The organism is Nonomuraea sp. NPDC048882, from assembly GCF_040649755.1.
Taxonomy (GTDB): domain Bacteria; phylum Actinomycetota; class Actinomycetes; order Streptosporangiales; family Streptosporangiaceae; genus Nonomuraea; species Nonomuraea maheshkhaliensis.
The window spans coordinates 1-53,874 of sequence record NZ_JBEZGB010000033.1 but is presented as its reverse complement, the minus strand read 5'-3'; the positions used below and the strand labels follow the sequence as shown (position 1 = coordinate 53,874).

The 53,874-nt window shown below is 69.6% G+C and carries 61 protein-coding genes and 1 pseudogene (1 of these 62 only partly in view); 20 read left to right on the top strand and 42 right to left on the bottom strand.

The genetic code is table 11. From position 1 onward, the window contains the following. A protein-coding gene (locus AB0C27_RS53920) for a zinc-dependent alcohol dehydrogenase family protein (RefSeq protein ID WP_357862681.1) crosses the window boundary here: on the bottom strand, positions 1 to 734 show its 5' portion. The gene continues 256 nt to the left of window position 1, outside the view; only the first 734 of its 990 coding nucleotides appear in the window; it begins with the start codon at positions 732 to 734; its stop codon lies off the left edge, out of view. A gap of 93 nt (positions 735 to 827) precedes the next feature. On the opposite strand from AB0C27_RS53920, the gene AB0C27_RS53915 reads away from it, so the two are divergent. The 3 genes from AB0C27_RS53915 to AB0C27_RS53905 all read left to right on the top strand — a co-directional run bounded on the left by AB0C27_RS53915 (position 828) and on the right by AB0C27_RS53905 (position 3,881). Continuing rightward, entirely contained in the window at positions 828 to 1,568 is a 741-nt protein-coding gene (locus tag AB0C27_RS53915) for a TetR/AcrR family transcriptional regulator (protein ID WP_357862679.1), read from the top strand. 185 nt (positions 1,569 to 1,753) lie between these two features. After that, entirely contained in the window at positions 1,754 to 2,611 is an 858-nt protein-coding gene (locus tag AB0C27_RS53910) for a hypothetical protein (RefSeq protein WP_357862677.1), read from the top strand. 874 nt (positions 2,612 to 3,485) lie between these two features. Then, positions 3,486 to 3,881, top strand: a complete 396-nt coding sequence (locus AB0C27_RS53905) for a tyrosine-type recombinase/integrase (protein WP_357862675.1) — start codon at positions 3,486 to 3,488, stop codon at positions 3,879 to 3,881. A 41-nt stretch (positions 3,882 to 3,922) separates the two neighbouring features. Here the strand turns inward: AB0C27_RS53905 and AB0C27_RS53900 are convergent, their stop codons facing one another. The 3 genes from AB0C27_RS53900 to AB0C27_RS53890 all read right to left on the bottom strand — a co-directional run bounded on the left by AB0C27_RS53900 (position 3,923) and on the right by AB0C27_RS53890 (position 5,540). Beyond that, positions 3,923 to 4,588: an HNH endonuclease family protein gene (locus tag AB0C27_RS53900; protein ID WP_357862673.1), complete on the bottom strand. Its 666-nt coding sequence runs from the start codon at positions 4,586 to 4,588 to the stop codon at positions 3,923 to 3,925. Positions 4,589 to 4,906: 318 nt separating this feature from the next. Further along, on the bottom strand, positions 4,907 to 5,281 hold the full coding sequence (locus AB0C27_RS53895; protein ID WP_357862671.1) for an STAS domain-containing protein: 375 nt from the start codon (positions 5,279 to 5,281) through the stop codon (positions 4,907 to 4,909). 64 nt (positions 5,282 to 5,345) lie between these two features. Continuing rightward, a complete protein-coding gene (locus AB0C27_RS53890; protein ID WP_357862669.1) occupies positions 5,346 to 5,540 on the bottom strand; it encodes a hypothetical protein in 195 nt (64 codons plus the stop codon). A gap of 431 nt (positions 5,541 to 5,971) precedes the next feature. On the opposite strand from AB0C27_RS53890, the gene AB0C27_RS53885 reads away from it, so the two are divergent. Continuing rightward, positions 5,972 to 7,207, top strand: a complete 1,236-nt coding sequence (locus tag AB0C27_RS53885; protein WP_357862667.1) for a hypothetical protein — start codon at positions 5,972 to 5,974, stop codon at positions 7,205 to 7,207. Positions 7,208 to 7,307: 100 nt separating this feature from the next. Here AB0C27_RS53885 and AB0C27_RS53880 read toward each other — a convergent pair whose 3' ends face one another. The 22 genes from AB0C27_RS53880 to AB0C27_RS53775 form a co-directional block, all read right to left on the bottom strand. Continuing rightward, a complete protein-coding gene (locus tag AB0C27_RS53880) occupies positions 7,308 to 7,685 on the bottom strand; it encodes a hypothetical protein (RefSeq protein WP_357862665.1) in 378 nt (125 codons plus the stop codon). Positions 7,686 to 7,912: 227 nt separating this feature from the next. After that, positions 7,913 to 9,190: a hypothetical protein gene (locus tag AB0C27_RS53875; protein WP_357862663.1), complete on the bottom strand. Its 1,278-nt coding sequence runs from the start codon at positions 9,188 to 9,190 to the stop codon at positions 7,913 to 7,915. Positions 9,191 to 9,927: 737 nt separating this feature from the next. Next, positions 9,928 to 10,167: a hypothetical protein gene (locus AB0C27_RS53870; protein ID WP_357862661.1), complete on the bottom strand. Its 240-nt coding sequence runs from the start codon at positions 10,165 to 10,167 to the stop codon at positions 9,928 to 9,930. A gap of 310 nt (positions 10,168 to 10,477) precedes the next feature. Next, positions 10,478 to 11,209, bottom strand: coding sequence for a hypothetical protein (locus AB0C27_RS53865; RefSeq protein WP_357862659.1), 732 nt, complete (start codon positions 11,207 to 11,209; stop codon positions 10,478 to 10,480). A gap of 2 nt (positions 11,210 to 11,211) precedes the next feature. After that, positions 11,212 to 12,192, bottom strand: coding sequence for a phage Gp37/Gp68 family protein (locus AB0C27_RS53860; RefSeq protein ID WP_357862657.1), 981 nt, complete (start codon positions 12,190 to 12,192; stop codon positions 11,212 to 11,214). After that, the gene (locus AB0C27_RS53855; RefSeq protein ID WP_357862656.1) at positions 12,189 to 12,644 is read right to left on the bottom strand and encodes an RRQRL motif-containing zinc-binding protein; all 456 of its coding nucleotides are present in this window, start codon (positions 12,642 to 12,644) and stop codon (positions 12,189 to 12,191) included. The genes AB0C27_RS53860 and AB0C27_RS53855 overlap by 4 nt, the downstream gene beginning before the upstream one ends. Beyond that, positions 12,641 to 13,333: a hypothetical protein gene (locus tag AB0C27_RS53850; protein ID WP_357862654.1), complete on the bottom strand. Its 693-nt coding sequence runs from the start codon at positions 13,331 to 13,333 to the stop codon at positions 12,641 to 12,643. Before AB0C27_RS53850 ends, AB0C27_RS53855 begins: the two co-directional genes overlap by 4 nt. After that, the gene (locus tag AB0C27_RS53845; protein WP_357862652.1) at positions 13,330 to 13,872 is read right to left on the bottom strand and encodes a Pycsar system effector family protein; all 543 of its coding nucleotides are present in this window, start codon (positions 13,870 to 13,872) and stop codon (positions 13,330 to 13,332) included. The genes AB0C27_RS53850 and AB0C27_RS53845 overlap by 4 nt, the downstream gene beginning before the upstream one ends. Continuing rightward, the gene (locus AB0C27_RS53840; RefSeq protein ID WP_357862650.1) at positions 13,869 to 14,483 is read right to left on the bottom strand and encodes a hypothetical protein; all 615 of its coding nucleotides are present in this window, start codon (positions 14,481 to 14,483) and stop codon (positions 13,869 to 13,871) included. The genes AB0C27_RS53845 and AB0C27_RS53840 overlap by 4 nt, the downstream gene beginning before the upstream one ends. A gap of 113 nt (positions 14,484 to 14,596) precedes the next feature. Beyond that, complete coding sequence (locus tag AB0C27_RS53835) at positions 14,597 to 14,755, bottom strand: hypothetical protein (protein WP_357862648.1); 159 nt, start codon at positions 14,753 to 14,755, stop codon at positions 14,597 to 14,599. A 205-nt stretch (positions 14,756 to 14,960) separates the two neighbouring features. Next, positions 14,961 to 15,260 (bottom strand): hypothetical protein, encoded by a 300-nt coding sequence (locus AB0C27_RS53830; protein WP_357862646.1) that lies wholly within the window; start codon positions 15,258 to 15,260, stop codon positions 14,961 to 14,963. Then, positions 15,257 to 15,712, bottom strand: a complete 456-nt coding sequence (locus tag AB0C27_RS53825; RefSeq protein WP_357862644.1) for a hypothetical protein — start codon at positions 15,710 to 15,712, stop codon at positions 15,257 to 15,259. Before AB0C27_RS53825 ends, AB0C27_RS53830 begins: the two co-directional genes overlap by 4 nt. A 6-nt stretch (positions 15,713 to 15,718) precedes the next feature. Then, positions 15,719 to 16,207 carry a hypothetical protein gene (locus AB0C27_RS53820; protein ID WP_357862642.1) on the bottom strand — a complete coding sequence of 163 codons (489 nt, stop codon included), beginning with the start codon at positions 16,205 to 16,207 and terminating at the stop codon, positions 15,719 to 15,721. Between the two features lie 47 nt (positions 16,208 to 16,254). Continuing rightward, positions 16,255 to 17,817: a hypothetical protein gene (locus AB0C27_RS53815; protein WP_357862640.1), complete on the bottom strand. Its 1,563-nt coding sequence runs from the start codon at positions 17,815 to 17,817 to the stop codon at positions 16,255 to 16,257. Continuing rightward, the gene (locus tag AB0C27_RS53810) at positions 17,807 to 18,481 is read right to left on the bottom strand and encodes an RNase adapter RapZ (protein WP_357862638.1); all 675 of its coding nucleotides are present in this window, start codon (positions 18,479 to 18,481) and stop codon (positions 17,807 to 17,809) included. Before AB0C27_RS53810 ends, AB0C27_RS53815 begins: the two co-directional genes overlap by 11 nt. 44 nt (positions 18,482 to 18,525) lie before the next feature. Continuing rightward, a complete protein-coding gene (locus AB0C27_RS53805; protein WP_357862636.1) occupies positions 18,526 to 20,910 on the bottom strand; it encodes a DNA translocase FtsK in 2,385 nt (794 codons plus the stop codon). A gap of 238 nt (positions 20,911 to 21,148) precedes the next feature. Next, the gene (locus tag AB0C27_RS53800; protein ID WP_357862634.1) at positions 21,149 to 22,279 is read right to left on the bottom strand and encodes a hypothetical protein; all 1,131 of its coding nucleotides are present in this window, start codon (positions 22,277 to 22,279) and stop codon (positions 21,149 to 21,151) included. Positions 22,280 to 22,325: 46 nt separating this feature from the next. Further along, complete coding sequence (locus tag AB0C27_RS53795) at positions 22,326 to 22,841, bottom strand: hypothetical protein (RefSeq protein ID WP_357862633.1); 516 nt, start codon at positions 22,839 to 22,841, stop codon at positions 22,326 to 22,328. Between the two features lie 174 nt (positions 22,842 to 23,015). Then, entirely contained in the window at positions 23,016 to 25,145 is a 2,130-nt protein-coding gene (locus AB0C27_RS53790) for a hypothetical protein (protein WP_357862631.1), read from the bottom strand. A 92-nt stretch (positions 25,146 to 25,237) separates the two neighbouring features. Beyond that, positions 25,238 to 26,710: a hypothetical protein gene (locus AB0C27_RS53785; protein WP_357862629.1), complete on the bottom strand. Its 1,473-nt coding sequence runs from the start codon at positions 26,708 to 26,710 to the stop codon at positions 25,238 to 25,240. Next, positions 26,700 to 26,957: a hypothetical protein gene (locus tag AB0C27_RS53780; RefSeq protein ID WP_357862627.1), complete on the bottom strand. Its 258-nt coding sequence runs from the start codon at positions 26,955 to 26,957 to the stop codon at positions 26,700 to 26,702. Before AB0C27_RS53780 ends, AB0C27_RS53785 begins: the two co-directional genes overlap by 11 nt. After that, positions 26,957 to 27,460, bottom strand: coding sequence for a hypothetical protein (locus tag AB0C27_RS53775; RefSeq protein WP_357862625.1), 504 nt, complete (start codon positions 27,458 to 27,460; stop codon positions 26,957 to 26,959). Before AB0C27_RS53775 ends, AB0C27_RS53780 begins: the two co-directional genes overlap by 1 nt. 122 nt (positions 27,461 to 27,582) lie before the next feature. Here AB0C27_RS53775 and AB0C27_RS53770 point away from each other — a divergent pair, with 122 nt between their 5' ends. Continuing rightward, a complete protein-coding gene (locus AB0C27_RS53770) occupies positions 27,583 to 28,776 on the top strand; it encodes a transposase (RefSeq protein WP_357862624.1) in 1,194 nt (397 codons plus the stop codon). 16 nt (positions 28,777 to 28,792) lie between these two features. Here the strand turns inward: AB0C27_RS53770 and AB0C27_RS53765 are convergent, their stop codons facing one another. The 6 genes from AB0C27_RS53765 to AB0C27_RS53740 are packed head-to-tail and all read right to left on the bottom strand — an operon-like array spanning position 28,793 to position 30,826. Beyond that, positions 28,793 to 28,945 (bottom strand): hypothetical protein, encoded by a 153-nt coding sequence (locus AB0C27_RS53765; RefSeq protein ID WP_357862622.1) that lies wholly within the window; start codon positions 28,943 to 28,945, stop codon positions 28,793 to 28,795. Further along, positions 28,942 to 29,376, bottom strand: coding sequence for an ATP-binding protein (locus AB0C27_RS53760; RefSeq protein ID WP_357862620.1), 435 nt, complete (start codon positions 29,374 to 29,376; stop codon positions 28,942 to 28,944). Before AB0C27_RS53760 ends, AB0C27_RS53765 begins: the two co-directional genes overlap by 4 nt. Continuing rightward, positions 29,377 to 29,598 carry a hypothetical protein gene (locus AB0C27_RS53755; RefSeq protein ID WP_357862618.1) on the bottom strand — a complete coding sequence of 74 codons (222 nt, stop codon included), beginning with the start codon at positions 29,596 to 29,598 and terminating at the stop codon, positions 29,377 to 29,379. Next, on the bottom strand, positions 29,595 to 29,996 hold the full coding sequence (locus AB0C27_RS53750) for an SsgA family sporulation/cell division regulator (RefSeq protein WP_357862616.1): 402 nt from the start codon (positions 29,994 to 29,996) through the stop codon (positions 29,595 to 29,597). The genes AB0C27_RS53755 and AB0C27_RS53750 overlap by 4 nt, the downstream gene beginning before the upstream one ends. After that, the gene (locus AB0C27_RS53745) at positions 29,993 to 30,439 is read right to left on the bottom strand and encodes an SsgA family sporulation/cell division regulator (protein ID WP_357862614.1); all 447 of its coding nucleotides are present in this window, start codon (positions 30,437 to 30,439) and stop codon (positions 29,993 to 29,995) included. The genes AB0C27_RS53750 and AB0C27_RS53745 overlap by 4 nt, the downstream gene beginning before the upstream one ends. Then, on the bottom strand, positions 30,440 to 30,826 hold the full coding sequence (locus tag AB0C27_RS53740) for a WhiB family transcriptional regulator (RefSeq protein WP_357862612.1): 387 nt from the start codon (positions 30,824 to 30,826) through the stop codon (positions 30,440 to 30,442). A 453-nt stretch (positions 30,827 to 31,279) separates the two neighbouring features. Between AB0C27_RS53740 and AB0C27_RS53735 the strand changes: the two genes are divergently transcribed. The 4 genes from AB0C27_RS53735 (at position 31,280) to AB0C27_RS53720 (ending at position 33,496) form a co-directional block, all read left to right on the top strand. Further along, positions 31,280 to 31,507, top strand: a complete 228-nt coding sequence (locus AB0C27_RS53735) for a hypothetical protein (protein WP_357862610.1) — start codon at positions 31,280 to 31,282, stop codon at positions 31,505 to 31,507. Beyond that, complete coding sequence (locus AB0C27_RS53730) at positions 31,504 to 32,049, top strand: DUF6879 family protein (RefSeq protein ID WP_357862608.1); 546 nt, start codon at positions 31,504 to 31,506, stop codon at positions 32,047 to 32,049. The genes AB0C27_RS53735 and AB0C27_RS53730 overlap by 4 nt, the downstream gene beginning before the upstream one ends. A 4-nt stretch (positions 32,050 to 32,053) precedes the next feature. Next, entirely contained in the window at positions 32,054 to 32,920 is an 867-nt protein-coding gene (locus AB0C27_RS53725) for a helix-turn-helix transcriptional regulator (protein ID WP_357862606.1), read from the top strand. Positions 32,921 to 33,109: 189 nt separating this feature from the next. Next, positions 33,110 to 33,496, top strand: a complete 387-nt coding sequence (locus AB0C27_RS53720) for a hypothetical protein (RefSeq protein ID WP_357862604.1) — start codon at positions 33,110 to 33,112, stop codon at positions 33,494 to 33,496. A 64-nt stretch (positions 33,497 to 33,560) separates the two neighbouring features. On the opposite strand, the gene AB0C27_RS53715 is transcribed toward AB0C27_RS53720, so the two are convergent. Then, positions 33,561 to 33,755 carry a hypothetical protein gene (locus AB0C27_RS53715; RefSeq protein WP_357862602.1) on the bottom strand — a complete coding sequence of 65 codons (195 nt, stop codon included), beginning with the start codon at positions 33,753 to 33,755 and terminating at the stop codon, positions 33,561 to 33,563. Between the two features lie 490 nt (positions 33,756 to 34,245). Between AB0C27_RS53715 and AB0C27_RS53710 the strand changes: the two genes are divergently transcribed. The 4 genes from AB0C27_RS53710 (at position 34,246) to AB0C27_RS53695 (ending at position 37,954) form a co-directional block, all read left to right on the top strand. Next, entirely contained in the window at positions 34,246 to 34,878 is a 633-nt protein-coding gene (locus AB0C27_RS53710) for a hypothetical protein (RefSeq protein ID WP_357862600.1), read from the top strand. Between the two features lie 114 nt (positions 34,879 to 34,992). Further along, a complete protein-coding gene (locus AB0C27_RS53705; protein WP_357862598.1) occupies positions 34,993 to 36,090 on the top strand; it encodes an XRE family transcriptional regulator in 1,098 nt (365 codons plus the stop codon). Between the two features lie 314 nt (positions 36,091 to 36,404). Beyond that, entirely contained in the window at positions 36,405 to 37,109 is a 705-nt protein-coding gene (locus tag AB0C27_RS53700) for an AAA family ATPase (protein WP_357862596.1), read from the top strand. After that, the gene (locus AB0C27_RS53695) at positions 37,106 to 37,954 is read left to right on the top strand and encodes a hypothetical protein (RefSeq protein WP_357862594.1); all 849 of its coding nucleotides are present in this window, start codon (positions 37,106 to 37,108) and stop codon (positions 37,952 to 37,954) included. The genes AB0C27_RS53700 and AB0C27_RS53695 overlap by 4 nt, the downstream gene beginning before the upstream one ends. Positions 37,955 to 38,241: 287 nt before the next feature. Here the strand turns inward: AB0C27_RS53695 and AB0C27_RS53690 are convergent, their stop codons facing one another. From AB0C27_RS53690 to AB0C27_RS53680, 3 genes are read right to left on the bottom strand one after another with little or no spacing between them, the layout of a single operon-like run. Further along, positions 38,242 to 39,279 (bottom strand): hypothetical protein, encoded by a 1,038-nt coding sequence (locus AB0C27_RS53690; protein ID WP_357862592.1) that lies wholly within the window; start codon positions 39,277 to 39,279, stop codon positions 38,242 to 38,244. After that, a complete protein-coding gene (locus tag AB0C27_RS53685; RefSeq protein ID WP_357862590.1) occupies positions 39,276 to 39,866 on the bottom strand; it encodes a sigma-70 family RNA polymerase sigma factor in 591 nt (196 codons plus the stop codon). Before AB0C27_RS53685 ends, AB0C27_RS53690 begins: the two co-directional genes overlap by 4 nt. Next, the gene (locus AB0C27_RS53680; RefSeq protein WP_357862588.1) at positions 39,863 to 40,117 is read right to left on the bottom strand and encodes a hypothetical protein; all 255 of its coding nucleotides are present in this window, start codon (positions 40,115 to 40,117) and stop codon (positions 39,863 to 39,865) included. The genes AB0C27_RS53685 and AB0C27_RS53680 overlap by 4 nt, the downstream gene beginning before the upstream one ends. Positions 40,118 to 40,427: 310 nt before the next feature. Between AB0C27_RS53680 and AB0C27_RS53675 the strand changes: the two genes are divergently transcribed. After that, positions 40,428 to 40,697, top strand: a complete 270-nt coding sequence (locus AB0C27_RS53675; RefSeq protein ID WP_357862587.1) for a hypothetical protein — start codon at positions 40,428 to 40,430, stop codon at positions 40,695 to 40,697. A gap of 41 nt (positions 40,698 to 40,738) precedes the next feature. Here the strand turns inward: AB0C27_RS53675 and AB0C27_RS53670 are convergent, their stop codons facing one another. From AB0C27_RS53670 to AB0C27_RS53650, 5 genes are all read right to left on the bottom strand, one after another. Continuing rightward, the gene (locus AB0C27_RS53670) at positions 40,739 to 41,209 is read right to left on the bottom strand and encodes a hypothetical protein (RefSeq protein ID WP_357862585.1); all 471 of its coding nucleotides are present in this window, start codon (positions 41,207 to 41,209) and stop codon (positions 40,739 to 40,741) included. 110 nt (positions 41,210 to 41,319) lie between these two features. Continuing rightward, positions 41,320 to 45,564 carry a MobF family relaxase gene (gene mobF / locus AB0C27_RS53665; protein WP_357862583.1) on the bottom strand — a complete coding sequence of 1,415 codons (4,245 nt, stop codon included), beginning with the start codon at positions 45,562 to 45,564 and terminating at the stop codon, positions 41,320 to 41,322. 453 nt (positions 45,565 to 46,017) lie between these two features. Beyond that, positions 46,018 to 46,716 carry a hypothetical protein gene (locus AB0C27_RS53660; protein ID WP_357862581.1) on the bottom strand — a complete coding sequence of 233 codons (699 nt, stop codon included), beginning with the start codon at positions 46,714 to 46,716 and terminating at the stop codon, positions 46,018 to 46,020. A 152-nt stretch (positions 46,717 to 46,868) separates the two neighbouring features. Next, a complete protein-coding gene (locus AB0C27_RS53655) occupies positions 46,869 to 47,075 on the bottom strand; it encodes a hypothetical protein (RefSeq protein WP_357862579.1) in 207 nt (68 codons plus the stop codon). A 132-nt stretch (positions 47,076 to 47,207) separates the two neighbouring features. Continuing rightward, entirely contained in the window at positions 47,208 to 48,002 is a 795-nt protein-coding gene (locus AB0C27_RS53650) for a hypothetical protein (protein ID WP_357862577.1), read from the bottom strand. A 453-nt stretch (positions 48,003 to 48,455) separates the two neighbouring features. On the opposite strand from AB0C27_RS53650, the gene AB0C27_RS53645 reads away from it, so the two are divergent. From AB0C27_RS53645 to AB0C27_RS53630, 4 genes and pseudogenes are all read left to right on the top strand, one after another. Then, positions 48,456 to 49,679, top strand: a complete 1,224-nt coding sequence (locus AB0C27_RS53645; RefSeq protein WP_357862575.1) for a hypothetical protein — start codon at positions 48,456 to 48,458, stop codon at positions 49,677 to 49,679. Between the two features lie 30 nt (positions 49,680 to 49,709). Then, complete coding sequence (locus AB0C27_RS53640; protein ID WP_357862573.1) at positions 49,710 to 50,123, top strand: DUF6313 family protein; 414 nt, start codon at positions 49,710 to 49,712, stop codon at positions 50,121 to 50,123. Then, positions 50,120 to 50,374 (top strand): DUF6313 family protein, encoded by a 255-nt coding sequence (locus AB0C27_RS53635; protein ID WP_357862571.1) that lies wholly within the window; start codon positions 50,120 to 50,122, stop codon positions 50,372 to 50,374. The genes AB0C27_RS53640 and AB0C27_RS53635 overlap by 4 nt, the downstream gene beginning before the upstream one ends. 260 nt (positions 50,375 to 50,634) lie before the next feature. Beyond that, positions 50,635 to 50,790 (top strand): annotated as a pseudogene (locus AB0C27_RS53630) (helix-turn-helix domain-containing protein); the annotation flags it as partial. A gap of 532 nt (positions 50,791 to 51,322) precedes the next feature. Here AB0C27_RS53630 and AB0C27_RS53625 read toward each other — a convergent pair. After that, positions 51,323 to 52,645 (bottom strand): hypothetical protein, encoded by a 1,323-nt coding sequence (locus tag AB0C27_RS53625; protein WP_357862569.1) that lies wholly within the window; start codon positions 52,643 to 52,645, stop codon positions 51,323 to 51,325. A gap of 497 nt (positions 52,646 to 53,142) precedes the next feature. Here AB0C27_RS53625 and AB0C27_RS53620 point away from each other — a divergent pair, with 497 nt between their 5' ends. Both AB0C27_RS53620 and AB0C27_RS53615 read left to right on the top strand, forming a co-directional pair. Beyond that, on the top strand, positions 53,143 to 53,337 hold the full coding sequence (locus tag AB0C27_RS53620) for a hypothetical protein (RefSeq protein WP_357862567.1): 195 nt from the start codon (positions 53,143 to 53,145) through the stop codon (positions 53,335 to 53,337). A 75-nt stretch (positions 53,338 to 53,412) separates the two neighbouring features. Beyond that, positions 53,413 to 53,841, top strand: a complete 429-nt coding sequence (locus AB0C27_RS53615) for an STAS domain-containing protein (protein ID WP_357862565.1) — start codon at positions 53,413 to 53,415, stop codon at positions 53,839 to 53,841. Positions 53,842 to 53,874 lie beyond the last annotated feature (33 nt).

Below are 53,874 nucleotides of genomic sequence, written 5' to 3'. Positions count from 1 at the left end.
TAGACGATCAGCGCGCCGTCCTCGGCCACGTTCTGGGCGAGTGTGGTGAGCTCCGGTCCGCCCACCGAGTCGAACACAATGCGCGCGCCCTTTCCGTGGGTGATCTCCCGTACGCGTTCGGCCAGGTCGTCCCCGTCGGTCGCGATGACGTGACCGGCCCCGGCCCGCAAGAGGTGCTCAGTCTTGGCGGCGCTGCGCGTCACGGCGATCGGCACGGCCCCGATCTGGCCCGCGACCTGGAGGGCCGCCGTTCCGACGCTGCTGGAGGCGGCGGTGATGAGCACGTGATCACCAGGCTGGAGGCGGCCGACCTCCAGCAGCGCTCCGTAGGCGGTCAGGTAGGAGAGCCAGGTCGCGGCCCCGATGGGCGCGTCCATCCACTCGGGGCGCGCCAGGAGGGTGTCCGCCTTCACGATGGCACGGTCGGCGTAGACGCCGTGTTCTGACATGCCCATGCCGACCGACAGCACGCTCACCGGGTCACCCGGAACGAAGCCCTGCACTCCTGGTCCGACCGCCTCCACGACGCCCGCCGCCTCGCTGCCCAGGCGCGAGGCGGGAAGGGTGGGCTGGTAGTAGTACCCGCCCGCGCGAAACAGCGCCTCGGCCCGGTTGAGCCCGATCGCGTCGATGCGAACCCGCGCTTCGCCCTCGCCCGGCTCGGCCAGCGGCACCTCGGTGAGCCGGAGCACCTCCGGGCCGCCCAGCCGATCGAAGACCACCACGTTCGCCATGTCGTTCTCCCTAATCATGAATGCCGCACTATTTCCGTGCGGTGCACAGTTTTTGTATGCCGCACTTTAACGGAACGCTGTACGATGTCAACTGTGGGAAAGCAGACACTTGGGCGACGGGCGCGACTGCGGGCGCAGACCACCGCAGACATCAAGGCGACCGCCTTGCGGCACATGGCGGAGGGCGGACCGGACGCGATCTCGTTGCGGGCCATCGCCCGGGACCTGGAGATGAGCGGCAGCGCCGTCTACAGTTACTTCGACACCCGTGATGCCCTGATCACCGAGTTGATCAACGACGTGTACACCGCGCTCGTCGACCACGTGGAAGCCGCCCGCGACGCCCTTCCGGCCGACGACGTCGCCGGCCGGATCCTGGCATGGGCCACCGCGCTGCGCGAATGGTCGCTGGCCAATCCCCAGGGCTTCCGGTTGATCTACGGCGATCCCGTGCCCGGTTATCAGCCACCTGCCGGTGGGCCCGCGCCCGAACCCTCCAAGCAGGCATGCCTGGGCCTCACCGCGCTGGCCGCGGCGGCCTGGCCGTACGCCAAGGCCGTCCAGGACGACAACTGCACCTGGGAGGCGTTCGCTCCCGAACTGGTGGGCACCGTCCGCGAAGCCTTCCCCGACCTGCCACCCGCGGCCCTCGCCCTGGCGCTGCGGCTGTGGGGACGCATGCACGGCCTGGTCGCGCTGGAGGTCTACGGGCATCTCGGCCCGCAGGCTCGCCAGCCCGGCGACCTGTACCGCGCCGAGATGAGTGACCTGATCAGGTCACTCGCACTGCCCGACGGTGACCGAGACGATCGCCGACATCGAAGCCAGGTGTGACTTCCGGGATTGCGCGTTCCGGCCTCTCGTCGGAGCCTGGGTCTGCTTCCGAGATTACGAAGCGCCGTCCAAGCACCCCGCCCCACCCGGCTGCCGCCTCCTACGACGTGGCGCTCGGCGAGTACACCGGCGCTGGAGCGCACGCCGCTATCGGCCGAGACTCAGCTGCATCTACCCGCTTCCGGGTGCGCATGTTCCTGTCCTGGCTGGCCGATCGCGCCGCTACCTACGCCGCCGGCCCCCTTCAGCTACCTGGCGGCTGGGGACGCGTTCGGGAGCAGAGGGCCGAGAAGGACCGCAACACGCTCAAGCACAACGGCGGCCATCCCGACCAGCCCACCATCGATCTGGCCGCCATCGACACCACCACGTTCCTGGAGGCCAGCACCCCGCTGGTCTTCCAGCTGGACTACGCGGCCGTGTCGATGGCCGACGTGATCCCGCAGCCGCCGGTGCGCGACCTGGTCCGCCAGGCCGAGGCCGCCAGCGCCGACGGCAAGCAGCTGGCGGCCATGGTCGCCCTGGCGGAGGCGTTCGAGGAACTCTTCCAGACCTCGCCGCTCGATCAGGACTACGCCCGCAAGGCGGTGCTGCGCCTGGGCCCCACCATCAACCGCCCGCTGCGGGACGGGGAGATCGCGGGGGTGCTGTACCCGCCGGAAGACGGCCGCAGGAAGCGGGTGGGCGGCCGCCATCAGGAACTGGCCCAGCAGATCGCCGCCGTGACCGAGATCGTCATGGCCCTGCAGGCGGCCACCCGGCTCACGCTGATCGGCGTGGACTTCGCGGCGGCACACCGATTCGGCCTGCTCACGCCGGACATCGTCGACTTCATCAACGGCCGGCGAGAGTACCGGGCGCCGGACACCTACGCGCCCACGCCGCAGGATGTCGCCTGGTGCTGCCAGTTTCTCGTGACGGCCTCGCTCCGGCTGTCCGCCGCCGAAGCTCAGCTGCACGACCCCTATCGGGGCACGCAGATCTGGAAGAGGATCGCCACGCGGCCCTCGCCCGGCGCTGACCTGGTCTGGAGTGAAGAGTGAGCGCGCTGCTGCCGCACACCGCCGCCGCCGACTTCACACTGAGCCAGGGGACACTGCAGGCGCTGACCGACGCGGTGCCCGCCTCGACCCGGCGCGCGTACGCCGGCGACATGACAGCGTTCACCGCCTGGTGCACCGAGCGTGGCCGGACGGTGCTTCCCGGGTGCCACCGGAATACGGCGGACATGGGCCGCGTCGAGGGCCTAACCAGACAGAACCTGAGGACTGTCCCGTATCTAGTCCGACGTCTGCCCAGGTCAGCTCCCGAGAGGCGCTCCGTGCGCCAATCCGGTCCCCTGCTGAGCGAGGTTATCCACAGCCAAAACACTGGGGGAGTCGTACCCCCTGACCTGCGGCTTCGGACGGAGGCGGCCCGTTTCTGCCGTATTCCGGTGGCACCCGCTTCCGGCCACCGCCGAGACCGTCACCGAGTACGCCCGGCACCTGATCATCACTCCCACCGCGCGGCGCGGCACGCCGCGTTCGCCCTCCGGCATCGAGCGCGCGCTGGCCGCGATCCGCACCACCCACCGCTTGGCCGGCCACCCCCCGCCGGAGACCAAGGCCGCCCGCACCCTGCTTGCCGCCTACCGCGCCCGCCTGGCCCTGGCCAAGGAGCCGGCCGCGCTGCCGCGCAAGGCCGCCCCAGCCGTGCCAGACGCGCTGCGCGCCATGCTGGCCACCCGTGACCGCACCACTCTGGCCGGGCAACGCGACGCAGCCCTGTTCCTGCTGGGGTATGCCGCCGCTGCCCGCGCCGGCGAGCTGGTCGCCCTCGACCTCGCCGACGTCACCGAGACCGACGAGGGCCTGGACGTCACCGTCTACCGACCCAAGCTAAAAGTACACGCAGGTCGCCGTCCCGTACGGCAAAGTGCCCGCCACCTGCCCGGTGCGCGCCGTGCGCGCCTACCTCGCGGGCCTGGCGCAGACCGGGCGAACGTCCGGCCCGCTGTTCGTGCGCATCGCCAAGGGCGGTCACGTCGCCCGCCCGCCGGTCCGCCACGGCAGAACAATCGGCGACCCGCACGGCCGACTGACCGCCGAGACCGTGACCGATATCGTCCGCACCGCGGCCCGGGCGGCCGGGCTGACCGGCGCGTGGACCGGTCACTCGCTGCGCCGGGGGTTCGCCACCGCCGCCCGCCGCGCGGGCGCCGACCTGGAGCGCATCGGCCGGCACGGCGGCTGGGCCGACGGCTCCGCCGCCCTGCTCGGCTACCTGGAGGACGCCGACCGCTGGACCGACAACCCGGTCACCGGCCTGTGACGGCACGCTCTGTACGGCGCCAGTGGCAACCCCCGGGCGGTTCAGCGGGCGGGCGGAAGGGCCAGCGGCGCGTTGGGGCACGCGGCGGCCTGCTCGGTGAGGGCGGTCTTCTCGCGTTCGTCGATGGCCAGCCCCCAGTGGCGCTTGATCGCAATCCACTCGCCGATGTAGCGGCAGCGCACGGCCGCGATCGGCAGCCAGTCCGCGGGGTCCTTGTCGGCCTTTTGCCGGTTGGAACGTGCCGTGACGGCCACCAGGTGCTCGGGGTGGTCCAGGTAGTTGGCGTAGTCCTGGCGCTTCTTGGCGTCCCAGGCTGAGGCGCCCGAATCCCACGCCTCGGCCAGCGGCACCATGTGGTCGACGTCGAGCTTGGACGCGTTGTCGACGATGGTGTCGTCGTAGTAGCTGTACCAGATCCCGCCGCTCAGCTTGCATTGCGCGCCTTGGGCGGGCTTGTCGATCGCCTCGGCAATGAGCACCTCGTTGCGGGCCGAGCAGCCGTCGCCGTCGCCGTCGACCCAGTGCCTGAAGCTGGTCCGCTTGTATCCGGTACGGCCTTCGGCAGTGACGGGCAGGTCGGCCACGGCCTGCCGGAGCAGGGGCGGCGGCGCGGCCGGCGCGCGATGAGCGGTGGCAGGCGGCGCCGCCACGGCGATGGGGATGAGGCTGCCGGCGACAAGAGCCGCGCAGCGCAGGGGGAGAAGCATGGTCCTCCAGCTCAACGACATCACTATGAGTGGATATCAGTCACTCACAGTGATAGCAGTGGCCGGCATGTGCCGCAGTAGCAGGATGGTGATGATCGCCTACCTGGCGCGGCCATCGGTCGAGGCGCGCGATGTGCCTGCCGCGCTGCAAGCCGCCGTCCGTCGAGCGCCGACCCGCTGACCGACGCGCGCGACCGCGACTTCCCCGTACGCGGCTACAAGACCCGCCTGAGGACGGTGGCCAGGCGCAAGGCCAACACCGTCGCCGCCATAGAGGCCCTCCCGCGGCTGGTCGAGCTCTATCCCTTGCGCTGGTGGCTACGGCTTGTTCCGCAGGCTATGGCTGGCGTGCAGGGCCGTGAGGATGGCCTGCTGCACGCTGTGATGGACGGTCAGCACGGGTGCGGCACCGGTGGCGTTCAGGACGCGGGCGGGCGATTCCTGCAGGGCGGCCAGATGCAGGTCGCCGCCGTGCCTGCGGACCAGGGCCCGGACGTTGAGCAGCACGCGCAGGCCCGCCTGGCCCACGAACGGCACCTCGCTCAGGTCGAGCACCACGTGGTCGCCGGGCCGGCGGCGGGCGCGGGCGACGAAGGCATCGAGTTGGTCGGCGTTGGCGGCTTCCAGGTCGCCGGCCACCGAGATCACGGTGACGCCGGGCATGTGCTGGCAGGCGAACGTGGGCGGGCTCATCGCGGCTCCCCGGCAGCGTGTGGACCTTCTGGCGGGATGGGAACGATCGACGGCGGCCACGAGGTCAGTCCTGAACACGCGTCAGGAACGCCATGACGGCCACGGCGAGGCCGACGAAGCCGGCGAAGCCGGCCGCTCCGGCCAGCACGGCCAGCGGCGCGGGGGTGCCGCCGAGCCAGGCCAGGCCGCCGCCGGCGAAGGCGACGATGAGACCGGCGGTGATGATCACGGCCACCCATAGTCCCCGGGTGTTGTTCATGGCGTTCCTCACGGCGTTGTGAAGGGGTCACGGTCATCGGGCGCGCCGACCTGTAACGCAATGCAGGAAGGCACGGCGGCGATGACTTTGCCCGCTCCGGGCGTGCCGTCACCAGCGGTTCAAACAGGGCCGAACGATGTCGATGCGGTACGCCAGACGCGGTGCGAACGGGAACGAACCCGGTCGGCCTTGAGCCGGAAGCGAGAGGTGTTCGGCTTCGTTCGGCTTCCTTCGACGCTCGTCGAGAACCACCTGGACCTGCCGTGCCGGCACGGCCTGCCTTTCTGCAGGCCATGCCGAACAACCTCGAATGGGTGATCGGCGCGCGGCTTGCCCCGTATCGGTGGCAACATGACTGCCGTCACGATTCGTAGATCCCCCTAATCACGGCGTGACGCCCCCCATCAGAGATCACGAATCGACCAAAAGCGATGACGCAACAGCAAAGCGCCTCACATCGCGCTTTCATCCACCAGCTCAATGAGTTGAGGGACCAGGCCGGCAAGCCGCCCCTGTCCCAGCTGCGCAAGTTGTCTCGCAAACCGCTGCCCAACGGCAGGGAGGGGCGCGAGCTCGCCGCCAGCACCACCCAGGAGGTCCTCAGCGGCAAACGGCGTCGTCTGCCGCCGTGGAGCTGGGTGGCCTCCTACGTCGCGGCCTGCCATGAGGCGGCCCGGGACGGGAGCTTGGACCTCGGCCCCATGGACATGGAGATCTGGAGGACCCGCTTGCTCCACGCCCGGCATGGTGACCGGCCGGTCACCGCCTCGGACGATCGAGCCGCCGTCCTTCCTGCCTTAGCCGGCCCCGCCACGATGTTGTCTGCCGATCGGCTGACCGCCGAGGAGATCACCCAGTGCTACCTCGACGTCCACGGCCGTATCGCCGCTCGTCTGACCCGCATGGCCCTGAACGGCGACGCTGAGGCCTGCTTTCACCTGGCGCTGTTCACCCTGCTGCGCGGCTGGGGCCACGACGGCATGGGCTGGCTCCGCCGGGCCGTCGACGCCGGCCACGAAGCCGCGCGAGCACTGCAGGACGCCGACGACCTGCGCCTGCAGGCCGCTGACGTCGCCTACCAGCACGGCTGCGCCCTGGAGGCGGGCGGCGCCACCAGAGCCAGCATCGCCCGCTGCTTCTACCAGCTCGCCGCCGAAACCGGTCACCCCGAGGCAATCGCGAAGATCACCGGAATGACCGCACCGCCTCCAGAACCGCCGGGCACCTCCCCGGCTGCCTCCGCCTCCGACATCGCCTTCACCGACCACCTGCCGTCAGCGCTGGACGACGCCTGCGCCGAGCACTTGTCCTGCCGGCTCGGCTTGCCGTGGCAGCAGGCACCGCACGTGATCGAGCCGATTCCGGGACAGGTGAGCCCCGCCAGTACCCCGCCCGCTTCCAGCGCGCTGGTGCACCATCCCATCGCTGCACGGGCTCGGTACGGGCCGGCCTGGCAGTCCATGGTGGACCTTGCCGGAGCCATCAGAACGGCGCAAGCGGCAAAACCACAAGCCGGGGAGGAAAAGGAGACCGGCGCCGCGTCCGACGACGCCACCAGCTCTGGCGAGGACGCTCCGGCCTTACTCCTGGAGATCGAGCAACCCCCCTTCCCCATCTGGCCAGACGATCCGCTCCTTCACACAAGGGGGGACGACTGTCCACGGTAGGCCGCCCGGCCGACACCATGCCCTGGCGCGAGGGTGTGGGGGTTGAAAGGCGGTCCGCGAAGGCCTCGCCCGCAGGCGAGCTCATGCCAAGAGGTCCGCTTCACCTGAGATGACGGCTGTAGGCGGTCGCGGGGCTTTCATGCAGGGGGTACCAGGACGACGTGCCGTGGACGGAGCGGCTGGACTCGTCCTGATCCCACCCCGTCACCGGACGGCCAATCAACTCCTCGACCCGCGCGAGCACGTCCCAGGTGACGCCAGCGTCGCGGGCGGCGGCGATCAGGGCGGGCTCGACATCGGCCAGCCAGTCCCGCAAGCTGGCCAGCAGGGTCAGGGCGGCCAGGGCCTCATCGCCGGAGGGGCGGGGGCTGTCGGTGAAGCGGTACGGGCTGGTCAGGTTGCGACGCCAGCGGCCCCGAGCTGGCGCGTGGAGGCGGGCGCGGACGGGTGGCAGATGCTGCGCCTGGCGAGGACCCAAGGCGGGACAGGTCTTAGGTGAATCTACAAAGTACAGGCGCGCACAGTGTCGATTGGATCTTCCGCAGTGGGCCAAGTGCGGGACCGTTGTGGTGGGCGCTTCCTGCATCGATGTCCAAGGAACAGAATGGATGTCCGATATGAGAGGGCGGGGAGCGGTTGCCGCAGGAGGTTGACCCTCTTGAAGGTGTGAAGCCCGGCGGCCTGTACTTTGTAGATCGCAGATGGTCATTCGCCTCGCTCCAACGCCGCCCGGCGGCGTGCCCGAAGCAGCGCTCCCGGCACCCGCGATTCCCGTGCGGCCGTCCATGACGCGCGTGCCGCCGCCAGCCGCTCCCGGAGCCCAGCCCGCGCCTGCGGGGGCATCGAGGGGGTACAGGCTGCCGCCACCTGCTGGGGCTTCGGCGGGTCCGGTTGCGCGACCGCCTGCTCCAGTCGCTCCCGCCAGCCACCCCCCGTATCCGCCCGCGCCTCCTGGTGGGCGCGGGCGGCAGCCTGCGACGGCAAGGGCGCTACTAGAGCGCCGTCTGGGCCGATCCAGGCCGCCACTCGCGCCTCTAGCCGCCGGCGCAGCCGCACCAGAGCTGACCAGCTGCGGCGCTCGCCCAACCCCGTCGCCGGACTCGCCCACTGGCCCTGCACCGGATGCACGTTGAGCACGTGGATGAAGTCCCCTAGCGTCGCCCCGAGCTGGAACAACGGCCGTCCGATCCGGCCCAGATCCCGCGCCGACAACCCCCGCACCGTCACATGCTCGGCCCGCACCCGCTCACCCGCCCAAATGCGCTCCCCCCGCGTTGATGGACAAGCGGTCAGCGGAAACGGCGCCAGCGTTTGGATGAGGCGCCTCGCGATAGGGACAGGTTCCGAGGAAAGATCAGCCAGTGAAAACCGGAGCGTCCGAGTTTGATTAACACCCTGCTCGACCTGCGGAAACTTAGGCCGTGAGATCCGCGTCTCGCACGGCCACGGCACCTCCTCCCATGCCGGGTTGGCCACGATGGACGCCTGCGTCCCCCGCCGCGGCCGCTCCACATAACAGGAGCCGTCCTCCACGCCGAGTTCCTCCGCCCAGAACTCCCCGTACAGCGCCTCCAGCACCGCCACCGGGCAGATCAACGCGTACTCCGCTGCGATGTTGCCCAGCCCGTCATCCCACCGGCCCCACCCGGTGCCTTCCCGCGTCTCCACCGTCGACCCCGTCTGCACCACCGCGATCAGGCCGTGTTCGCGTCGCCACTGCAGCCGATCTGCCAGCGTCGAGCGGGACACGCCGGCATCACCCGCCAGCGACTTCCACGTCATACCGTGCCGGGTCTGCATCCATGGCTCGGTGTTGCGCACCAGCGCCTCGCCCACCCGCTGATAGTTGCGCATCCAGTCGCGGCGATGCCAGCTCGTGCCCACCACGTAGGCATCGCACTCCAGCCACACGATCTTGCTGGGTGCGAGGACATGCCCATCAGGGATGACAGGCACCAGAAACGGTGAGGCGTCCTGCGACACGCCCTCTGTTTCAGGGCGCACTTCACAGAACGCTTGGCGAGTGCTTATCGTGACTCCAAGCGCGAAACAGGGCGCAATGAACAGAGCTGATCGCCATGGCATGCGACACCGGGGGCGAAACAGCAGGTCCTGCGCGATATGTGATTAGGAGGGGGCCCCGCTTCGGCGGGGCTCTACTCATGCCAAGGGCAACTCCTCAAGACAGTCGGGCGCCAGGCCGCAGGGCACGGCCGGCGAGCCAAGGAGGGGCGGGTACTCCCCGAACAGACGGAAATGACCTGCGCACCGGACATGGCACGGCGAGCCGTCACCGACGTCTCGCGCCGCTCGGCTACCGCCCGGCGCGTCGGTTCTCACGGCCGGGATCCAACGGTGCGACACGCCGGTGAAAGCTGACCAAAGCCGCCCGCAGCGGCGCATTTGGAGTGCCGTTTTGGACATTCCTGTCCCGACACGCCCCGTCATGCCGCCGGGCATGTTGGCATGATCTCTCGTCCGCCGGTTATCATGGCGGAGCCTCCTCGATCCAGTGGAGGGGTAACAAAGCCCGCGTGCGGCCATCCAGGCCGACGCGGTTACAGCCGGACGATTCTCCTTGTCGCTCAGCTCACGAGGCCGCCAAACCATTTGCGAGCCGAACGACGTAGTGGATCGCTCGTCATTCGAGAACGCCCCGCGCTGCGGGGCTTTCTTGCGTTCTGGGAGATCTCCTTCGTAGGGGCGCGCCTGCCCGATGGCTAGGCAGCCACCTTGGTGCTGCTGGGTGTGTCGTCGTGATCGAGCGGGAGTTGCTTCTGCTCGCTGGGCACCGGTCTGTGATCGAGGGCTTGAGCAACCAGGCGCTCGATCGTGCGTGCCAGTGGCAAGCCCCACTCGGTTTCGAGAGCCTTCACCTTGTTGTACAGCTCGGCGTCGGTCCACGACAGCGGGTGTTTGGCGACCACTGTCTTCGGTGGTCCGGGTCTGCTTCCGCTCATGGTCGCTAATGATGGCGCAAGCACGATCCCGGGATCCATGTTCGCCGAGGCGTGTCGCGTAACAACTTTCCGTATTTCTGATCATGGCCTGTCCTGCAGTCGCAACTCCGGTACCGCGAAGCAGGCAAGCAGGCACACATGCCGCATCTGTGTCGTGCCCGCGTGTTGACCGGCAGGCTTTCGGCACGGCCGTCACGTCCCCACCATGACCGCAGCCGTATGAGCTTTCCTGAACCCTTTCAGCGCAAAAGCATCCTCGTGCGGCAAGGAGAAGGCAGGCGAGGCTGGCAGAGAAAGCAGCGTGCGGCACTCAGACCACGCCCAGCGTGGTAGCGGAGGCTTCGATGCCATCGTCGCTCTCCAACTCGGCGAGCCACTTTTCGGCGGCCTGGGCCTGCTGGTGCGCATCGGTCACCACGGCGGTCAGCTCGGCGCGCAGCCCTTCCAGCAAGGCGCCGGCCTGGACGGCGTAGTGGGCGATGTGGTCGGCCGGGCAGGTGCGGGCCAGCGTCATCAGCTCGGCGGCGTCGGCGTGCGGCAGGTACTCCAGCAACTCGCCGATCGCCGCGGCCTCGGAGATCTCGCCCACGGCCCGGGTCACGCGGGGCAAGCAGGCACTGCACAGGTCGCCTAGTAGCAGCGGGTCGGGCGTCCAGGCACAGCCGCCGGCGCAGGCGGCCTCATCGGTGCAGCCGCACATCCGGCACCACGGCCCCCGGTCGGGGTCGGCCAGCGCCTCAGAGATCTCCGCGATGACCTTCTGCACCTCGGGGTCGTAGCAGAGTTCGCGCAGCGCCTGCAGGACCAGGTCGGTGGCCAGTTCGTGCGGCCGCCGACCGGTGATCCGGCACAGCGCCTCGAAGATGCGGATCTGAGCCTCGCCCAGCACCCGCGTCTGCGTGCGGGTCCAGGGCATGCCGGTGCGCGCGTCGATCTGGCGTGTCAGCTGCAGGTCGGAACACGCCCCCGGGCTGGGCGTCATGCTGTCGGTGGAGCGGGTGTCGATGCTGGCCGCGGTGATGGTCGAGGTGGTGATGGTCATGGTCATCTCCCTGGAAGGGGCTGGACTGCACGGGGGTGCTCGGTAGGCAGATCAGTGGGCGGAGAGCTCGCTTGAGCGCTGTTGGCCAGGGGGAACTCATCCCAGGTGCGGCCGTCCAGAAGTCGGCCTCCGGCTTTCGGGGTTGGCCCACCGACCTGCTTGAAAAAGAAGGCGATGTGAAGGTCGATACAGCGGTCCCGGATGTCCCTCACCCAGGCCAGGTCCAGCGGCCGGTGCTGCGGACCGCTCTCCCCGCCGGCGATGACCCAGTCGATTCCCGACAGGTCCAGTGATGGCACGGGGCCCAGCAGCGGCTCCAGCGAGAGGAACCTGATCGTGGCCGGGGTCGCACGGAGCGCATCGGCACGCCAGCAGTAGTTGTCGGACTCGATCGAGGTGCCGACCCACACGTTCGGCAGCGGCCACGGTGGCACCCACAGCGGCCCGTCGGCCGTGTGTTCCGTGCTCCACCGTGTGCCGGCACCCGAGTCACCCGCAAGGCGCTGGCCGCCCAGGTCCAGCTGCCAGCGCCGCCAGAACCGGCTGGCGATCAGGTCGGTGGCCTGCTCGGCGACCTCACGCTGGAAGCGTGGATCGCCCAGCACGGCCGCCAGCCGCTTGGGGCGTTTGGTGAGCACCTGGAACTGGTGCCGGCCCGTGAGCGCCATGACCGCCCAGATGCGGGCCTGCGCCGCCCTGCCGACGCGCGCGTGCCCGAGGTCGCTCATGGAGTTGACGAACACCTTGCGAGGCGTGCGCCAGCGCAGCGGCTCGAGCATCGCCGCCTGGTGAACCGTGACGCCGAACCCGGGACCGCTGGTGCGCGGGTCACCGTCCTGCTGGTACTTCGCTGATCCCATGGCCTTGAGGCGCTTGGCCAGGGTGAGCGCGTAGCAGTGATCACAGCCCGGGGAGATGCGGTCGCAGCCGGTCGTCGGGTTCCACGTGGCCTGGGTCCATTCGATGCGAGAGGCCGTACTCACAAGGGGCTCCTGGCGGTCGTCGGGGCACGGGACGGCTCAACCGGGTGGGCGCCGACCTGTCCTTGCTCGTGGCAATCGAGACAGACGCCGTAGCGTTTAGGCAGGCAGTAGTCCTTCTCGATGCCGCACTGCGGGCACAGGCGGCGGGCGCGCAAGGCCTTGGCGATCGCCTCCAGCTGGGCCGGGCTGGGCTTCCGCTTGGGCTTGGCCAGCGCCCGGTCATACAGGTAGGCGACACCGACGTTGCCCGCCACGCCAGCGGCGCGGCCGCCGTTCGTGGTGGTGCGCCACATGACCTGCGCGCACACCGGCTGCCCGCCCGGCCGCAGCCCGTCGGCGGCCAGCTGGCGTTTCGTGGCCAGGCCGGGCGGGGCCATCTGCCACGGGTAGGTGGGCAGGCCGCCGTGCCGGGACCCGGACGGGTCCCAGAACGGCAGCCTGGCCTTGCTCACGACGAACGCTCCGCAGTGCTCGCCGTCTCCGGCATGGGATGGCACTGCGGGCAGCGCGTCAGCCAGCCGCGCTCGTCCACCGACTGGCGGGCTACGGCCAGGCAGTGCCCGCACCACGGCGGCCGCCCGTCCACGGGCGCCAGCGCGGCCAGCAGCGCTGTCAGCAGGTCCGTCAGCGGGAGCTCACCTCCGGGCTCGGTGAGCCGGGCGGTGAGCGCCTGCGGACTCCAGCCGGCAGCCAGCAGGTCCATGACGGGGTCGTAGTGGTCGTAACGGTCCTCGTGACCGCTGGTGACGGCCTTGAGAATCGCGCCGGCGCGATCGATCAGCGCTCCGCCCCGCAGCGTGGTCCACAGCCCGTCCGGCGTGCCGGTGGCCTTGAGAGTCTGGCTGGTCTGCCGCCAGTCGACGCCAAGTGCGCCGAGCCGGTCGGCTGCCATCAGGGCCTGCCAGGGCGAGGTGTAGTCGTGCCGGCCCTGGATCGCCTCGCCCTGCCAATGCACGACCAGCCAGCGCGGCCCGTCCTCGCCGTGCTCGGGGTCGCGGCTGCGCACCAGCAGGCCAGGCTCGCGCGTGGTGTAGGCGGTCGTGGTGACGACCTGGTCCTGGTCATAGCTCTCGTAGGCGTACGGGAGCGGGGTGAGCACGACAGCGTCGGCCAACGCATCGACGGTCTGCGAGGGCTTCATGCGCTCCTCCCCAGCAGGGTCAGCGGCAGGGCGGTCGCCATCGCCAGCAGCGCGCCCAGCAGCAGATGCACCGCCAGGCGCAGCCACCGGTACTTGCGGGCGGTCAGCTTGGAGGCCTGCAACAGTTCCTCGCCCAGCTGCTGGCTGACGCCGCTCGCGTCGCAGGCGAGCCCGGCGATGAGCTCGCCTACGTCGACGGCGGCGGCGTGCCGGATGAAGCCGTAGCCGGCCCCGGCGCGGCCGCGCGGACGCCGTGTGGGCAGGGCGGGGCGGATCACGCCCAGCAGCGTGGCCACCGCGGTGGCCAGCAGCACGGCGGCGGTGATGACCGCCGCCAGCGCGGCCAGCGGCAGGCGGGTGATGCTCGCGGCCGCGGCCAGGATGGCCAGAGCGGTCCCGGCCCAGCCGATCAGCGCGGTGGCTTTGGCGTCGACGCGGGCCAACTCGGCGCGTACGACCTCTAGTTCGCGCAGCAGCCGGGCCGGCGCACCGGGAAAGGCGACCTCGTCGGTACTGGAGTTGGGGCGGGTGGCGGTCACCGTCCACCCCCTGCGCCGAGCTCGGCGTACCGGGTGATCTGGGCGGTCAGCATGGCCACGACGGCCAGCTCAGCGAAGGAGACGGCCAGCACCGCCGGGGTGTGCGGGCCCAGCGCCCACACCAGCACCAGGGCGGCCAGCGGCGGCAGACAGAACGCGGCGAGGTTCACCGCCAGCTGCAGCCGCCGGCGCGACGCACGCCGGCGATCGGGGCTGCGGTGCTCGGTCTCCCACTCGAACATGTCGATGTCGGTGGCGTCGTCAACCAGGCCGTACAGGCGCGGACCCAGCCGCTCGCGCACGTACACGCCGATCGACGTGATCATGTGGTCGTTGTGCGTGTGCGTCCAGCCGAGCACCAGCCCGGCCAGGGGCAGCACCAGCAGCAGCTCCAGCCGCTGCGCGGTGGCGGTGACGGCGGCGATCGCGGCGGCCGCGGTGAGCATCGCGTACAGCAGGTTGTCGCGGAACCCGATGCGGGAGCGTTGTTCGGCCTTGAGCGTCTCGTACTCGCTCAGCAGCACGGCGACGGCCAGCTCGGTGGCCAGCTCAGGAGCTCGCTCGACGGATCGCTCGGTGGCCGCGACGGCGCTGTTGACGGGGTGCGTCATGATGGGAATCAGCCCTTTCCGGTTCTGTTCGGATCGAGTGGGGTCTGCGGGCGCGCCCGCCGCGGTGGTCTTGGCGGATTGGCCGCGGTGATGCGCGCCCGTCTGGGGGAGGCTTATCTGGGCCAGTCGCGCAGGATCCGCCGCATCGCGGCCAGCTCCTCATCGACCAGCGCCAGGAGGTCCTCGGCGGCTTGCAGCCGCATCCGTTCGGTGTGAACGGCATCCCGCTCGATGGCGAGAAGTTGCTGCTCGACGGTGATGGAATTGGTCATGGGGTGCGCCTGTTCTCGGCGCGCAGGGTCGCGACGGTCGCCGCGACCGTGACCAGCGTGATGGTGGCCATCGCGCCGGTGACCGCGAGCAGGACCTCTCCGCGAGAGGGCTTCACGAGGCGGTATCGCGAGGTTCGTGCCGATGCTGGTGGCGACATGGTTCTTTGCTCCTTCGGCGGGTGGGCGGGTGGCGCTGGTCATCGGGTCAGACGGCGCCCGTCATGGCGCCGTACAGGGCGGCCGCGCGCATCAGGAAGGCGGCCGGGTCGTCGTCCGGGTCGCGGGTGTCGTCGTTGATCCACTGCTGGTTGCCGGCGCGGCGGCGCAGCGTCAGGTCCTTGCTGTCGGTGGCGGCCGCCAGCCACTCGAAGATCGGCTCGGCGTTGGCGATGACGCTCAGCGGGTTGTGCCGATCGGTGGTGAAGGCGCTGGCCCAGACCAGGGCGTCGGCGCGGGCGTGCGCGCTGGTGTGTTCACCGATCGGCGCCATCGGGAAGCTCTTCATGCGCTCCTCCGGGCGGCGAGCTGGGCGTAGACCAGTCCGGTCAGCGCCGCGTGAAACACGTCTCCGTCAGCGGCGGCGGTGGTGGCCGCGCCCCCGTCGTGGGCTGCGGCCGTCTTGGCGGCTTCCTGCAGGAGGTTGACGGCGTGCTGCTCGCAGCCGGGCAGCAGCGTGTACATCAGGGCCAGCAGGGTCTGGGCCAGCGCCGTCTCGGCCGGGTCGCTCTGGCCGCCGCGATGGTTGCGGCGCAGCAGGTCGCCGGCGGCGGCCAGGTGCTGGCGGCCGCGCTTGCCCAGCAGCTCGGCGCTGGCGCCGAGCAGGCCGTGGATGACGGCGCGGTCCACGGGGTGGGTCAGCAGCGTGCTGCCGTGCCGGGCCACCTGCCGGGAGGCCACGCCCACGAAGTGCCAGGCGTCGCCGGCGGTGGGCGGCGATTCGATGAGGGTCTGGGTCATGCGGTTCTACTCCTGGTGGGATCGGGCACGGGCGTCGCCCGTACGGGTGAGCGTGAGCGGGAGCGGGGCCGGGCTGGCGCTAGCAGTGGGTCTGGTCGAGGCCTGCTGCAGGTGGGCGATCACCCGGTCGTAGAGCGCCGCGGTGCGCGGGTCGCCGATCGCGGTCATGACCTCGTGGCCAGCCCACACCATGGCGGGCGCGCCGACCTCGTACGGCTGCAGGCCGGTGAGGTCCGGCGCGAACTGATACAGCAGCGGATCGGCGGTGCGGTCGCGGATGCCGAGGAAACACAGCAGCCAGCGACGGCGGAGCCAGACGGCGTACCCGGACGCCGCCGCCAGCGCCCAGAACGCCTCTTCGGCGAGGTCGCCGCCGGCATGGCGGCCCCGGATCACGCTGCCGTCCTGGTGCACGAGGAACTGGCGTCCGGTCGCGGCGTCGCGGTAGGGCAGCACCTCGAAGACGCGAGCAGCGTCATGGTGTCTGCTGGCCACTGGGCTGTCCTCCTCGGTTCGCGGTGAGCTGGGGATCATGGGCGTGTTCAGAAGGTGTCGCTCGGCGGCGGGGCAGGCTGGTGGTGCTGCCCAGCTCGCCTGCTGGCGCGGCGGCATCGCAGGCGCCGGCGCCAGAAGACGACGCAGGCGATGGCCCGGGTCAGCCTGCTGCCCTGGTGATAGGCGGGCTGCGTGAGCCAGCAGCGGCAGCGGCGGCAGGCGAGCCCGCCGCCGCGCCACGTCCCCCACGCGGTGAGCTGCGGCAGCTTCCGCACCGGCAGGTGTCCCTCCCAGTCGCAGGCCCGCATGCGGGTGCAATCCGGGCAGCGCCACAGCTGCGCGGCCGCGGGCACCTCGTGCGCTTCGCCGAGGCCGCCTTCGGCGTCGTGGGCCCGGGTCCAGCCGTAGCCGGGCAGTTCCTCCACCGCCTCCTGCAGGCTGCGGAAGGTCGGCACGTTCGGCAGGCTGCCGGGCTTGACGAAGAACGAGGTGATCCAGCAGCCTTCGACGCATTCGACGCCGTATCCGGCGCGAACCGAGCCCGGCACCGTGCCCACGGAGTTGGTGGTGGCGGGCAGCTGCCGGTCGTCGATGCCGTGGCCGAGGTCGTCATCGTGGTTGAAGGCCTCGCTGGTGTCCTGCGCGAGCGCGGACGTGTCGAGCGGGATGTCGGGACTGGGCACGGTTTCCCCGTTCGTGTGGGTGATGGCGGGTACCGGGGCGGCCGACGGCGCGTCGCGCTCGGCGGCGGCCTGCGTTTCGCCGCGGACAATGACGCCCAGCAGCTCGTGCAGATGGGTGACGGTGGTGGTGTGGCCACCGGTGTCGGTGAGCGTGGCCTCCACGACGCGAAAGCCGTAGGGCCGCTCGGCGCCCCAGCCGGCGTCTCGGCTCGGGGCCGGGTCGTAGTGCAGGGTGATGCTGATCTCGAAGGTGTGACCGGGAACGTCGGTGCGTGCCGTGATGTGCAGGTACGGGCTGGTCAGCTCGCCCCACATGCGGTCGCCGACGGTGTCCATGCCCTTCCACCTGCACCCGAGGGCCACGACGTCGCCGGGCGCGTAGGAGGCGGTGCTGCCGTCGGTCAGCGGCCATTCGATGTCGTGAGGCCGGCGGGCGAGGCGTTCCTCGCCCAGCAGTCCGCGGTAGACCAGCTGGTGGTGAGCCCGGGGGAAGGGCAACAGCAGCAGCTGCTGCGGCTGGGCCTGCAGCACCTTACGGGCGCAGGGCCGGCACCAGTCCCAGCCGTCGTCCCCGCGCACCTGCGAGAAGTTCTCGCCGCAACCCACGCACAGGAAGCCGTGGATGTCGCGGTCCCAGCGCGGGATCGGCGCGCAGGGCAGGCTGAGCTCGTCCCAGCCGGTCAGCGGCGCCGTGGTGGCGAGCCTGTCGTCCTGGTAGCGGCGCAGCCACGCCTTGTACGCCGCGGCGACCTGGTCGCGGCCGTGCACGGCCTGCAGCATGGCGACCTGGTCGAGCTGCAGGTCCCAGGCGGCACGGTCGCCGACGTCGGCGACCAGGATCGTGTCGAGGTAGGCGTGGATCTGCCGGCGCAGGCTGGGACCGGCGGGTGCGGTAGCGGCGCGGGCGGCCGGGCTCTCAACGGTCATGATCGCCTCCGTCGCGGCTGCTCGCGGCGCGCTGGGGAGCCACGCGGATCCAGCGGCCCAGCGCCACGACGAACAGCACCGCCAGGACGATCACGACCGGTCCGGGAGCGCCGCTCAGGGCGGCGATCAGCAGCAGGATCACCGTGACCATGCACTCGGCGTAGCCCCGCATCGCGCGCCGCTGCAGCCGGTCCGCCGCGTCCCCGACCGGGTCATCGGTCGGGTCGCCGGCGGGCGCCAGGACGCGGGGCAGGTGGGCGTGGCGGTGGTCGATCACGACCTGGTGGCCGCGCTCGCGCAGCCGCTCGCCCAGCAGTTGGGTGAGGGCGCAGGCGCGGTGCTTGCCGCCAGCGCAGCCGATGGCGATGCTGCGCGGCCCGGCGGGCAGCTCGGCGTAGGCGGCCAGGTTGTCGAGCAGTTCGGCGGCGCCGGGCGTGGCCAGGACGATCTGCTGGACGCGCGGGTCCCGGCCGTCCAGGTCAAGGATGCCGCCCTCGCGGGCGGCCGCCGGGTCGCGCAGCCGCGTGCGCACGTCCTCGACCCGGTCGGCGGCCGGCGGCCTCTCGCCGGGCTGGTGCAGGTAGCCGAAGGAGACGAGCGTGATCGGCCTGCTCTTGTCGCCAGCACTGCGGAGGCCGGTGGGGGCGGTGTTCGTGAGCGTCATCGAGGTGTCCTTGTCAGGTCGCGGGTCGCGGGCGAAGAGAGTCATCAGGCGGGGGCGGCGACGGAGGAGCGCAGGCCCTCGAGCAGGTCGGGCAGCCCGTCGGGCTTGACCAGCACCTCGCGGGCCTTGGAGCCTTCGCTCGGGCCCACCACGTTGCGGCTTTCCAGCAGGTCCATCAGTCGGCCGGCCTTGGCGAAGCCGACGCGCAACTTGCGCTGCAGCATCGAGGTGGAGCCGAACTGGGTGGTGACGATCAGCTCGGCGGCCTGGATCAGCAGTTCCAGGTCGTCGCCGATGTCCTCGCCGTCGGCGGCCGCACCGGTGGTGGTGCCGGTTCCAGGGGTGTCGGCGAAGACGTCGCTCGGGCGGCTTCCGGCGCTCTGCTGCAGCCAGTAGCCGACCACGGCCGCGATCTCCTTCTCCGAGACGAAGGCGGCCTGCAGCCGCATCGGGGTGCTGGCGCCCATCGGGGAGAACAGCGCGTCGCCCTGGCCGATGAGCTTCTCGGCGCCGGGCGTGTCGAGGATGACGCGGGAGTCGGTGAGGCTGGAGACGGCGAAGGCGAGCCGGGAGGGCACGTTGGCCTTGATCAGGCCGGTGACCACGTCCACAGACGGCCGCTGGGTGGCGATGACCAGGTGAATGCCGGCGGCGCGGGCCAGCTGGGTGATGCGCACGATGGAGTCCTCCACATCGCGCGGGGCCACCATCATCAGGTCGGCCAACTCGTCCACGACGACCAGCAGGTACGGGTACGCCTCGACCGGGGTGCCGTCGTCCTTGGTCAGCCGGCCGGCGCGGGCGGCGGTGTTGAAGGCGTCGACGTGCTTGAAGCCGTGCCGCTCCAGCGCGTCGTAGCGCAGGTCCATCTCGCCGACGACCCAGCCGAGGGCTTCGGCGGCCTTCTTGGGGTTGGTGATAATCGGTGTGATCAGGTGCGGGATACCCTGGTAGGCGGCCAGCTCGACCCTCTTGGGGTCGATGAGGATCATCCGCACTTCGTCCGGGGTGGCCCGGACCAGCACCGAGGTGATCAGGTCGTTGACGCACACGCTCTTGCCGGCGCCGGTCGCGCCGGCGATCAGCAGGTGCGGCATCTTGGCCAGGTTGGCCACGATGGTGCGGCCCTCGACGTCCTTGCCCAGGCCGACGACGAGCGGGTGGCGGTCCTTCTGCGCGACCGTCGAGCGCAGCAGGTCGCCGAGCGCGACCAGGTCCTTGTCGGTGTTGGGGATCTCCACGCCGATCGCCGACTTGCCCGGCACCGGGGCCAGGATCCGCACGTCCGCCGAGCCGACGGCGTAGGTGATGTTCTTGGCCAGCGCGGTGACCTTCTCGACCTTGACGCCGGGCTCGATCCCGATCTCGTAGCGGGTGATGGTCGGGCCGCGGGTGTAGCGCTTGACTTCGGCGGCCACGCCGAACTCGGTGAGCACGCCGTTGATGGACGCCGCCACCCGGTGATTGGCTCTGGTGGCGGTGCGGGGCGGCGGCCCGGCGTGCAGCAGGGTCAGGCTGGGCACCGTCGCGGGCTGGGCGGCGGCCGGGGTGGCCGCTCGGACGCGCGGCCCAGCGGCAGGTGCCGTGGCGGATTCCGTGGCCGCGTGGGGTTTCGGCGCCCTGGCCGAAGACTGCTCATCCGCCTCAGGACTGTCGTCGGGAGCGATGTCGCCGGCCGGAGCGGGATCGGCCGACTGGGCGGTCACGGTGGCGGAGGGGGCTGGCTGGTCGTCGTCGTGGCGGATGACCTCAGGCACCGGATCGGCCGCCGACGCGGTGGCGACGACCTTGCGCTGTCTGCGCCACCGGTCCAGGCGGCGGCGGGCCAGCTGCAGCGGGGTGCGGACCGCAGCCAGCAGCACGCCGGCCAGCGCGATCAGCAGCACGATGAGAGGCCACCCGGACGGCAGCGTCCCGGCCGGCCCGCCGATCACGATGCCGAGCAGGCCGCCCGCGCCGGTGATGCCGTCCAGGCCGGGAGCGCCGGCGGCCAGGTGGGCCAGCGCGGCGCTGATGGCCATCACGCCGGCCCAGCCGACGCTCAGCCGCACCAGCTCGCCCTTGTCGGCCAGGCCGCGCAGCAGCTGCCAGGCCAGCACCGCGGCCATGACCGGCGCCACCATGAGCACGTTCCCGACCAGGGCGGTGACCAGAGCGCGGGTCAGGTCGATCAGGGGGTTGCTGAAGATGCTCCAGGCGGCGGCCGCCAGCAGCACCGCGCCGAGCGCCGCGGCCAGGCCGATGCCGTCACACCGGTAGGCGGGCGAGGTGGCGGTGCCCGTGCCGGCCGCCCGTACGGTACGGCCGAGACGTACTGCGGCGCCGCGCCAGCCGGTGGCCATCAGCACGGCGACCTTCCACGACTGTGATGGGCGGACAAGCTGCCGCATGCGGTTCGACGCCGGCGGGTGGGACGGGTGGGCGGTCATCGATGCTCCTTCAGATGATCGGGTCTGGTGTGGCGTGATGCGGAACTGTGAGCAGTGCGGAAGGCGGAACTAGGGCTGGCGAGAAAGCGGAACCAGGGCCGGAACCGAGGGCGGTCGACGGCGGAGCCGAGGTCCGCCGGATGGCGGAACTGACGGTCGCCGCAAGCGGATCTGAGGGCGGAGTTCGGGGCGGAACCGAGACGCGGAACCAGCCCGCGCGTCCCTACCAGGCGGGGTGTCAGGGGACCGCGTGCAAGCGGATGTCATGGGCGGCCGAGTGGGGTTCCTTCTCCTGGCCGCTGTTCTGCTCTTCCTCCAGCGTTTCGCGCAGCGTGCGGCCGTACCGCTCGGACACTTTCAGGGCGCGTCCGATCTCGGCGCCGGTGATGTCCGGCTTTTCAGCCATCAGAGCGCGTGCCTGCTGCAGCCGCAGAGCCCCTCTTTCTTCCCTGGTCAGACCATCCATGGCGGCGTCTTTGGCGGTGTCCTTTGCGGGCGGGGGAGCGGTTTTGGTCCGCTGCTTGGGCTTGCTGTCGCCGACCAATTCCAGTCGGACGCGGGCTTCGGCCGTCCTCTCGGCCTGCTGGATGCGGGCGTCGATGTCGGCCTCAGCGCGCTGACGGATCTCTTCCTCCGCCTGCTCCAGCCGGGTCGCGTAGTCGGCTTCCAGCCGGGCGTGGATGGCGGTGAACTCCGCCTCCGCCTCCGCCCGGCCCTGGCCGCGAGCGTCGGCCAGTTCCGCCTGCCGGGTCCGGTTGGCTTCCGCCACGAGTTCCGCCCGGGCGGCGGCCAGTTCCGCCTCCAGTTCCGCTCGGGCGTCGGCGCGTTCGGCTTCCAGTTCCGCTCTGACTTCCGCCTCGACGGCGGGCTTCAGTTCCGCGTGCAGGGCGGCCAGTTCCGCCTCCACATCCGCCTGCCGGGCGGCCTCACGGGCGGCGGCCGCGCGGGAGGTGATGAAGTACAGGGCGAGAATCGCCGCAGCATCGAGAACGATCGGGATGGACCACTCGGCGCCGTAGCCACCGCCGTACGGCTTCATCACCTCCGCCTGAGACGAAATCGACGTGATCATGCTGATGCCGAACAAGGTCAAGATCGCGGCCTTGAACCACCAGGCGGTGCCGGGGCTGACCAGTCCGTGCGACAGCAGCGCGGCGAACAGCACCGGCACCAGGGCGAAGATGATGCCCAAGACGGGGTGGCCCTTGTCGCTGGTGTTCAAGGTCACGGCGTGCCAGATGTTGAGCACGACCGAAATGCAGCAGCCGAGGATCAGGATCCACCACCACAGGCGCAACCCATGGCCGGCCTGCGTCTTCGCGTGCGAAACAGCCTTCGCTGAGCGAGGGAGAGCAGCGGTGGCGTTCATAAGCAAATCTCCTTAAACATGCGCAAAGTGGGGGGTTGAGCTGCGGTTATCCAGCCGTTCGACCAGTGATCCAGCGTCCGTTGAATGGCAACTGGCGGCCGGAACGGACGTGGGCGCAGGCGGCGGCGTAGGTCTCGCCGAGTTCTTCCGGTACGGCCATGACGCGGCCCAGGGCGTAGTTGAGGCGGGTCTGGGCGGGGATCAGTACGTCCAGGGCGGCCCGCAGGACCGCGCTGCGGCGCAGGTATATCTCCGTCTCCGGTGTCCCGGTGTACTGGCTCTCCAGCCACTCGATGTCCCCTACCAGCCGGTCGATCATGGCGTTGACCTGGGTCAACCTGCTGAACAGGTCGCATTCCAGGTCCACCAGGGCGGTGACGAAGGTGGTGTCGGTGGGCCAGGCGCGGCCGCGCAGGGCCGGTTGCATGCCCAGCGTGACGGCAGCCGCGATCAGGCCGCGGTAGCTGGCCACGACAATGCCGGTGGCCTGGCAGCGGCCGATCATGGCGGCGGCCGTGCCGGCGATCTCGCTGGTGTCGGCCAGGCTGACGGCGGTGCTCATGACGTCCATCGGACCCTCGATTCGATTACTGTCCGTAGAAGTTGGGCGTGGTGGCGAGGCTGGTCCGGGCCGATCGGCTCATCGGCCCATCGGCCCACAGCAGGGCCTCTATAGGGGGACTCTGGGAGCCGGTCGGTGAGCCGATGAGCCGATCCGAAACCCCTCCGAGAGTGGTTACGCAACGTGTTCATCACCGACCAGGTACCAGCGGGTGGCGGGGCCTCGGCCGTGGCAGTCGACGACCTTCTCCTGACGCAGCTGGGTCATGAAGCGCTTGATCGCGGCCGGGCTGTAGCCGGCCGCCGTGGCGAGCTCCTGGCGGGCCGCCTCGCCGTCGGCAAGGCGGCCCAGGATGGCCTCGCGCGCGTCGGCGGGCACCGTCGAGGACAGCGACGCTTCGGCTTCGGCCTCGACGCGGTGGAACAGCTCCCAGCGGGCGGCGCTGTGCTCGCGCACCCGGGCGGCGTCGTCGGCCGTCAGCGGCGGCAGCAGCATCAAATGCCCGCGCAGCTGCGCCAGTTCGGCGGCGCGTTCCTCGGGGCTGCGCACCACGTCCTGCTCCGGCTCCTCGGCCGCGGCCTGCCCGGCGACGGGGGCGGCGGCCTGGTCGTCGATGCTGGCCAGCTGGGTGTAGCCGGTGCCCAGGTGGGCCAGCAGGTCGGGCTCGATCTCGGAGGGGGCGCGGCCCGCGGCCAGCGCCTCGATGTCTTCCAGGTCCTTGAGTTTGAAGGTGCGGCCCACCTCGTAGGCGCCGGCAATGTCGGTGAACAGCACGACGCCGGGCTTGCCCTCGCCGTAGGAGGCGATGTCGGGCAGGGCGATGCCCATCTCGCCGACCGCGTTGCGGACCTCGTTGCCGCGGCCGACCTTGAGCAGGGCGAAGCGGTCGATGTTGGCGCGGATGTTGGCCCCGCCCATCCAGGCGGCGGTGCCGCGCTGGCCGACCAGGATGCAGCCGACCGACGCCGAGCGGCCCTTGCTGGTGATATAGGTCAGCGCGGCAGAGGCGCGCTGCCCGAGCTGGTCGCCGCCGGCCACCAGGGCGTCGACCTCATCGATGACGACCTCGATCAACGGGTGGCCGGGGCGGGGCTGGAAGACGGCCTCGTTGCTGTGGGCCTCGCGCCACTTGATGGTCTTGACGGCCAGCTCGAGGATGCGCACCGCCTTGGCCCGCTCGCTCGCCCCGCAGGCGGTCGGTCCGAGCGCGCCAGCGTCGCGCCAGCGGCGCAGGTCCTTGCCCTTGGAGACGTCGATGCCCCACACGGCGACGTTGTCGGCGGCGGTCAGCCGCTCCAGCACGTTGTTGAGCAGGACGGTCTTGCCGCCGCCCTTGATGGCTACGACCATCCAGTGCGCGGCGCCGTCCTCATCCCAGACAGTGAAGCCCAGCGGGCGGCCGGTCTCCGGGTCCTGGCCGACGATCAGCGGCTTGCGGGCGTCCTCCACCTCCACCAGCCGGACCTCGGAGGTCATGTCCAGCATCGGGTGCGCGATCGGCTGTGCCCACGGGTCCTTCAACCGGACCGAGATGCGCATCTGGCCGGCGATGCCGCCGCGGCGCACCTCGACGCGGCCAACGGCCAGGCCGAAGTCCTGGGCGATCTGTTCTTCCAGGGCACGGGCGTTGAAGGCGGAGGCGAGCTTGCCGGTGCCGCGGGTGTCCAGCAGGACGCGCTCGCCCAGCCGGGTCGGCTCTGCCTTGACCACGCTCGCGCCGTCCAGCCCCCACCCGGCCAGGTAGCTCTCCCAGCTGATCCGCGGCACCTCCGGCGCCACGACCTCGATCTGCGGCTCGTCGGCCTCCTGCGGGCGGCGGCGCAATCCAAGCCGGTGCAGGCCGTAGCCGACGCCGAAGGTGCCCACGAACAGCCAGGTGGCCAGGGCGGACGGGCCGGCGGTCACACCGAGCTCGGCGCCGCTGGCCAGCCACACGCCTGAGGCGGCGGTGGCGGTGGTCGCGCCGCCGACGCGCCAGCCGGTCAGCCGGTTGGTCGCGCTGGCATACGTCGCGATCGAACCCGCCACCGTCGCCAGGCCGATGCCCCACCACGGCAGGTGGTAGGCGTGCACCAGCGCGCCGGCGCCATACAGCGCGGCGCCGCCCAGCAGCGGGGTGCGCTCGGCGGGGGCCGCGCGGAACCAGCGCCAGGTGGCCTTGGTGGCCACCCACAGGGCACTCGGCTCGACATGACCCTCGGCCGGACCGGCCTCGGGGGCCTGCTGCCCGGCCGGGTCAGCAGGGTCGGCCGGGGTGGCGTGGTCGCGGTGCGGCGGGATCGGGCACTGATCGGCAACAGACACGGCGCGTCTCTTTCTCGTTTCGACTTCCGATGCGCCCTGCGGGGCGAGGAGCGAGGGTTGGCCCAGCAGGGCGCGGCGAGAGGAGGGGACGGTCAGACGGCCTCGCCGGTGATCCAGCGGCCGTTGTAGGGCAGGACCACGCCGTTGGCCACGGCGTTGAGGACCTCCTGGTAGGTGGTCACGAACTGCCGGTGCGCGGCGGTCATCGCCCGGGTCAGCTCCATGACGTGCTCGGCGAACTCGCCCAGCCCCTGCACCGCGGCCGGGTCCAGGCCGATGCTGTCCACGCATCCGCCGTGCAGCGCCTCGTACGCCTCGGCGTAGCCGCAGATGCCGGCCACCTCGCCGGTCATGAAGTTGATCAGGTCGGCGTCCGATTCGGGGTCGAAGTTCTGAATCCGGGCCGCCAGTCCGGCCCAGTCGGCCGGGGCCATCGTGCGCAGCGCCTGGGCGTGCGCCTCTTCCACGCCCGGGGCGGGCTGGGCGGTCTGCTCGGTGGTGGGTGCGGTCATGTCGGTGTCCTCCTTGGGCACGACGCGAAGGGTGGGTGTGCCGGCGCCAGTGGTGGCGCCATTGGTGGTGCAGGTGGGACAGGGCGTCCGGCGGACGCCCCCGGGACCGGCCTCGACGTAGGTGCCGTTGCCGGTGCACTTGATCGACGTGCAGTAGCCGTCTTCGGCGGCGACCAGCGTCTGCCACGCGATCCAGGCGTCCGGGTCGGTGGTCGGCGGGGCTTGGCCTTTGAGGTCGCGAAAGATGATGAGCCGGGTCCTGCAGCCGCACAGGACCTCACCGGCGTTCTCACCCGCCGCGAGGGTCACGCTGTGGGTGGTGCCGCAGGTCCGGCACGTCGTGTCGTGGGCCAATCGGGGCAAGGTGCCCCCGCCCGGGACGCCGTTGGGGGCGCCGGCCGGGGCGGTGCCGCTGCTGTCTCGGTCGCGCCACCACACGAACCGGCGCAGCCGCCGCCACCGGGGCTGGGACGCAGGAACCGCTGAAGCGGGCTCGCCGTCACCCGTTGGCGCCGCCCCGGCCTGGACACTCCCTTGCGAGGCGGCCGGACCGGTCCCGCCCGGAGCTCGCGCGGCACCCGCAGCGTCATCGGCACCGGCGCCGGCACTGGCCCTGTCGCGCTGGTTGCTCTGATCGCCGCCGGGGCGATCCCGGCGGGCGAACAGGGGACGACCATCGGCAGGACGTGCGCCCCAGCGGCGTTCGGCGGCCTCGACGACGGCCTGGCCTCGCTGAGCGGCCGCCCCGCGCGCCTTGTCAGCGAGTTCGGCGGCTCGCTCACGCCGCGCCTGGCTGGTCTCGGCCCGTTCGGCGCTGCCGCCAGTGACGAGATCGCGTACCTTGCGCACCCCGGCCCCGGCGCCGCGGCCCACCAGCTCGGCGGTCGCGGGCAGCAGCCGGTTGGCCTCCACCTGCGGGCCGCCCGCCGCGTTCCACGCGCGCACCGCCCACGACGGGCGCTCCCGATCCTGCTGGTTACGGTTGGCCGCCCGGGCGATCGCGACGATCGCCCAGATGGCGATGAAGGCGACGATGAAGTGCTCAATCCGCATCCCGGCCGCCCCCTTCCGCTGCCTCGCCGCCGGACTCGGCGGGCGGGTGCCGGCGCAGGCTGACCAGAGCGATGCGCAGCGTGCCGCCCGTGATCAGGGCGCCGACCGCCACGGCGAGCAGGATCAGCGGCAGGCCGGTGAGCCACTGCGTGACCATGACCAAGATCGCCAGGAACAGCAGCTCCAGCAGGTTCGGCCGGTTCGCCCACATGGCGTGGGCCAGCTCGTGCGCGCTCGGGCGCGGCATCAGACCGCTCCCGTCATCCACAGCCAGGCCTGGGCCGACAGGGCCCGGGGCCAGGCCAGGCTGCCGCCCGCTGTGGCCCACAGCAGCGGGAAGGAGACGATCATCGCGTAGGTGAGCGGCTTGAGGCCGTTGCCGTCGAACACGTCGATCAGCACCGCGACGCCCAGCAGCAGCGCCAGAATGGTGGCGCACGCCGTCGAGCCCAGCGGGCCGATGCTGAAGTCCCAGCTGCGCAGCCAGTCGCCGATGAACGTCGAGGCCAGCCCGACGCCACCGAGGAACATCAGGCCGCTGATGATCCGGTACAGCACGGCGGCGGGAATCTTGTACCAGCGGTCCTTGCTGCCGCTCCCTCCGCCGAGCTTCCCGCCGGTGGGCTTGGCGCCGGCCACGGCCAGCGCCGCGCCGGAACCGGATCTGATCAGCTTCATGCGCTTGCGGTAGAGCAGGATGCCCAGCGCCAGGCTGAACAGCCCGAACGCGATCGCGGGTGTGTCACCCATCAGGTTCACGCGGAGAGGACCGCCTGCTTCAGCTGGCGGGGAACTCCGCGCTCCCTCCCTTCGAGTTTTGTCGGAGCCAGTCGGTAGCGTGGTTGTCTCGTTTCCGAACGTGGGAGGTGGGTGTGCGCAGGTCGTTCAAGTTCCTGCTGCGTCCCACCAGCAAGCAGGCCGCTGCGCTCGCGCAGTGCTTGAAGGATCACCGGCAGCTGTACAACGCGGCGCTGGAGCACCGCCGCACCGCCTACCGCATGGCGGGCGTAACGGTGCGCTACGGCGACCAGTCGGCGGAGTTGAAGCACATCCGCGGCGGCGACCCTGACGGGCAGGCCCGGTGGTCGTTCTCCTCCCAGCAGGCCACCCGGCGGTTGGAGAAGGCGTTCCGCGCGTTCTTCAACCGCGTCAAAGCAGGCCGCACGCCCGGCTTCCCGCGCTTCAAGGGCCGGGGCTGGTTCAACACCGTGGAGTGGCCCAAGGACGGCGATGGCTGCCGGTGGGACTCCCAGCCCCACCACCCTTCGGCGACGTTCGTGCGCTTGCAGGGCATCGGGCATGTCCGCGTGCACCAACATCGGCGTGTGCTCGGCACCGTGAAGACGATCAGCGCCAAGCGGGAAGGCCGCCGTTGGTTCGTTGTCCTGTCGTGCGACGACGTACCCGCCAAAACGCTGCCCGCCACCGGCTCGGTCGCCGGTATCGACATGGGTGTGGCGTCGTTGGTCACCACCAGCGACGGCGAGCACATCGCTAACCCGCGCCACCTCGCCGCGACCGCTGATCGGCTCGCAGCGGCCCAGCAGTCCCTCGCCTGCAAGAAGCGGGGGAGCAAACGCCGCCGCAAGGCTGTGGCGCGGGTCGCGGCACTGCACGCCCAGGTGCGGCATCAGCGGCTCGACCACGCACACAAGGCCGCGCTCGCGCTGGTCCGGGACTACGACGTGATCATGCACGAGGACCTGCGGATCGCCAGTATGACCCGGCGTGCCGCGCCCAAACCGGACAGCGAGGGCGGATGGCTGCCGAACGGGGCCGCGGCAAAATCGGGTGTGAACCGATCGATACTGGACGCGGGTTGGGGGGTGTTCCTGACGATCCTGTCGGACAAGGCTGAAAGCGCTGGTCGAGAGCTGATCGCAGTCGAGCCCCGCAACACCTCCCGCACCTGCTCGCGATGCGGGCACTGCGCAAAGGAGAACCGCATCACTCAAGCCGAGTTCGCGTGTATGGCGTGCGGGCACACCGCGCACGCCGACGTGAACGCGGCGATCAACATCTTGAGGGCAGGGCTTGTCCTTCGTGAAGCTGCGAAAGCGGCTTAGCGAGAAGCCGCTCCCGTCAGGGAGCGGAGGAGTCACGGTCGGAAACCTCCGTGGTCGTGGTGATGGTCATCGCCTGGGTCAGGGCCAGCTGCCAGCGGTTGAGGCCGGCCACGTCCTGGGTCAGGCTGACCTGGTCGGGAACGTGGCCGAGCCCGGGTACCTCGCTCATGCCGCACCTGCGGGCCAGGTCAGGCGGCACCGCACTTCGCGGCTGGTGGCAGTCGGGGTCACCCGGTAGTCGTCGACCAGGGCGCGGACCATGACCAGACCGCGGCCGCTCTCGCCCGCCGCCCGCTCCTCCGCGAGCCCATCGCCGGGCCCCAGGTCGATGCAGGTCAGATCGACCGCGCCGCGCCCGGCGCAGGAGTCCGGGTCGAGCTCGATCTGCAGGCAGTACCGGCCGCCGGGCGCGCCGGACATCGAGTGCCGGATGGCGTTGGTGGCCAGCTCGGCCACCACCACCGCCAGGTCGGCCGCGCGCGGGTGATAGGGCGGCAGCGGCACCGCCGCCAGCGCCCACGCGCGGGCCGCGGCGACCTGCCCCGGCGTGCCGGGGAAGGCCTGCCAGGCGGCGACGGGCACGGGCAACGTGATCGACATTCAGACCACCCCCGCCCGGTGCTCGCAGGCCGGGACGGCCTGTGCCAGCAGCTGCGCGGGCCGCGCGCCGGCGGGCGGCAGTTGCCCGTGCTCTGCCAGGTAGCCGGCCAGGATGGCCAGCGGCTCCGGCTGGCCCAGCGCGGCCGCCGCGACCGTCGCCCGCGCGGCGGCCAGCAGCTCGTCGTAGGCGGCGGTCATCGCCGGCGCGTCGTCGCGCGTCATGCCCCCACCCCCAGCCCGGCCAGGGCGCCCAGGGCCGCGATCTGCTCGGCGATCGCCTGCAGCCGCGCCCGCTCGACCAGCAGCTCGAACCGGCCGCCGGACTCGCGCAGCAGGTCCGGGGCGGCCAGCGACAGCAGCAGCCGGCCGGGCACCTCCGTGGGGCCGATGTGCACCTCACCGTGGCCGGCGGGCTCGGCGAGGTCCTCCAGCGCCTCGGTCAGCAGCTCCGGAAGGAAGGTGTAGATGCACGGCGTCTCGTGCTCGTTCGCGTCCACGAACGCCATGCGGATCACGTGAAGGTCGCCGGCCTGGTAGGACAGCACTGCCACCAGCGGCCTGTCCAACTCGGTGATGGGCCACAACGTCAGGCCCTCCACCACGGCGGGGACGGTGCTCATACGGCACCTCCCGCTTCCAGCACGCAGCGGCGCAGCCACGACCAGGCGCCCGCCCAGTCGATCCAGTGGTCTTCCTGCTCGTCGGGGACCTTCATGTAGGTGTTGGCCAGGAACGAGCTCAGCTCATCCCGGCGAGCGAACAGCCGCGTCCGCTCCGGTGCGTGCGGGTGCAGCACGATCTCGACGTAGTCGTCGGCCTCGGCCGGGCCGACCGTGATGTCCCCGTCACCCGCGGGCGTCAGCGCCAGCGGGTCCATGCCCTGCGCCAGCAGCGAGCGGGCGAAGACCCACTCGGTGGTGTCGGCGCGACCGGCGGAGGAGGGGAAGCGCAGCTGAACCGCGTACGGGTCAGCCGGTACGTAGACGGCCTGCACCCGCACGGACACGTTCGGCAGGTGCGCGAAGGCGACCGTCAGCGGGACCCTGATCTTCGAGATGGTCATTCAGGCCGCCCCCTCGGCGGCCTGGTCGGCCCGGGAGCGACGCTTGCTCGAGCGCAGCATCGCCAGACGCTGCCAGGGAGCCCTCGCGCCGCGAATGCCGTGCACCCAGGTGCGGGGGAGCTTGGCCTCCTCCTGGAGCGCGAGCAACAGGCACGCCGCCCGCGCGGGGCAGTCACTGCACAGGCGCTGCGCGGTCTGCTCGTAGGCGGCGCGCCGAGCCTGCCACACCTCCTTCGACTCCCCACCCGACCGGTTCGGCTCGGGCGGGAACCACGCGTCAGGGTCGCCGGCACCGCGGCAGACGCCCTGCTGTTGTACCTGCCGAGACAACTCGGCAGCGGCCAAGGTGTTCAGGCCCTGGCGCGCCAATGAGAGCATGGTGCTCATCCGGGGTTCTTCCCTTCGTAGAGGTGGTCCCGGTGTTTAGGGGTCTCGTCCGGGCGCAATCCGGGCGAGGCCCCATTGATGTTGTGCAGGGTTCCGATGCTTCTGACTTGCGATCAGGGCTAGTTGCTGCCACCTCCAACACGTGTGTGCAGTTCGTCGTGCCAGGCTGAGACGCTCAAAGATCCAGCCAGCCGGCGTTTGGGCTGGAATGTTGGCTCTTCGGCCTCCTGCGCGCCTCCCTGTTGGGTCGTCACGAGATCAGGGTCTGACCGCTGCGCGCAAGAGTCAAGCATTGCTCGATAATTGTGGCTCGGCGGCTACGATTGAGGAGCCAGGTTCCGACCACACCATGCAGATCCCCGCCTCTTGCACCTTTGAGCGGGGATCATTGCCTTTGCGGCTGCAACTTGCGAGCATGGAAGCGTGGTGACGGAACCAGAAAGGCGAACCCACATGGAGATCACGTTCAAGTGGAAGACCTCCGACTCCGGCGGCGGCCAGTGTCCGGCCATCTACGACGCGCCGAGCGGCTACGTCGTTCAAGGCAAGAGGATCGACGAGGCCACGCGTGCACAACTACAAGACCTCGCCATGGATGAAGACGCCGTCTATGTCCCTGCCGACGTCATCGATCGCCTCGTTGAGGAGCGCCTCGCTCAGCGAGCCACGGTGCCGGCGTGATCCAAGGCCGACCCATCGCGCCGGAGCGGTTCGGCGACACCCTCCAGCAGTTCAAGCACACGGCGTTTCGCCTCGAACTGCAGCCGAGTTATCTGGTGCCCGAGGAGACTAAAATCCTTGCCGCGTTCCTCAAGGGCGAGCCTCGGTCTCCTGTACCGGTCTACCAAGATTGGTACAACCAGGTTGCTGAAGGCGTCCGGCAAGGCAAGCGCATCGAGCGGGTGCGTGTCCAGGATGATCCACCAACGCCGTACCAGAGATTCGAACGGTGGCTCGACGCCTGGAATGTCGCGTCAGGCGAGATCATGCGATACCTCACCCGGCAGCAGGCTTTCGACATCGGCTTGCTGCCGGACGCGGGCAGCACTGACTGGTGGCTGCTTGATTCATCACAGCTGATCATCATGCGGTTCGATGAAGCGGGACGGCCTGGCACGCACGAGCTCGTTGATGATCCAGCAGTTGTGGTGCAGGCGTGCGCGTGGCGGGACCTGGCAGTCCACCACAGCGTCCTAAGTACTCCGGACGCGCCCGCCGACTAAAGGAATGATCGTCGTGGAATCGCTAGAGGACTGGCTCACCCAGCCCGATGGGGTAGCAACCCGCCTGCGGAACCTGCGCACGCAGGCGGGGCTATCCGGTAAGAACCTCGCCGACTCGCATGGCTGGCAACAGTCAAAGGTCAGCCGGATCGAGAATGGCAAACAACTGCCCTCTCCCGAGGACGTACGAACTTGGGCGGAGACATGCGGTGCCAGTGAAACCGAGGTGGACGAGCTCCTGCAGCTGCGGGAGAAGGGCCGCATAGCCCAACTCACGTTTCGCAGCCGCATGCGTGGCGGCCAGGCCGCTGTTCAAGAGAGCTACAACGCTCTCGTGCGGGAGGCGAGCCTCATCCGACATTTTGAGACGGTCTACGTTCCAGGACTGCTGCAGGTGCCCGCGTACACCAAGCGGGTGCTAGCTGAGATGATCTGGTTGCATGAACTCGACGTCGACGACGTAGACACCGCTGTGTCCACCCGCATGCAGCGCCAGCAACTGCTGTACGACCCAGCCAAACAGTTCGAGTTCCTCCTGGCCGAACCCGTGCTGCGCACGCTGATCTGCCCACCCAGTGTGATGCGCACCCAACTTGATCGTCTTCAAACCGTCATTGGGCTTGAGCGCGTTCGATTCGGCATCATCCCCATGAGTGTGGAACTGCAGGTCACCCCGCAAAACAGCTTCGGCATCTACGAAGGCGAAGAGTCGCTCGCAGTTGTGGAGACGTTCATCGGTGAGACGTTTCACCGGGGGGCCGAGGCCGCCGGATACAGGCGAGTCATGGACAAGCTTTGGGACCAGGCCGTCACCGGCGACCAGGCTCGTGATCTCATCATCACAGCTGCCGACGCATTGTCTGGCAAGTGATGTTGGTGGCCAGCGCAGCTTCATGCGCTCTTGGCCGCTACCGGAAAGCTTTCCCAAGCTGAACCGACGACAAGGGGTCCCGACGCCTCTGATCGGGACCCCCTTTCGCATGCGCCTCGAGGTGTTCCGCGCCTACATCAGGTGGCGGGCGCTCTTGATCCTGACGCGGATGTCGCTCACGCTGGCGATATGGCGGCATGGCTGGTGACTGAGGACCCGCAGCAGTTGATCCGGATCGACAGCATCGTGAGCGTCAACCCGGTGCCGATGTTCCCTGAGGGTGACGAGTCGTGGCGCGAACCCCATCCATCGCAGCGGTATACAGCCGCTGATCACGTCCAGATCGTTGTTGGCACTCAGGCGAGCCAAGAGGTGCGGGCACTGTCGTGCCCCGGGTACGCGGCATGGCCGGCCGTCTACGCGCTGGTGGCTACGCTCGCCGAGCTGAGCAAGCACGACCCCGCTTCAGCTCCGGTGTTCGTCTACGGGCCGCGGGGCTCTCAGGCGCGCTGGGATCGTGAGCTTTGGACGATCGACTCCGACATCCCGAAGCCGGACTACCTGCCGCGCTGGTGATCGCCAGCACGGGAGCCTCCGTGCGGTCAGCTCAGGCTGGCGCGCCTCGGTTCGGCGGTGGCGGTCATTCGATCGCGGTTGTCTGTGCCGCATGGGTTGCCCGTGCCGCCTCGCCGAGAATCGCGGCGGCCATCAGGCTGGAGAGGTTGTAGGCGGCGACCAGGTCCTGGAGAAGCTGCGGCATGTCGCGGTCGCCTGCGGATTGCAGGGCCGCGATGGCGGTCTGACGGGCGGCTCCATGCAAGTCTTCGACGGACATCGTCTTTTGCTCGGCAAGGGGGTGGCACGTTGGGCAGCCGTGCTGCAGCCAGCAAACGTTCGGCGTGGCCGAACAGCTGGTCGGCGGCGAAGATCAGCCACTCCGGGGTGATCTTCGCGACGCCGTTGAGCATGTCGCCAGCTTGTGCGACCAGCGCTTGGTAGTGCCGGCGCAGTTGCAGGTCTGCAGGCAGCCGCGGACGCTGATCACGCTGGCTGCTTACAATCGCGTCGCTGATGGCGGTCAGCAACTGCTCGGGGGTATGAATCGTCACGGTGCCTGGCTCTCTCTGCTGGTCCCGACGGGGGGAAGCGCGCTACGTCGTAGCATGACGCGGCCTCTGCGCGCGTTCCAATCCGCGAGCCCGTCCGGAGGGCGGGCGTCAGCTTACGGCTGGTACACCGTGCTGTGGCCTTCGGCAATCTTGATGAGCTGTCGGCTTGAACGGACAATCCGCCCGTGAGGACCTTGACCTGGCGAGGGAGGTCTGATGGCGGAACCTGCGTTCCATGAAGACGACGATGCCCATCGGCGGCTGGAGGAGTTGGGGCTGAGCTGGGCCGATATCGAGCATGCGCTGCTCGCGGCGGATCGTGAGGCGCGTTTGTACACCCATCTCGATCCGCCCAACACTCCTGGCATCGGTCGCTGGGGCAAGACCAACCGCTTCCTGCGGGAGCGGTTGATGGTGCGCGGCTGGACATACGACAACCCGCGGAATCTGCCCCGGACGATCCATCCGGAGGGCGAGTTCGCGATCGTGGCCACCACGGGTGACGAGTGCACCGGTCTTCGTCTGCCCGGTATGCAGCCGACGACGAAGTACGCCAAGGGGCCGGCGACGGCGCATCTGGTGGAGAGGAACGAGCGCTTCGTGCAGCCTGCGCTGTTCGAAGAGGAGGTGCCGGGCGAGGAGATCGGTGAGGCGCTGGCGGAGGTGACCGGGCCGACCGGCGGAGAGCCGCATGTCGTATGGCTGCTGCTGTACAACGCGATGTCGGCGGAGATTCGTTCAGAGTTGTCGCTGCCCCTGTCGATCACTTCGAAGGGGTACGTGGACAGCTGGAGCGAGCGGATTCTGCTGCCGACTCTGACGGGAAAGGATCTCGGGAAGGAGGAGTGAAATCAGTGACGGGAGAGGCTGAGGCGAGGATGATGGATCGTCTCTCTTGGCCGATCAGCGGAGGATGCGCCGCGGTGTAGTCCCCGTCCGAGCTTCCAGCGTCTGGTTGATGTGATGAGTTCTCCGTCCGGGTTCTTCGCTCCTTCACGTCTGGTGTTGGCGCGCAAGCGCCGTGGGCTGACCGTCGTGGGCCTGGCTCAGCTCAGCGGTGTGAGCCCGCGATCGGTGTCGGCATACGAGCGGGGCGAGCGCAGCCCAAGCCTGCGGGCCCGTGCCTGCCTCGCCGACGTTCTGGATTTTCCCGAAGGCTTCTTCCTCGGAGAAGACCTGGAGGAGGTGCCTGAGCCGACGATCAGTTTCCGCGCGGCCGTCAAGCACACGGCAGGACGCAAGAACGCTGCCCGCAGCGCCGCCAGGATCGGCATTCTCATCAATGAGTGGGTGGAGGAGCGCGTCAGCCTGCCCGATCCGGACGTGCCGCGCTTGCCGGGGACGGACCCGGAGACGGCCGCGCAGGTGGTCCGGATCAGCTGGGGGCTGGGGCAGACACCGGTCTCGAACATGATCCGTCTGCTGGAGAGGCACGGGGTGCGTGTCTATGCGCTGCCACCCGACTGCGCCGATGTGGGGAGCTTTTCGTTGTACTGGCGCGGTGTGCCGTTCTTGTTCCTCGGCCAGGCGGGTGACGGCGCAGAAGCCCGGGTGGAGGCTGCCCACGAGCTGGCGCACTTGGTGTTGCACCGTGGTGAAGCGTCGCCGGCCAGCGGTGAGGCCGAGACGGCCGCGGACGAGTTCGCCGCCCACTTCCTGATGCCCGCTCCCGATCTGCTGGGCCGGACGCTGTATCGCGCCGGCAGCGACCGCATTCAAGATGTGAGCCGCGCCTTGAAGGTGCCCGGAATGGCGTTGGCTCACCGATTGCGCGACATGGGCTTGCTGCAGGGGGAGGACTATCGCAGCGCGTGCGCCAACCTGCATCGGTTTTCCGCTCCAGCCGTGGGCGGGGAGACCTCGCAGGTGCTTACCGACCTGCTGACGGCCGGGCAGGGCCAGCAGGTGCGCCCGGCCGACATTGCCCGCCAACTCCGACTCACTCGTGAGAACGTCATCGGCCACCTGCATGGCCTGGCTCCTATCTTGATGGCGGGCAACGGGTATCCCATGGGGCCGCCACCAGGCCGTCCTCCCCTTCGGATGATCAGAAGCAGTTAGCCGGGCCGGCAGAGGTATCATCGCCGTAACTTCTGTGATGAGAAGCCTAGGAAGGCCGCCCCCGCTCGCCGGGGGCGGCCTTTCTGCGTGCCTGCCGGTAATGGTCTCTCTAGGATGTCGGTTGTCACTGGCGCCAGTGACAACTCATCACAGGAGGACCACATGATCGCCTACTCCGGCCGACACGGCGAGATAATGCCGTGACGACGACTCCAGCCTCAACCCCCGTCCAGCTCGATGCCGCAGCTGTCCAGGAACAGCTCGCCGGGATCTGGAGCCTCCTCACGCCCACCGACCGGGCCCAGTTCGAGAGCGTGGTCGCGGCCATCGCCGGTCGGCCCATCCGCATCACGATCGGCAACATGAAGGGCGGCGTCAACAAGACGACAACCGCCGTCCATCTGGCCCTGGCCCTCGCGTTGACCGGTGATCCCGTCCTGCTCGTCGACGGTGATCCGAAGAACCAGAGCAGCCTCATGTGGAAGCTCGGCGCCGGCGACGAATGGCCGATCAACCTGACCGTCATGCCCTGGGCAACTCCGGATCTGGCCAAACGGGTGACTGCCATGGAGGGGCAGTTCAAGCACTTGGTCATCGACACCAGCCCTCAGCACGACGACATCTTGCGCGCCGGGCTGATGGTGACCGACACCTTCGTGATCCCCTGCCAGCCGACGCCCATGGACACCGCCCAGCTCGACTCCACGTTCAAGGTGGCGGAGCAGATGGATGCTCTCAAGGCCGCCCAGGGCGGCGAGCTGGCCGCGATCGTTCTGTTCGCCCGGGCCAAGCAGGCGGGCGCGAACGACACGAATTTGCTCCGGACTTCCTACGCCCGGGTGGAGAAGAAGGACTACCCGGTGTTCTCCACGCCGCTGTACGACTCCATCCGCTACGCGGAGGCGTTCGGCATGTTCCCGCGCACTTTCCGAGAGTACGGCAAGGTAGTCGCCGAGCTGGCGGCGTTCGCGCTGGGGCTCGATGAGGTGCCCGGCGTACAGGGAGGAGGCCGCAAGTGACCCCACCAGACACTCGCGAGCAGCATCGGCCGCCTCAGCGAAGGCGGGCCGCCAATCGCGGCAATGCGGCGGAGGACGCCTTCGATCGGCTGGAGAAGGCACAGCAGGAAGCGGCGGCGATGACCAGCCGGGCCGACGACGCCTGGGCAACGCCGACACTAGACGCCACAGGCGCGGAGGTTGTCCGCGCGCCAGCTCTTGCCGCACCGACGCCTGCAGACGCATTCGTGGAGAAGCTGGCCCGCGGGGACGTGCCCACGCTGGAGGACTGCGAGAAGCACATCACCGCGATCACCACGCAGTGGCTGCTCGCGGTCGGCCGGGCCCTGGCCGCCATCCGCGACCATGAGCTGTTCCGGGACAAGGGCTACACCTCGTTCACGGCCTACCTCAAGAACGAGCACCCCTGGCATCCGTCGTACGTGTCTCGCGTCATTGCCGACATCCCCGTCGTGGAGGCACTCGCCGAGCACGGCGTGGACAGAGACCTCAACGAGGGGCAAGCCAGTGCGGTCCGGCCTGTACTGGAAGAGCACGGCCGCGAGGCCCTCTACGACGTGTGGGACTCCACGGAGGGCAAGAAGTCGGCTGCCGCCCTCGTACGGGTCGCCCGGGCCAAGGGCTACCTGCCCCCTCTGGAAGACGCCGAGAGTGAGCGCGAGGAGATCGCCTTCTCCAAGAACTTGGCGCGCTTCCGCGAGTTCGCCGAGCTAGTTAGCGACGGCCACGGGAAGCGTCTCATCGAGGCCGCCAAAGAGGATCCCGACTGGGGAAAGAGCGTGCTGTTTCCCGCCCTGCGACAGGCGGTAGGGATGTTGGAATCAGAGTTCGGCCTTAGAAGTTGATCTTGTTGACAAATTTGTCAACAGCGCCGAGGCGCCCTCTGCCCAACAGGGGGCGCCTTAGCACCTTCGACCTCCCTATCCTCCGATGTCCCCCACAGTGAAGAGCCCGCCACTTGCTCGGTGCCCTGGGCCGACGAAGGAGGCCTCATGGCGGCGATCGCCCCCGGCCGTGTACGGCGAGGACCGAAGTCAGGCGATCGTGAGGCCTGTACCACCTCGATGCGGTAAACCATCGAGCACGTCGACCGATCGCGTGCGTGTTGTTGCGGTTGTGGCGAGCTCGACTGTTAGGCCAGTTCGGCGCAGTCGCGGACGGTCGCTCTGCCGCGGAGGACGACGTACGTCCCGGGCTCGTCCTCAAGCTCGAAGGAGCGAGCCTTCATATCTTCGATATGGATCGAAGATGGCCAGAGTGTGCAGGACAGCGACCAGTGCACGCCTGCGAGATCGACATCTGCCAGGTCCAGGCCGCGCAGGTCGGAGGTTGTGAAGTCGTCAAGGAAGTCCTCCACTGATGTTGCGGTGAAGGACGGCAGGTCGAATCGGCCGAGCACCGTTCTGACCGCTTCGTTGATCGCCCGAACGCGAGCGTCGATAGCGGCTGACGAGTGCTTGATGGCACATGCCCGGGCTGTCTCCAGGCCCGCGGTGATGCGGTGCTGCTGCTTGCGCAGGCGCTCTGCATACCTGTGGTCGACGTGGCTCTCCTGATGAGCGTGCCACGGCTTATCGCTGTCGGCGTACAAGACCCGGGCGACTGGGAGGAGTCCCATCAGCACGTTGAGGGCGGACGCGGATTCGGCTGCGGCAGCATCGCCCAGCTCCTCGATCAGATCCTGAAACCTGATGATGATCTTTTCGAGAGATTCCTTGAGCTCGAACAGCGAAGAGGCTACCGAATCCCACTTGACCTCCTCCGTGCTGTCAACCAGCGAGAAGAGATGGTTGGTGCTCGCCACTGCGGCGCCGAGCTCGTATTCCAGGGACCTGATCAGTCCCTGGGTCCTGCGCAGTTGCCGCCGCTTGGCTACGACCTTGGGATGATTACGGAGTATGAGACGGCTACAGGCCGACACTAGCTGGAGGATGTCCGTGGCAGCATGATCGAGCCTGTGTGGCCCTGGGGCGGCGCTTGAGGTGGACACGATTTCGCGTGCGCCTGCTTCGACGTCGAGGACGTGGTCGAGGTCGCGAGTTAACGTGGTGTGCTGAGAGCTGAGCATGGCCTCGCGCAGGCCTGCTTCGACGTCGAGGATGCGGTCGAGACCGGTCAGGAACTGCTGGGTGATGGCGTCGTGGTCGTCGGGCTGGCGTGCCATCGTCACGGCTTCTCCTCCCTTGGCGGCTCGGCGTGGTAGTCGGCCGCGCTGGGGTGTCGGCTGGCGGCGCGGCGGGCCTTTTTGAGGCTGGCCCTGACCGCGTCGGGTGTGATGCGGAGTTGTTGGGCGATCTCGCTGGGGGTGTAACCGGCGAAGGTCCAGGCCAGCACTTGGCGCTGTCGGATCGGCAGGCTGGGCAGTATGCGGAGCAGGTCCTGCCGGACCTCCCATTCGGCAGCCATGTCGGGAGCGGGGAGCAGGTACGTGGGTTCCGGAGTCCGCTCGCAGGGGTCTTCTCGGATGTCGGCGACGTGGCGGACCAGTGCGCGGCCGGCCACCGTGTACACCCATGCCTTCGGGTGAGTGACGGTGTTCCACCGCCGGTATGCCTTGATCATCGCCTCCTGGGCGATTTCCGCGGCGGTGGGCAGTGAGGCGCCTTGGATGAGCAGGAAGCCGACCAAGGAACGGATCGTGGCGCGATAGAAGCACGAGAAGGCCTCGTTCGTGGCTGCCTGGCAGAGCGCTTCGGTGTCTTCGTCTGGCACGACGCCGGGCGGATAGGTTGTGCGCTCTGGGTCGTGGTCGCTCATCGCGTCGTCCGCCTCCCTGGTTTGGAGGCCACGCGTACGATCTTCACGCTGAGACGGCGCCCCTCGCCGCGTTCTTCGTCCAGCTCGATGCGGCCGCCTGCGTCGAGCACCGTGGTTAAGTCGGTCAGGTGCCTGCTTTGAACCTGCTCGTGCCGTACCCGCCAGCGCAATCGAAGCCGTAGTCCGAGCAGGGCGCAGACGTGGGCCAGGGCGAGCGAGGCGAGGGCAACCATGATGGTCGCCATGTCCATGGGCGGATCTCCTCCGGCAGTGTCGTGGAGCCTCAGCCTGGTTGACGTGGACTCCCCTTCTTCCCGTGAGTTAAGAGCCCGCTCATGGCATGGCCGTGAACCTCAGCCTCAAGATTCTTTGTGGCGGCGAGGTCCTCACATCCGCTCCACGTGCGCGCAAACGATCCACGAAAGGTTTCGGACATGGTGACGCCGATGACTCGCCCGGGGGCGCCGCGTTGGTTGCGCCGGCAAAGGCGCGCCGCGGGAACGAAAGGTCCACAATCGGTGTCGGCGAGCAGGCGGAACGTGATGGAGGGAGAGGAGTGCGATGAGGCGCCCTGGACCGTTCGGGTTTCTGCTGGAGGGCTGGGAAGACCGCAGCGTGTGGGGATGGGATGAGGGCACCGGCAGCTGGTGGGCGCAGCTGTGGCGTAACGACCTGCCTGACGACCCGGTCGCCGATGCGCCACACGTGGGGATCGGCGCGCTGTACGGCCAGCGTGTCGGCGTGGTGAGCGGTCTGGTGCCGCTGATCGCGGCCGCGACGGGGCAGCTGCCGGATCGGATCGACCGGCTGCTCGCAGAGAGCATGCGCTGACCGGACGGTCAGCGCATGCTGGGGGTGAGGTCCTCCTGCGATCAGATGTCGCGCCACTCGACGGCAAGGCGGTCGGCGTGGCCGGCGGTGATGCGCTCCCAGGGGAAGTCGTCCGGGAGGCGCACATCGTCCTGGAGCGCTCGGCGGGCGTCTTCGATGGAGTCGAAGTCCAGCAGGGTCGCGGAGACGCCCGGGTCGTAGTCGCGGTGATGGAGGTAGATCGCGATTCGTCCGCGCTTGGTCTCGGCCACGCCGACCCGCCATATGCTTTCGGTGTCCTGGTCCAGGTCGGAGCTGGAGTCGATGAGCCAGCGGCCCTCGAACCGGACCTGCATTGGCCGCCTGAAAGCCTCGTAGACCAGTACTGCGATGATGTCGGTGTCCTGCAGGTAGCTGGCCAGGGCGGAGGCCACCAGAGCGGAGACGGTGGTGCGGGCCTCCCTGGCGGCTCGTTCGGCGCGCTCCCACAGCGGAAGGTCGTCCTCGCGCACAGACAGGGTCTTGTTCGGCATGAGCCACTCCTCTGTCGTATGTGACCCTCACATAGCATATGTGATTGTCACTTATGCCGCACGGGGGTGTGCGGCCCCACGGCCCGGACGGCCGGCCCTCTGTAGCAGGGTCAACGACTCAGGCCTGGCCCGCGGTCGGCTCGCGGCGCAGGTGGCGGCCGGTACGCCTCGCGTCGTTCGCGCTCGCGTTGCAGGCCGGGTGTCGGGCGGGTCGGCCCGTCGCCGCGGGCGGTCGCGTCGCGCTGGCGCTGGGCGTGCTCGGCGCGGGCGGCGTGTTCAACGGCGCGCTGATCGGACGGCAGGTCGGCGCGGCGCTCGTGTTCCTCCTGAACGGCGGCGAGCTCGGCGTGAGCCCGCTGGTGCACGTGCCAGGCCAGGGCGGCCTGCTGGACGGCGGCGTCGACGTCGCGGGCCCGGGCGCCGCGCCGGGCGGAGTCTGGGTCGCTTTCGAGGTCGGCGTGGCGGCGGCGGATCAGCGGCCAGGCGGCCGGCGGCGGTGCTGCGGCGGCGGCCCGTTCGGCCGCCGCCTCGAGCGACGGTCCTTCGGCCAGGATGGGCGCCAGGCGCTCGCGCACCGCGGTCAGGTCCTCAGCGATGCGGGGCAGCACCTCCTCCAGGTCGCGGCGGCGGGCCCGGTGGGAGGGCCGCACCCGGCCCAGCGTGTCGAGCTCGCGTCTGATGTCGGCCTCGCGCTGGCGCAGCCGGTGGATCTGCTCGCGGCCGTCGATGACTGTCTGGCGGGCCTGCTGCAGCCGACCGGCGGCCTGTTCGGCGGCGTTGACCTGACGGGCCTGCTCGGCGAGCTGGACGCGCAGCTGCTGCAGCGCTTGCTCGGCGGAGCCGTCGCCGTCGCGGGCGTAGCGGCGGGCGTGCTGGTCGGCGGCCTCGGCTGCGGCGGCCGCCGCGCCGGCGCGGTCCGTCAGCGCCCGCGCCCGGGCGGCCAGCTGAGCGTCGTCCAGCAGGCCGTAGGGGCGCTGGGACAGCTTCAGCAAGGCGCCGGCTCGTTGGACGGCGGCCGCCGCCTCGCGCTCGGCGGCCTGCAGGTCCTGGCGGGCCCGGCGCAGGCCTTCGTCCTCGGGCGCGGCCGTCCGTTCACCGGCCGCCGGCGGCGTCTGTGTGGCGCGCTCAGGCTCATTCTGGCGGCCGCCGGGGACATGATCGGGAGTGGACGCGGCTGCGGGCTCTGCGTCACGCTCAGCGCCTCGCCCGGCGGCGCGGATCCCGCCATGGGCAGCGTCGTGAGCACTGTCGCGGGTCTCGTCACGTCCCCAGGCGCGGGCGAAGTCGGCGAGCCGCTCGCGGGCCCGCTGCGGGCTGGACGCCGGGGCGGCGCGGTCGGGCTCGGCGGCGCGCGCGGCGTGCTGGTGGGCGATGGGTTCGGGTTCGGCGGTGACGAGCTTGTCGGCGCGGTCGCCTTGCAGGGTGGCGGCGTAGGCGGCGATCGCGCGCTGCAGCTCCACCTGGTAGCTGTCCGGCTCGCCGAGCCGGGCCCGGTCAGCGTCGCTCTCCAGCAGCTCGCGCGGCAGGTACAGGCGCACCATCTCGCGGTCGCGGCTCATGGCCGCATACAGCGAGTGCGGATCGAGGCCATAGCCGTAGACCAGGGCGCGGTCGACGGTGGCGCCCTGAGTGGCGGCCACCGTCATGGCGGTGCCGTAACCGAGCCCGCCGGCGGCGATGTAGTCCGGGTCGATCCACTCCTGCTCGATCCGGTACCCATCGGCGTAGGGGGCGCGCCATTCGACCAGCACCCGCCGCTGGTCATTGATCACCACGACGCGACCGCGGTAGCCGTTGAGCACGTTGGCGCCCTGGCCGCGACGGGCCCGGTAGTCGTTCTTGTGCACCCGCACGTGATCGCCGACCGTGAGGGCGAGGGTGCGGCCTCCGGCCTGGCGGTAGCGCGTCTCGGGACCGGTGATCTCGCCGGCGGCGCGGCGCACCGCCCGGGCCGCGGCGTTGAGCCGGTCGATGTCGGCGTTGCTGCCGGCCAGCAGCGCCACGGCGGCCAGCTCGGCGTGCACATCGCCCGCGTACGCCTGCCGGGCCTGCTGCCAGTCGGCCAGCATCGCAGCCATGGTGTCGTCGGCGGCGCGGCCGACGTGCACCCGCCCAGCGGCGCTCCAGGTACGCAACGCCTGCCCGCGCTGCCCGTCGCGCCACAGCTGCAGGGCGGCCCGCTCGCCGTCGTGGCGCTGGCGCCGGTTCTCCCCGAGCACCAGCCCATCGACCTGGCGATGGATCGCGGCGAACGTGCCGCCGACGCCGATCGCGCGCAGTTGGACCGGGTCACCGATCAGCACCACCTTCGTGCGCGTGCGGCGGGCCTCGGTGAGCAGGGTGGCGAGCTGGCGGTCGTCGACGATCGCGCCCTCATCGATGACCAGGACGTCCACGCCATCCAGGCCGGGCCCGCCCTCGATGCGGCGCAGCCAGGTAGCGATCGTGTCCGAGCCGATGCCGGACTCGGCGGCCAGCCCCATCGCGGCCACCGCCGCGGTGGCCGCGCCGGCGACCACCAGGCCGCGGCTCTCCCACGCCGAGCGGGCCGCGGCCATGATGAGGGTCTTGCCGGAGCCGGCCACGCCGATGACCGCCTCCACGCCGTGGCCGCCGCCCAGCAGCCGCTCCAGCACCGCGCGCTGAGAGGCCGACAGGTCGATTCCGGCGGCGGCCTCGAATGCGCCCAGCGCGAGCTCGGCGGCCGCGTCGTCGACCACGGCCAGGCCCGCGCCATAGCCGGCGCGGGCGGCCGCCAGCGCCGTCTTCTCGGCGGTGGTGATGTCGCTGGAGGTGTAACGCTGGCTGTTGGTCAGGTGCACCGCCCCGGCCGGCGGCAGCTCCACCACCGGGCCGTGCGTGAGGACCTGGTCGGCGAGGACATCGGCGTCGGCCAGACCGGCGACGCCGTCCGGCAGCGCGTCCATCACTTCGGCGAGCACGTCGGCCCGAGTCACGATTTTGTCGTGGCCGGTCAGCCCGTCCTCGCTCCGCCAGATCCACGCGGCGATCTCCTCCGGCGAGCGCCGTGCCAGCAGGCTCCGGGCGGCGCCGACGCACGCGGCGGTCAACCGTGCCGGGTCGACGCCGGCGGCTCGGGCCTGGACCGCCCAGGAGGTGCGCAAGTCCACCGGCGCCGTCGGCGCGGAGTTCTTGTTCTCCCGGGTCCTGGCGGCCGCGTTCTTGGCCTGGGCGGTGCTCGCGCTGCCGGCCTCCAGGCCCATCGCCTTGAGGAGATCGGCGACCTGGCCGCCGCGCTTGCTGAACCGGGCGCGCAGGTCCTCACCGATGCCGGTGATCTCCCAGGCGCCGGTGTGCGGATCGCGTTCCCAGGCGATGCCGTACCGCTCGGTCAGCAACCGGCGCAGTCGCGCCTGCACCAGCGTGCCGGCCGCCTTCACATGCCGGTGGACGTCGCGGCCGCCGGCGCCGAGCGTGGACCACTTGCCGTCGATGCCGCACAGCATGTTCGCGATCATCACGTGGGCGTGCAGATGCGGGTCCGGAGTCTGACCGCCCACGGGGCGGGCGGCCCGGTGCCAGAGGATCCAGCCGAGCACGCCGGTGCCCGCGATGCGTTCAGCGCGCTGGCCGTCGCCGTGGTGGCCGCGCATGCCGTACCCGGCCCACTGCTGAAGCGCGGCCACCGTGTCGTACACCGCTTCGGCGAAGGTGTCCTCGATGCCTTGGGCCAGTTCCGGATCGGCCAAGCCGTACAGCACGGACACGCTTTTCGGAAGCTCGAGGGTGAGGTCGTAGCCGCGGTTGCCGACCTGCACTCGCTCATCGCGGTGGACGCGCGCCTGCGCCAGGCGGTCCGGCTCATACAACGCATCGAGGGTAAGGCCGGCGGCGGCCGCCACGCGTTCGGCGTCACCGACCGGGATGGTGTGCGCCTCGCCCTCGCGTTCGACGCCGCGCTCCAGACGCCCGGCGCGCTTGGCCGCCCACTGCGTGCCGGCGAGCATGTCCTCCACGGTTTGCCCGCGCTCGACGGCGGCTTGCTGCAGCGCCTGCAGCAGCACCTCGCCGGGCAGCATCGCCTGCGGGTGCACGGCCAGCTTCGGCTTGACGAGCCGCTTGCCAGTGTCCAGATCGCGGCCAGCCATGAGCCGCCGGGCGGCCTGGTGGTCCTCAGGGGTCAACGGGGTGCCCGGCTCGATGCCGAACTCGCGCAGCCCGTCGCCGATCCACGTCAGGCCACGCCCCGGCTCGGCACCGGCGGCCGCCTCCTGACCGGCTTCTTGGCTGTCGCCGTCGGCGAGGCGGTAGTCGACCTGGCCGCAGCCGGCGTCCGCACGGAGCCGGTAGTCGATCTGCGCCGCGGCGGGGCCCAGCACGGTGAGCCATGCCATGCCGTGCACCCCCTTCGCGCACGGGACCAGGCCGTCGGGCGGAGCCCGCGTATCGCCCCTGCGATACCTGGGTACAAACGATCTTTTCTGCTCTGAACTTGGAAGATAAGGATGACATGCGTGTTTCGGTTGAGCAATGACGGTTGTCAGGTAGTGAGGTTCATGGTGGGGGTTGGGGTATGAGGGCATGCTTGAGATCTCGGTGTGCCGGCCTCGGTCTGCCGCGCCGTACGACCCTTCCGCTTGGGGTTCGGCCAGACGCCCGTGCAGGGCCGTCCCACGAGCAAGCCCGCCCGCTCTGGTAGGGGCGGGCGGGCTCTTGTCTTGTCACTCCAGGGTGGCGAGGATCGTTCTCGCCAGGTCGGGCATATGCGGGGGAGGCGCGTGTGGATGTGCTCCCCAGACGGCGGGCACAGGCGACGTTCCAGCCGCCGGGCTGAGTGAGCTGAAGCCCTAACGTGGGTCTCGGATGAAGGCCAGGAAGGCGCTCGCGTGGTCGGTCGTCATCGGCTGCCACGCTCCGGCGGCCGTCATCATGCCGTGGATGCTGCCGTTGACAAGGCCACCTTCAGCCAGCGGCGCGAAGAACCGCTCGATGATCGCCTGCCCTTGCGCGCCGAGATCCGGCAGGGCCGCCGAGATCAGCTGGACGCGGTTGGAGGACAGGCTGAACGTTGGGCGTGACAGCTCGGGATGCCGATCGAACCAGCCCGGCGGGTCGTTCAGGAGCGCAAGCAGCCGCATGTGGGTCGGGGTCAGCCGGTCGATGAGGTCGAAGAACATCTGTTGGATGTCCAGGTCCGGGGCGCCCAGCATGGCGGAGTTGAGGACCGCGTTGCGCAGCACCTCGATCTTTTCTTGCTGGGAGGTGCGGTACACGGTCTGGGTCGCCGTCATCACCGCGTCGACGAACGCGTCGTTGTCCACCAGCGCGTCAGGGTCGAACTCGTCCAAGCGCTGGCTCAGGTCCTCGACCGCCTCGGCAAGCTCGCCGAGCCAGCGCTCGCGCCGTTGGTTGAGCTTGTGGTTGAGGCCTGCCATCAGCAGCACCGTGATGGTGCTGCCGACCGCTGGCACGAGGTTGACGATCGCTTCGATGGCGGTCTGGGTAAGCTCGCGCCCCTTGCTGTGTGCGGGGGGATTCGTCTCCATGGGGCCCAGCATGTCGAGTCCGGACAACCGCAGCACGCTGCCGGCGGGGCGTGTCACCCGGCGCCGGTGAGCGTCGTCACGCGCGATGTGAGAGACCGGGTGCGCCGTCCCACAAGGTCGGCGCACCCGGGTCCTCGGCGCTCGCGGACCCGCTACGTCGGGGTGTGTGGACGCGCCCAGCCCATCTGCTCGCGCAGCCGGGCGAGCGTCTCATCGACCGGCAGCACGTTGTCCACGACGTCGTCGGGGTCGTCGGGGTCGTCGGGATCGCGTGATGGCTGGTAGGCGAGACGCTCGCGAGCCGGTGGCGGTAGCGGCTCTCGGGTCTTTGATCTTCTAGCCCGCGGTGCCAGCGCCAACCCGCCTGCTCTGAAGTGCCCTCACTTCTACGCGGTCGTGCCGGTGCGGTCGCGTGCCGGCCCGCCACGCACTCCCTGTGCTACCGCGCTGGCTGTTTCGCTGTTCCAAGTCCTTCGGTCGAGTCTCCACTGTTACTCGGTGCTGTCCGGCGGCTCGGCGTGGTCTGCTTCAGGACGCCTTTCCTGCCGGCGCCGACGTGAGAGCAGGGTGGCCGCCGCTTCGCCCAGTGGATAGGCGGTCGGACGCTGGCCGGGGATCTCCTTGCCTTTGAGGATTTTGCGGATCTGCTGCGGCTGGAGTGAGCCCTTGGCCAGGTAGGTGGCGAGTTCGGCGGCGGTGGCGGTGCGGTCGGCGAAAGGCCTGTCACCGTTGTCTGGGGTGCCGCCGTCGTTGCCGGCCGCGGCGGAGTCGGTCAACGCCGCGGCTGCGAGGAGTTCTTCGCGAACCGCCAGGAGCCAGGCCTCGATGCGTCTGTCGATGTGGGTGTTGATCTCGTTCGCGACGCGCGCTTTCACCACGACGTCGAGGTGTTCGTGGAACTGGGCGGCGAAGTTCGTCGCGAACTTTTCGCGGAAGCCAGGGCTGTCCGCCCAGGTGTTGGCCCACACCGTGAACAGGTCGTCGAACCAGTTCCTGACCCAGTCGTCGAACCAGTCCTTGAGCTCATCGTCTTTCCAGGCCCGGGCCCGGGCGTCGAACCCTGCGCCGAACAGGGCCTTGAACTGGGTCTGTACCCGGGCGTCGAGCCGTGAGGCGAACAGCGCCTCGACCCGGTCCTGGAAGTGGCTGTCCGCCCAGGCGTCCAGCCGCTCGTCGAACCCTTTGCCGAACTCCTCGCCAAGCCGTTCGCCGAGCCATTGACCGAGCCGGTCGTGGAACCATTCCTCGAGTCGTTCCTCGGTCCACCGGAACTTCCTGGGTCCCATCAAGCGTCCCCTCGCCGGGAGCATGAAATATGGATCAGTTGCCTTGAAAGATACGAAGCGATCAACGCCTCGCATAGGGGATGACCAGGCATGATTGCGTCTCTCGGGGGAGACGCAATCTATCCGTTGACGTCGGACGCCGCACCAGCCCCGTACGGAATCGCCCCCTTTCAGTTGCTGGCGGGCAGCGCGTTGAAGCCGCGTCGGCGAGCGGTAGCCTGCACGTAGGACCCGTGGGTCGGGCACACCTCGATCGTGGTCACCTGCTGTCCGGCTCCTCCATGGTTGGCCTAGACGCCCCACTCACTCTCGCAACACCGCACGAGCGCTACGGCTCCTCCCCTGGTCAATAGTCAGGCTGGGAATGTCGGCACCTACTGAGAAAATTTTGTCGGTTGGGCCTTCTGCCGTCGCTAGAGGGTGAAGCCTCGAGCAATCACGAAGGAGTGGACGATGGTGGACGACGCCAGTCCCAGGCGGGAACAGAAGGTGATGCGGTTCGAAGCCGGGCGAGCGCCTGTTCGGCTGTCCGCAGCTTTTTCGACGCAACTTCACCGGACGATCACGAGCCCGCTGAACCAGAGCATCGCTCGCCTGCAGAACACGTTGCAGCGCACCGTGGCCGCGGACTTGATGCGCATGCCTGCAGTTTCCGCACTACACGCACACGCAGCAGGGCTGGCGCAGGTCAGGAAGAACGCGATCGCCAAAGTTCAGGAACGTGAGACACAAGCACTGGCCCGGCTGGACCTGGCGAAGCTGCTCGCCAGCAGCCGCATCAACGTCACTCTGGCGCGTTTCGCCGAGTCCAGCAGCAGCAGCCTGAACAGAGCCCTGCGGTCCAGCGCGCAACAGGCCCTGGCTGGTCTTCAACCCGGGGTAATAGCGAGATTCGACGCTGAGATACAGACGACGATCTCATCAGCCTGGCGGCAGATGGCCCATGTCACGACAACGCGCTCGCTATCAGAGAGCTTCTCTGCCGCCATCCTGTCGCCCTTCGCGCCACGGTGCCAGGCCATCATCAACGAGTGGGCCTCTGCAATGAGCTCGCGGCTGGCTCCGCTGTTTCGAAGCTGGGGCGTGCCAGATGTGCTGGCCAAGCTCATCCGCTTCAAAAATAGCTGCTACCTCGCGATGCTGGCGGTCAGAACCGCTGTGCGGGCGGGAGATCTGACGCCGGTCCGAAACTTCCTCCACGAGCACCTCGGCTTTCGCCGTAGTGAGATCTCCGAAGATCAAGTGCAGGCCCTCGCACTGACTCTGCTGGCCGATGACTGGAATGACGACCTCGACGTGTACGACGATGCCGCGCTGCGTTCTCGGCTGCGCCAACGGGCACGCTACGGCACCGACTTCATTGGCGATCATCAAGTGCAACGACGACGCATCCGTTACCTGGACAGCCCACTAGAGCCGTACCTTCGCCACCCCGTCACCGTGGAGGATGAGGTGCTGGCCCGGATCATGCCTATTGACAATCCCCGCATACTGCTTGTCCTGGACCGTCTGCGTCCGGCAGAGCGCCGGATCGCCTTGGACTACGCACTCAATCCGCCGGAGAGCTGGGAACAAGTGGCCGCCTACAGTGGACAGGCTGCCGACCGCGGCGAAAGCGTCCGCCGCAAACTGCGGCGCGAGGGCAGGGTCGTCAGCCAACGTCTTCACAGCCGTTGAATGGAATCGAACAGCGGTTATCGTCGAGGCATGACACCGGCTGGGACGGAGCCACCCCCGCGGGCTCCGCTGGTGGCGCGGTGTCGCAAGTTCGTGCGGTCCCTGGCCGCGCTCAGCAAGACCCGGTACTGGCTGCTTACCCGTGCCCTGTGGGTGGCCCTGGTGTTCACCGTGGTCTTCGTCGTCGACGGGGTGCTCATCGGCTGGTCGACGGCGTACGAGGTGCTCATCGGCATCAAGTCGCCAGCGGACGCGGGCTCGGCACCGGTGACCTGGCTGGTGTCCATCGTGGGCTGGCTGGCGATCCCGGCGTTCGTCGGCGGCACCGTGGGCTATTTGGTGACCCGGCAGATCGAGGCCCGTCGCCAGCGCTCGACCGCGGACGTGGTCGAGGACCTGCGCCGGCGGGCCCGGGACAACCGGCGGCCGGGGAGTCGGCGATGAAGTCCCTGGCAGACCTGCACGAGCGGGGCGGGGACTGGGAGCGGTTCGTTGAGATGTTCGTGACCAAGGTCCATCGCGGCCGCTGGCCGCATGCCGAAGATCATTGGGAGCGGACCGTGGTGGACTTCCTCAACACCAGCGAGATGGAAGAGCTGTCGGCGCGGCGGGCCACGGAGACGGCCCAGCGCCTGGCCAAGGCGCACTTGTGGTACGCGGCCAAGCGCTGGGGGACGTGTTCGTGGTGTTCCTGACCCTCCCGAGGGGGTGGGACAGACCGCGGGAGGCCCGCTACGTTGGTTGTATGGCGAGCACGGGCACGGTGACGGCGCAGCAGGTAGCGGAACGGCTGTTGCTGCGCGCGGCTCCCTCCTCAGAGGCGGCCGGTGACATCGCCTCGGCCGCGGCCGTGCTGGTCGACCTGGCCCGCACCAGCGACGTCTCCGAGCTTGCGATCGACCAGGTGGTTGCCGAGCACGCCGCCGGTTCCCGGCGCGGTGATGGAGAGCGGCCTCTGTCCGAGGTGAACTTTCTGACGGTGGTGGAGGTGGCGGCGGCCCTTCGCGTCTCGAAGATGACGGTCTACCGCCTGGTTCACGCCGGAGAACTGCCCGCGATTCGCGTAGGACGCAGCTTCCGCGTCCCCGAGCAGGCCGTGAACGATTACCTCTGGGAGCTGCATGACGCAGCGCAACAGATGCGGCATGTCATCGCGACGTTGGTCCACAGGCACCCTGGGTGGGGACCGGAGCGCATCCTCGCCGAAGCCCAGCGCCAGGGGTTCGACGCCTCGTTGGCCACCGTTCAGGCCGTGATCGCGGCCCAGAGAACGGCGTGATCGATCCCACGACCGGTTAGACCAGGCGCCGTTCCAGGCCCAGTGTGGAAGCCCCTGCGGCCGTGGGGGGTCCCAGTAGTACTGAAGAAGTTTTCAACGAAGTAGCGTCTCACCTGGGGAAACGGAGGGGTCGACCTCCTGTGGCGGGCCGCGACCACTACGCACTGAACCAAAACATTACGCAGAGCTACTTTGGGGCTAGTGGCACGAACCCGAGCGGGGAGCCCAGATGGCGGAGAGATCGTCCGCACCGGTGTCGTCGGCCGGGCGGGGGGCAGCCGACGACGCTTGGTGTGGTGATGGTGTGCTGCCGGACGATGGGGCTTCCGGATGAGGCCGCCAAGCGCTTCAGCCAGTGACAGGGTCACATCACCGGCTGAGGGGTACGGTGCGGGGCTGTCGCGTCGGTGGGGCGCGTCTTCGGTGGTGCGCCGATCATGCGTTTGGGCCAGTAGATCGTGCTGATCTGGCGGATCTCATTGGTTTCGAGGTGGATCAGGTCGTGGCTGATGTCACGTGCGTGACGGCCGATCGGCTGGATGCGGCGATGCAGCAGGACGGCGAGCGGGAACCGGGTGTCGATGGTGTCGATGTAGGTGTTCCACCGCTCCGCCATGGCTGGCATGCCGTTGATGTCGTAGGCGTCGGCGATGCGCTGGCAGATGTCGGTGACGATGATGCCACACAGCCGATCACGCACGGCGAGGTCGGGCAGGGTGAGCCTGAACTTGGGATTCATACCTGCGGCGCGCTGGAGGAACAGGCCGCCTTCTTTCGGGGCGTCGCGGTTGATGAGCAGGACGCCTAGCCGGAAGGCCGCCAGCTCGTCACCGTTGTCGGCCCGGTGCAGCAGCTGCAGGCCGCATGGGCCGAACCAGTTGCGTATGCGATCCACCGTGGCCTGCCCGCGGGATGGGGCGCCCCAGACGGCGAAGCTGGCCTCCTTCTCTACGGGCTGGGTCTCTTCTTCCGGCTGGCGGGCTCCGGGCCGCGGCTCTGGGAGCGTCTTTTGCTGGAGCTTGCCGGATGCCAGGTCCGGTATCACGAGGGTCGACAGCCCACCGCCCTCACCTGGGGATGAGGGCGGGGCCGGTGTGCTGGCGGGCACCAGCTCGCCGGGGAGGTCCTCCAAGGCCGGCCAGGGCCTTGGCCCGTCCCCGAGGTCGTCCCGCTCGAGCAGCGTGTCCAGTTCCCTCGCCAGATCGGTGCCGAGCGAGGCGTCCGCGTCGGTGGCGCATGGCATCGGCGGGGGCTTGCTCGTGTCGGCCGCGGCGGACGTGAGGTCCGCCGAAAGCGTGGAAGACGGCTGGGCCGCCACCTGGCCCTGATCCACGGGCAGCCTCGCGGGCATCTTCCGCGGCGTCTGGCTCACCAGGGCGTCGACGGCCTGCTGGTGAAGCTGATACAGGCCTTGCTTGGTGCCCAGGCTGTCGGTGTCCACGCCGGTGCTGTCCAGCTTGTCGTGCAGGACATCGAAAACGCAGGCGATGTTCTCCCAGCTCGGGGGCCCTACCCGGCCCTGGCCGGTGAAGATGGCCGCCACCGTGGTTTTGCTCAGGCCACGCGTGTTCTTCCGGGCGATGTAACCGTAGGAGACATCGCCCGCCTTACGGCGCAGCCGCCGCAGTTCTTCATATAGCCGCTCCAGGGGAGCGTCGACCGCACGGCCAGTCATCGTGGCGGTCACCGCCAATCACAGAGTGCGCCTTAGGTAACAGAAAGCAAAAGTCTCTCGCACTCAGCACAGCTCTGAGGCCCAGATTTCCCCGCCCGCCTCATCCGGAACGAGCCGGTACGACATGGTCAACTCCCCGTTCTCCCGATCGGCCTCTTGCACGGGGTTTCGCCGTTCCGGATCGTTCCGGATCGTCCTGCGCGGTGCGCTCCGGAACGACATCGCGACACCATCCGGAACGCCGCGGGACGGGGCGGCTCGGCGCAGAGCGGGAGCCTCACCAGGGCACCGGACCAGAATCCGGAAGCGGCTGGCCAGAGCCTGCCAAACATCTGCCACGGCATGCCTTCGTTCCGGATCGACCTGGTTCCGATCTTTGTGCCCAGCGAGATGACGGCCAGGCACTAGGCATGGAAGCGAGCGCACGCCCCGCAGCCGCGGGCACGCCCGGTGCTGCTGCCCGGGGCCTGGGCGCCAGGACGACCCCCTCGACAACGACGTGAGGACTTATGAACAACTACCGGGGACTGTGGGTGGCCGTGATCGTCACCGCTGGTCTCGTGATCGCCTTCGCCGGCGGCGGCCTGGCCTGGCTGGGCGGCACCCCCGTGCCGCTGGCCATGCTGGCCGGGGCGGCCGGCTTCGCCGGCTTCGTCGGTCTCGCCCTGGCCGTCATGACCTTCCTGGCACGCACACAGAACTGAGCTGAGCCTATGGCCGCCGTGCTCGCCCGTCCCCGTCCTGCCGGAAGGATCGCCCGCTGCTACCGGAGGGCCGCGATGACCCCGCTGACGTTCGCCTGCCAGCACATGCCCGGCGTCACCGTGATCTCCATGGCCGGAGATCTGGAGGCGGCCAACGCTGACCGGCTGGACGCCTTCATCAGCCGCTCACGCCGCCAGCCGGGCGACCATGTGGTGCTCGACCTGAGCGAAGTACCACTCCTGGGCCACGCAGGCCTGCGGGTCCTGCTCAACGTCCGGGCCCTGACCCGCTGGCACGGCGGCGACCTGCACCTGGCCGCCCTGCAGGAATCACCTGCCCGCCTGCTGACCTCTACCGGAGCCAGCCCCATCTTGACCGTGCATCGCAGCGTGGAACAGGCCATTCTTGCCGCGATGCGTGCTGGTCAAGATCCCCCGACCCCTCAGAGTGCGTTCCGCGAGCATATGCCTGTGATGTCGCTATGTGATCGTATGGATTTGTAGCGTTACCGCCGGTCGGTGGGGTCTGCTGTGCTG

Coding starts and splice junctions, on each gene's coding strand:
- AB0C27_RS53900 (WP_357862673.1), bottom strand. CDS start 4,588: ATGCTTCTCCCCCTGCGCTGCGCGGCTCTTGTCGCCGGCAGCCTCATC.
- AB0C27_RS53895 (WP_357862671.1), bottom strand. CDS start 5,281: ATGAGCCCGCCCACGTTCGCCTGCCAGCACATGCCCGGCGTCACCGTG.
- AB0C27_RS53890 (WP_357862669.1), bottom strand. CDS start 5,540: ATGAACAACACCCGGGGACTATGGGTGGCCGTGATCATCACCGCCGGT.
- AB0C27_RS53885 (WP_357862667.1), top strand. CDS start 5,972: ATGACGCAACAGCAAAGCGCCTCACATCGCGCTTTCATCCACCAGCTC.
- AB0C27_RS53870 (WP_357862661.1), bottom strand. CDS start 10,167: ATGAGCGGAAGCAGACCCGGACCACCGAAGACAGTGGTCGCCAAACAC.
- AB0C27_RS53865 (WP_357862659.1), bottom strand. CDS start 11,209: ATGACCATCACCACCTCGACCATCACCGCGGCCAGCATCGACACCCGC.
- AB0C27_RS53850 (WP_357862654.1), bottom strand. CDS start 13,333: ATGAAGCCCTCGCAGACCGTCGATGCGTTGGCCGACGCTGTCGTGCTC.
- AB0C27_RS53840 (WP_357862650.1), bottom strand. CDS start 14,483: ATGACGCACCCCGTCAACAGCGCCGTCGCGGCCACCGAGCGATCCGTC.
- AB0C27_RS53835 (WP_357862648.1), bottom strand. CDS start 14,755: ATGACCAATTCCATCACCGTCGAGCAGCAACTTCTCGCCATCGAGCGG.
- AB0C27_RS53830 (WP_357862646.1), bottom strand. CDS start 15,260: ATGAAGAGCTTCCCGATGGCGCCGATCGGTGAACACACCAGCGCGCAC.
- AB0C27_RS53825 (WP_357862644.1), bottom strand. CDS start 15,712: ATGACCCAGACCCTCATCGAATCGCCGCCCACCGCCGGCGACGCCTGG.
- AB0C27_RS53815 (WP_357862640.1), bottom strand. CDS start 17,817: ATGACCGTTGAGAGCCCGGCCGCCCGCGCCGCTACCGCACCCGCCGGT.
- AB0C27_RS53810 (WP_357862638.1), bottom strand. CDS start 18,481: ATGACGCTCACGAACACCGCCCCCACCGGCCTCCGCAGTGCTGGCGAC.
- AB0C27_RS53805 (WP_357862636.1), bottom strand. CDS start 20,910: ATGACCGCCCACCCGTCCCACCCGCCGGCGTCGAACCGCATGCGGCAG.
- AB0C27_RS53800 (WP_357862634.1), bottom strand. CDS start 22,279: ATGAACGCCACCGCTGCTCTCCCTCGCTCAGCGAAGGCTGTTTCGCAC.
- AB0C27_RS53795 (WP_357862633.1), bottom strand. CDS start 22,841: ATGAGCACCGCCGTCAGCCTGGCCGACACCAGCGAGATCGCCGGCACG.
- AB0C27_RS53785 (WP_357862629.1), bottom strand. CDS start 26,710: ATGCGGATTGAGCACTTCATCGTCGCCTTCATCGCCATCTGGGCGATC.
- AB0C27_RS53780 (WP_357862627.1), bottom strand. CDS start 26,957: ATGCCGCGCCCGAGCGCGCACGAGCTGGCCCACGCCATGTGGGCGAAC.
- AB0C27_RS53775 (WP_357862625.1), bottom strand. CDS start 27,460: ATGGGTGACACACCCGCGATCGCGTTCGGGCTGTTCAGCCTGGCGCTG.
- AB0C27_RS53765 (WP_357862622.1), bottom strand. CDS start 28,945: ATGAGCGAGGTACCCGGGCTCGGCCACGTTCCCGACCAGGTCAGCCTG.
- AB0C27_RS53760 (WP_357862620.1), bottom strand. CDS start 29,376: ATGTCGATCACGTTGCCCGTGCCCGTCGCCGCCTGGCAGGCCTTCCCC.
- AB0C27_RS53755 (WP_357862618.1), bottom strand. CDS start 29,598: ATGACGCGCGACGACGCGCCGGCGATGACCGCCGCCTACGACGAGCTG.
- AB0C27_RS53750 (WP_357862616.1), bottom strand. CDS start 29,996: ATGAGCACCGTCCCCGCCGTGGTGGAGGGCCTGACGTTGTGGCCCATC.
- AB0C27_RS53745 (WP_357862614.1), bottom strand. CDS start 30,439: ATGACCATCTCGAAGATCAGGGTCCCGCTGACGGTCGCCTTCGCGCAC.
- AB0C27_RS53740 (WP_357862612.1), bottom strand. CDS start 30,826: ATGAGCACCATGCTCTCATTGGCGCGCCAGGGCCTGAACACCTTGGCC.
- AB0C27_RS53735 (WP_357862610.1), top strand. CDS start 31,280: ATGGAGATCACGTTCAAGTGGAAGACCTCCGACTCCGGCGGCGGCCAG.
- AB0C27_RS53725 (WP_357862606.1), top strand. CDS start 32,054: ATGATCGTCGTGGAATCGCTAGAGGACTGGCTCACCCAGCCCGATGGG.
- AB0C27_RS53720 (WP_357862604.1), top strand. CDS start 33,110: ATGGCGGCATGGCTGGTGACTGAGGACCCGCAGCAGTTGATCCGGATC.
- AB0C27_RS53715 (WP_357862602.1), bottom strand. CDS start 33,755: ATGTCCGTCGAAGACTTGCATGGAGCCGCCCGTCAGACCGCCATCGCG.
- AB0C27_RS53710 (WP_357862600.1), top strand. CDS start 34,246: ATGGCGGAACCTGCGTTCCATGAAGACGACGATGCCCATCGGCGGCTG.
- AB0C27_RS53705 (WP_357862598.1), top strand. CDS start 34,993: ATGAGTTCTCCGTCCGGGTTCTTCGCTCCTTCACGTCTGGTGTTGGCG.
- AB0C27_RS53685 (WP_357862590.1), bottom strand. CDS start 39,866: ATGAGCGACCACGACCCAGAGCGCACAACCTATCCGCCCGGCGTCGTG.
- AB0C27_RS53680 (WP_357862588.1), bottom strand. CDS start 40,117: ATGGACATGGCGACCATCATGGTTGCCCTCGCCTCGCTCGCCCTGGCC.
- AB0C27_RS53675 (WP_357862587.1), top strand. CDS start 40,428: ATGAGGCGCCCTGGACCGTTCGGGTTTCTGCTGGAGGGCTGGGAAGAC.
- AB0C27_RS53670 (WP_357862585.1), bottom strand. CDS start 41,209: ATGCCGAACAAGACCCTGTCTGTGCGCGAGGACGACCTTCCGCTGTGG.
- mobF (WP_357862583.1), bottom strand. CDS start 45,564: ATGGCATGGCTCACCGTGCTGGGCCCCGCCGCGGCGCAGATCGACTAC.
- AB0C27_RS53660 (WP_357862581.1), bottom strand. CDS start 46,716: ATGGAGACGAATCCCCCCGCACACAGCAAGGGGCGCGAGCTTACCCAG.
- AB0C27_RS53650 (WP_357862577.1), bottom strand. CDS start 48,002: ATGGGACCCAGGAAGTTCCGGTGGACCGAGGAACGACTCGAGGAATGG.
- AB0C27_RS53645 (WP_357862575.1), top strand. CDS start 48,456: ATGGTGGACGACGCCAGTCCCAGGCGGGAACAGAAGGTGATGCGGTTC.
- AB0C27_RS53640 (WP_357862573.1), top strand. CDS start 49,710: ATGACACCGGCTGGGACGGAGCCACCCCCGCGGGCTCCGCTGGTGGCG.
- AB0C27_RS53635 (WP_357862571.1), top strand. CDS start 50,120: ATGAAGTCCCTGGCAGACCTGCACGAGCGGGGCGGGGACTGGGAGCGG.
- AB0C27_RS53620 (WP_357862567.1), top strand. CDS start 53,143: ATGAACAACTACCGGGGACTGTGGGTGGCCGTGATCGTCACCGCTGGT.
- AB0C27_RS53615 (WP_357862565.1), top strand. CDS start 53,413: ATGACCCCGCTGACGTTCGCCTGCCAGCACATGCCCGGCGTCACCGTG.